Annotated in this window: 66 protein-coding genes, 1 pseudogene and 1 riboswitch (1 of these 68 cut by a window edge); of the genes and pseudogenes, 55 read left to right on the forward strand and 12 right to left on the reverse strand. The window is 61.0% G+C overall.

Features of this window, described 5'->3' with window-relative positions; translation table 11 throughout:
• Nucleotides 1-312 precede the first annotated feature (312 nt).
• Nucleotides 313-2,034 carry a type IV secretion system DNA-binding domain-containing protein gene (locus C404_RS58220; RefSeq protein ID WP_021197828.1) on the reverse strand — a complete coding sequence of 574 codons (1,722 nt, stop codon included), beginning with the start codon at nucleotides 2,032-2,034 and terminating at the stop codon, nucleotides 313-315.
• A 1,987-nt stretch (nucleotides 2,035-4,021) separates the two neighbouring features.
• Between C404_RS58220 and C404_RS58225 the strand changes: the two genes are divergently transcribed.
• Nucleotides 4,022-4,705: a hypothetical protein gene (locus C404_RS58225; protein ID WP_021197829.1), complete on the forward strand. Its 684-nt coding sequence runs from the start codon at nucleotides 4,022-4,024 to the stop codon at nucleotides 4,703-4,705.
• Nucleotides 4,683-5,105, forward strand: coding sequence for a hypothetical protein (locus tag C404_RS58230; protein WP_004636912.1), 423 nt, complete (start codon nucleotides 4,683-4,685; stop codon nucleotides 5,103-5,105). Before C404_RS58225 ends, C404_RS58230 begins: the two co-directional genes overlap by 23 nt.
• Before the next feature lie 411 nt (nucleotides 5,106-5,516).
• Here the strand turns inward: C404_RS58230 and C404_RS58235 are convergent, their stop codons facing one another.
• A complete protein-coding gene (locus C404_RS58235; RefSeq protein ID WP_004636909.1) occupies nucleotides 5,517-6,272 on the reverse strand; it encodes a replication initiation protein in 756 nt (251 codons plus the stop codon).
• A 682-nt stretch (nucleotides 6,273-6,954) separates the two neighbouring features.
• On the opposite strand from C404_RS58235, the gene C404_RS58240 reads away from it, so the two are divergent.
• The 9 genes from C404_RS58240 (at nucleotide 6,955) to C404_RS58275 (ending at nucleotide 11,232) form a co-directional block, all read left to right on the forward strand.
• On the forward strand, nucleotides 6,955-7,704 hold the full coding sequence (locus C404_RS58240; RefSeq protein WP_021197830.1) for a hypothetical protein: 750 nt from the start codon (nucleotides 6,955-6,957) through the stop codon (nucleotides 7,702-7,704).
• 170 nt (nucleotides 7,705-7,874) lie between these two features.
• Nucleotides 7,875-8,516, forward strand: a complete 642-nt coding sequence (locus C404_RS58245; protein WP_004636905.1) for a division plane positioning ATPase MipZ — start codon at nucleotides 7,875-7,877, stop codon at nucleotides 8,514-8,516.
• A 39-nt stretch (nucleotides 8,517-8,555) separates the two neighbouring features.
• A complete protein-coding gene (locus C404_RS58250) occupies nucleotides 8,556-8,795 on the forward strand; it encodes a plasmid partition protein ParG (RefSeq protein WP_004636903.1) in 240 nt (79 codons plus the stop codon).
• 51 nt (nucleotides 8,796-8,846) lie between these two features.
• Nucleotides 8,847-9,152 (forward strand): DUF7673 family protein, encoded by a 306-nt coding sequence (locus tag C404_RS58255; RefSeq protein ID WP_004636902.1) that lies wholly within the window; start codon nucleotides 8,847-8,849, stop codon nucleotides 9,150-9,152.
• Nucleotides 9,153-9,201: 49 nt separating this feature from the next.
• Nucleotides 9,202-9,399: a hypothetical protein gene (locus tag C404_RS59785; protein WP_004636900.1), complete on the forward strand. Its 198-nt coding sequence runs from the start codon at nucleotides 9,202-9,204 to the stop codon at nucleotides 9,397-9,399.
• Nucleotides 9,400-9,487: 88 nt separating this feature from the next.
• Nucleotides 9,488-9,844 carry a hypothetical protein gene (locus C404_RS58260; protein WP_004636899.1) on the forward strand — a complete coding sequence of 119 codons (357 nt, stop codon included), beginning with the start codon at nucleotides 9,488-9,490 and terminating at the stop codon, nucleotides 9,842-9,844.
• Between the two features lie 78 nt (nucleotides 9,845-9,922).
• Entirely contained in the window at nucleotides 9,923-10,336 is a 414-nt protein-coding gene (locus C404_RS58265; RefSeq protein WP_004636896.1) for a hypothetical protein, read from the forward strand.
• Nucleotides 10,337-10,418: 82 nt separating this feature from the next.
• Complete coding sequence (locus tag C404_RS58270) at nucleotides 10,419-10,631, forward strand: hypothetical protein (protein WP_021197832.1); 213 nt, start codon at nucleotides 10,419-10,421, stop codon at nucleotides 10,629-10,631.
• Between the two features lie 151 nt (nucleotides 10,632-10,782).
• On the forward strand, nucleotides 10,783-11,232 hold the full coding sequence (locus C404_RS58275; RefSeq protein WP_004636892.1) for a hypothetical protein: 450 nt from the start codon (nucleotides 10,783-10,785) through the stop codon (nucleotides 11,230-11,232).
• Nucleotides 11,233-11,534: 302 nt separating this feature from the next.
• Here the strand turns inward: C404_RS58275 and C404_RS58280 are convergent, their stop codons facing one another.
• Both C404_RS58280 and C404_RS58285 read right to left on the reverse strand, forming a co-directional pair.
• Nucleotides 11,535-13,268 (reverse strand): phage integrase family protein, encoded by a 1,734-nt coding sequence (locus C404_RS58280; RefSeq protein ID WP_004636889.1) that lies wholly within the window; start codon nucleotides 13,266-13,268, stop codon nucleotides 11,535-11,537.
• 8 nt (nucleotides 13,269-13,276) lie between these two features.
• Entirely contained in the window at nucleotides 13,277-13,567 is a 291-nt protein-coding gene (locus C404_RS58285; RefSeq protein ID WP_004636888.1) for a hypothetical protein, read from the reverse strand.
• A 211-nt stretch (nucleotides 13,568-13,778) separates the two neighbouring features.
• Here C404_RS58285 and C404_RS58290 point away from each other — a divergent pair, with 211 nt between their 5' ends.
• The 3 genes from C404_RS58290 to C404_RS58300 are packed head-to-tail and all read left to right on the forward strand — an operon-like array spanning nucleotide 13,779 to nucleotide 14,588.
• Nucleotides 13,779-14,009, forward strand: a complete 231-nt coding sequence (locus C404_RS58290; RefSeq protein WP_012436847.1) for a hypothetical protein — start codon at nucleotides 13,779-13,781, stop codon at nucleotides 14,007-14,009.
• Entirely contained in the window at nucleotides 13,996-14,367 is a 372-nt protein-coding gene (locus tag C404_RS58295) for a type II toxin-antitoxin system PemK/MazF family toxin (RefSeq protein ID WP_004636884.1), read from the forward strand. The genes C404_RS58290 and C404_RS58295 overlap by 14 nt, the downstream gene beginning before the upstream one ends.
• Entirely contained in the window at nucleotides 14,364-14,588 is a 225-nt protein-coding gene (locus C404_RS58300) for a hypothetical protein (protein ID WP_004636881.1), read from the forward strand. Before C404_RS58295 ends, C404_RS58300 begins: the two co-directional genes overlap by 4 nt.
• Nucleotides 14,589-14,626: 38 nt before the next feature.
• Here the strand turns inward: C404_RS58300 and C404_RS58305 are convergent, their stop codons facing one another.
• The 3 genes from C404_RS58305 to C404_RS58315 all read right to left on the reverse strand — a co-directional run bounded on the left by C404_RS58305 (nucleotide 14,627) and on the right by C404_RS58315 (nucleotide 16,139).
• Entirely contained in the window at nucleotides 14,627-14,854 is a 228-nt protein-coding gene (locus C404_RS58305; protein ID WP_004636880.1) for a hypothetical protein, read from the reverse strand.
• Between the two features lie 424 nt (nucleotides 14,855-15,278).
• Nucleotides 15,279-15,668, reverse strand: a complete 390-nt coding sequence (locus tag C404_RS58310; RefSeq protein ID WP_004636877.1) for a hypothetical protein — start codon at nucleotides 15,666-15,668, stop codon at nucleotides 15,279-15,281.
• Nucleotides 15,669-15,821: 153 nt separating this feature from the next.
• Entirely contained in the window at nucleotides 15,822-16,139 is a 318-nt protein-coding gene (locus C404_RS58315; RefSeq protein ID WP_231973595.1) for a hypothetical protein, read from the reverse strand.
• Between the two features lie 166 nt (nucleotides 16,140-16,305).
• On the opposite strand from C404_RS58315, the gene C404_RS58320 reads away from it, so the two are divergent.
• The 13 genes from C404_RS58320 (at nucleotide 16,306) to C404_RS60880 (ending at nucleotide 27,967) form a co-directional block, all read left to right on the forward strand.
• Nucleotides 16,306-16,575 (forward strand): hypothetical protein, encoded by a 270-nt coding sequence (locus C404_RS58320; RefSeq protein WP_004636872.1) that lies wholly within the window; start codon nucleotides 16,306-16,308, stop codon nucleotides 16,573-16,575.
• A 173-nt stretch (nucleotides 16,576-16,748) separates the two neighbouring features.
• Nucleotides 16,749-17,588 carry a hypothetical protein gene (locus C404_RS60810; protein WP_037012878.1) on the forward strand — a complete coding sequence of 280 codons (840 nt, stop codon included), beginning with the start codon at nucleotides 16,749-16,751 and terminating at the stop codon, nucleotides 17,586-17,588.
• Complete coding sequence (locus C404_RS58330) at nucleotides 17,585-18,022, forward strand: lytic transglycosylase domain-containing protein (protein WP_004636280.1); 438 nt, start codon at nucleotides 17,585-17,587, stop codon at nucleotides 18,020-18,022. The genes C404_RS60810 and C404_RS58330 overlap by 4 nt, the downstream gene beginning before the upstream one ends.
• Nucleotides 18,023-18,051: 29 nt before the next feature.
• Nucleotides 18,052-18,651, forward strand: a complete 600-nt coding sequence (locus tag C404_RS59790) for a toxin co-regulated pilus biosynthesis Q family protein (RefSeq protein ID WP_004636277.1) — start codon at nucleotides 18,052-18,054, stop codon at nucleotides 18,649-18,651.
• Complete coding sequence (locus C404_RS58335) at nucleotides 18,648-20,333, forward strand: hypothetical protein (protein WP_004636275.1); 1,686 nt, start codon at nucleotides 18,648-18,650, stop codon at nucleotides 20,331-20,333. The genes C404_RS59790 and C404_RS58335 overlap by 4 nt, the downstream gene beginning before the upstream one ends.
• 17 nt (nucleotides 20,334-20,350) lie before the next feature.
• Nucleotides 20,351-20,917 (forward strand): type IV pilus biogenesis protein PilP, encoded by a 567-nt coding sequence (gene pilP, locus C404_RS59795; RefSeq protein WP_004636274.1) that lies wholly within the window; start codon nucleotides 20,351-20,353, stop codon nucleotides 20,915-20,917.
• Between the two features lie 2 nt (nucleotides 20,918-20,919).
• Nucleotides 20,920-22,176, forward strand: a complete 1,257-nt coding sequence (gene pilO2 / locus C404_RS58345; protein ID WP_004636272.1) for a type 4b pilus protein PilO2 — start codon at nucleotides 20,920-20,922, stop codon at nucleotides 22,174-22,176.
• Complete coding sequence (locus tag C404_RS58350) at nucleotides 22,176-24,005, forward strand: GspE/PulE family protein (RefSeq protein WP_004636270.1); 1,830 nt, start codon at nucleotides 22,176-22,178, stop codon at nucleotides 24,003-24,005. The genes pilO2 and C404_RS58350 overlap by 1 nt, the downstream gene beginning before the upstream one ends.
• Nucleotides 24,002-25,042, forward strand: a complete 1,041-nt coding sequence (locus C404_RS58355) for a type II secretion system F family protein (protein ID WP_004636268.1) — start codon at nucleotides 24,002-24,004, stop codon at nucleotides 25,040-25,042. The genes C404_RS58350 and C404_RS58355 overlap by 4 nt, the downstream gene beginning before the upstream one ends.
• 34 nt (nucleotides 25,043-25,076) lie before the next feature.
• Nucleotides 25,077-25,577 carry a type 4 pilus major pilin gene (locus tag C404_RS58360; RefSeq protein ID WP_004636266.1) on the forward strand — a complete coding sequence of 167 codons (501 nt, stop codon included), beginning with the start codon at nucleotides 25,077-25,079 and terminating at the stop codon, nucleotides 25,575-25,577.
• 31 nt (nucleotides 25,578-25,608) lie between these two features.
• Nucleotides 25,609-26,088 carry a hypothetical protein gene (locus C404_RS58365; RefSeq protein ID WP_004636265.1) on the forward strand — a complete coding sequence of 160 codons (480 nt, stop codon included), beginning with the start codon at nucleotides 25,609-25,611 and terminating at the stop codon, nucleotides 26,086-26,088.
• Nucleotides 26,089-26,099: 11 nt separating this feature from the next.
• A complete protein-coding gene (gene pilV, locus C404_RS58370; protein ID WP_004636262.1) occupies nucleotides 26,100-27,338 on the forward strand; it encodes a shufflon system plasmid conjugative transfer pilus tip adhesin PilV in 1,239 nt (412 codons plus the stop codon).
• A 494-nt stretch (nucleotides 27,339-27,832) separates the two neighbouring features.
• Nucleotides 27,833-27,967, forward strand: a complete 135-nt coding sequence (locus C404_RS60880; RefSeq protein WP_021197836.1) for a hypothetical protein — start codon at nucleotides 27,833-27,835, stop codon at nucleotides 27,965-27,967.
• A 23-nt stretch (nucleotides 27,968-27,990) separates the two neighbouring features.
• Here the strand turns inward: C404_RS60880 and C404_RS60525 are convergent, their stop codons facing one another.
• The gene (locus C404_RS60525; protein WP_004636259.1) at nucleotides 27,991-28,152 is read right to left on the reverse strand and encodes a hypothetical protein; all 162 of its coding nucleotides are present in this window, start codon (nucleotides 28,150-28,152) and stop codon (nucleotides 27,991-27,993) included.
• Between the two features lie 120 nt (nucleotides 28,153-28,272).
• On the opposite strand from C404_RS60525, the gene C404_RS0130665 reads away from it, so the two are divergent.
• The 24 genes and pseudogenes from C404_RS0130665 (at nucleotide 28,273) to C404_RS58475 (ending at nucleotide 44,691) form a co-directional block, all read left to right on the forward strand.
• The gene (locus C404_RS0130665; RefSeq protein ID WP_012436855.1) at nucleotides 28,273-29,298 is read left to right on the forward strand and encodes a CAP domain-containing protein; all 1,026 of its coding nucleotides are present in this window, start codon (nucleotides 28,273-28,275) and stop codon (nucleotides 29,296-29,298) included.
• A 157-nt stretch (nucleotides 29,299-29,455) separates the two neighbouring features.
• On the forward strand, nucleotides 29,456-29,689 hold the full coding sequence (locus C404_RS59800) for a hypothetical protein (protein WP_004636254.1): 234 nt from the start codon (nucleotides 29,456-29,458) through the stop codon (nucleotides 29,687-29,689).
• Nucleotides 29,690-29,718: 29 nt separating this feature from the next.
• Nucleotides 29,719-29,931: a hypothetical protein gene (locus C404_RS58375; protein WP_004636252.1), complete on the forward strand. Its 213-nt coding sequence runs from the start codon at nucleotides 29,719-29,721 to the stop codon at nucleotides 29,929-29,931.
• A gap of 36 nt (nucleotides 29,932-29,967) precedes the next feature.
• Nucleotides 29,968-30,321: pseudogene (gene ssb / locus C404_RS58380) on the forward strand (single-stranded DNA-binding protein); the annotation flags it as partial.
• A gap of 59 nt (nucleotides 30,322-30,380) precedes the next feature.
• Entirely contained in the window at nucleotides 30,381-30,734 is a 354-nt protein-coding gene (locus tag C404_RS58385) for a hypothetical protein (protein WP_004636248.1), read from the forward strand.
• Entirely contained in the window at nucleotides 30,731-31,282 is a 552-nt protein-coding gene (locus tag C404_RS58390; protein ID WP_004636245.1) for a lytic transglycosylase domain-containing protein, read from the forward strand. Before C404_RS58385 ends, C404_RS58390 begins: the two co-directional genes overlap by 4 nt.
• On the forward strand, nucleotides 31,275-32,306 hold the full coding sequence (locus C404_RS58395) for a CpaF family protein (RefSeq protein WP_004636244.1): 1,032 nt from the start codon (nucleotides 31,275-31,277) through the stop codon (nucleotides 32,304-32,306). Before C404_RS58390 ends, C404_RS58395 begins: the two co-directional genes overlap by 8 nt.
• Nucleotides 32,307-32,323: 17 nt before the next feature.
• The gene (locus C404_RS58400) at nucleotides 32,324-32,740 is read left to right on the forward strand and encodes a hypothetical protein (RefSeq protein WP_004636242.1); all 417 of its coding nucleotides are present in this window, start codon (nucleotides 32,324-32,326) and stop codon (nucleotides 32,738-32,740) included.
• Between the two features lie 5 nt (nucleotides 32,741-32,745).
• A complete protein-coding gene (locus C404_RS58405; protein ID WP_004636240.1) occupies nucleotides 32,746-33,102 on the forward strand; it encodes a VirB3 family type IV secretion system protein in 357 nt (118 codons plus the stop codon).
• The gene (locus C404_RS58410) at nucleotides 33,096-35,774 is read left to right on the forward strand and encodes a VirB4 family type IV secretion system protein (protein WP_004636239.1); all 2,679 of its coding nucleotides are present in this window, start codon (nucleotides 33,096-33,098) and stop codon (nucleotides 35,772-35,774) included. Before C404_RS58405 ends, C404_RS58410 begins: the two co-directional genes overlap by 7 nt.
• Entirely contained in the window at nucleotides 35,767-36,678 is a 912-nt protein-coding gene (locus tag C404_RS58415; RefSeq protein WP_004636237.1) for a hypothetical protein, read from the forward strand. Before C404_RS58410 ends, C404_RS58415 begins: the two co-directional genes overlap by 8 nt.
• A gap of 35 nt (nucleotides 36,679-36,713) precedes the next feature.
• The gene (locus C404_RS58420) at nucleotides 36,714-37,046 is read left to right on the forward strand and encodes a hypothetical protein (RefSeq protein ID WP_004636235.1); all 333 of its coding nucleotides are present in this window, start codon (nucleotides 36,714-36,716) and stop codon (nucleotides 37,044-37,046) included.
• A gap of 4 nt (nucleotides 37,047-37,050) precedes the next feature.
• Complete coding sequence (locus tag C404_RS58425) at nucleotides 37,051-38,067, forward strand: type IV secretion system protein (protein WP_004636233.1); 1,017 nt, start codon at nucleotides 37,051-37,053, stop codon at nucleotides 38,065-38,067.
• A complete protein-coding gene (locus tag C404_RS58430) occupies nucleotides 38,067-38,795 on the forward strand; it encodes a VirB8/TrbF family protein (RefSeq protein WP_004636231.1) in 729 nt (242 codons plus the stop codon). The genes C404_RS58425 and C404_RS58430 overlap by 1 nt, the downstream gene beginning before the upstream one ends.
• The gene (locus C404_RS58435; RefSeq protein ID WP_004636230.1) at nucleotides 38,792-39,745 is read left to right on the forward strand and encodes a TrbG/VirB9 family P-type conjugative transfer protein; all 954 of its coding nucleotides are present in this window, start codon (nucleotides 38,792-38,794) and stop codon (nucleotides 39,743-39,745) included. The genes C404_RS58430 and C404_RS58435 overlap by 4 nt, the downstream gene beginning before the upstream one ends.
• Nucleotides 39,746-39,870: 125 nt before the next feature.
• The gene (locus C404_RS58440) at nucleotides 39,871-41,088 is read left to right on the forward strand and encodes a TrbI/VirB10 family protein (RefSeq protein ID WP_235180707.1); all 1,218 of its coding nucleotides are present in this window, start codon (nucleotides 39,871-39,873) and stop codon (nucleotides 41,086-41,088) included.
• The gene (locus tag C404_RS58445) at nucleotides 41,085-41,495 is read left to right on the forward strand and encodes a TrbG/VirB9 family P-type conjugative transfer protein (RefSeq protein WP_004636226.1); all 411 of its coding nucleotides are present in this window, start codon (nucleotides 41,085-41,087) and stop codon (nucleotides 41,493-41,495) included. Before C404_RS58440 ends, C404_RS58445 begins: the two co-directional genes overlap by 4 nt.
• Before the next feature lie 6 nt (nucleotides 41,496-41,501).
• Nucleotides 41,502-42,755 carry a conjugal transfer protein TraB gene (locus tag C404_RS58450; protein ID WP_004636223.1) on the forward strand — a complete coding sequence of 418 codons (1,254 nt, stop codon included), beginning with the start codon at nucleotides 41,502-41,504 and terminating at the stop codon, nucleotides 42,753-42,755.
• A complete protein-coding gene (locus C404_RS58455; protein ID WP_004636222.1) occupies nucleotides 42,752-43,000 on the forward strand; it encodes a DUF2274 domain-containing protein in 249 nt (82 codons plus the stop codon). The genes C404_RS58450 and C404_RS58455 overlap by 4 nt, the downstream gene beginning before the upstream one ends.
• Before the next feature lie 52 nt (nucleotides 43,001-43,052).
• Complete coding sequence (locus C404_RS0130670) at nucleotides 43,053-43,247, forward strand: hypothetical protein (protein ID WP_004636221.1); 195 nt, start codon at nucleotides 43,053-43,055, stop codon at nucleotides 43,245-43,247.
• The gene (locus C404_RS58460; RefSeq protein WP_004636218.1) at nucleotides 43,244-43,816 is read left to right on the forward strand and encodes a phospholipase D family nuclease; all 573 of its coding nucleotides are present in this window, start codon (nucleotides 43,244-43,246) and stop codon (nucleotides 43,814-43,816) included. The genes C404_RS0130670 and C404_RS58460 overlap by 4 nt, the downstream gene beginning before the upstream one ends.
• Before the next feature lie 2 nt (nucleotides 43,817-43,818).
• On the forward strand, nucleotides 43,819-44,028 hold the full coding sequence (locus C404_RS58465; protein WP_004636217.1) for a DUF3717 domain-containing protein: 210 nt from the start codon (nucleotides 43,819-43,821) through the stop codon (nucleotides 44,026-44,028).
• 53 nt (nucleotides 44,029-44,081) lie between these two features.
• On the forward strand, nucleotides 44,082-44,318 hold the full coding sequence (locus C404_RS58470) for a hypothetical protein (protein ID WP_021197843.1): 237 nt from the start codon (nucleotides 44,082-44,084) through the stop codon (nucleotides 44,316-44,318).
• Nucleotides 44,319-44,343: 25 nt separating this feature from the next.
• The gene (locus C404_RS58475) at nucleotides 44,344-44,691 is read left to right on the forward strand and encodes a hypothetical protein (RefSeq protein ID WP_004636212.1); all 348 of its coding nucleotides are present in this window, start codon (nucleotides 44,344-44,346) and stop codon (nucleotides 44,689-44,691) included.
• A 104-nt stretch (nucleotides 44,692-44,795) separates the two neighbouring features.
• On the opposite strand, the gene C404_RS58480 is transcribed toward C404_RS58475, so the two are convergent.
• Entirely contained in the window at nucleotides 44,796-45,002 is a 207-nt protein-coding gene (locus tag C404_RS58480; RefSeq protein ID WP_004636210.1) for a hypothetical protein, read from the reverse strand.
• A 331-nt stretch (nucleotides 45,003-45,333) separates the two neighbouring features.
• Complete coding sequence (locus C404_RS58485; protein WP_012435725.1) at nucleotides 45,334-46,344, reverse strand: sodium:calcium antiporter; 1,011 nt, start codon at nucleotides 46,342-46,344, stop codon at nucleotides 45,334-45,336.
• Between the two features lie 98 nt (nucleotides 46,345-46,442).
• Nucleotides 46,443-46,553, reverse strand: a riboswitch (yybP-ykoY riboswitch).
• Nucleotides 46,554-47,213: 660 nt separating this feature from the next.
• On the opposite strand from C404_RS58485, the gene C404_RS58490 reads away from it, so the two are divergent.
• The 3 genes from C404_RS58490 to C404_RS58500 all read left to right on the forward strand — a co-directional run bounded on the left by C404_RS58490 (nucleotide 47,214) and on the right by C404_RS58500 (nucleotide 50,792).
• The gene (locus tag C404_RS58490; RefSeq protein WP_012435726.1) at nucleotides 47,214-48,662 is read left to right on the forward strand and encodes a carbohydrate porin; all 1,449 of its coding nucleotides are present in this window, start codon (nucleotides 47,214-47,216) and stop codon (nucleotides 48,660-48,662) included.
• A gap of 236 nt (nucleotides 48,663-48,898) precedes the next feature.
• Nucleotides 48,899-49,105 (forward strand): hypothetical protein, encoded by a 207-nt coding sequence (locus C404_RS58495; RefSeq protein ID WP_012435727.1) that lies wholly within the window; start codon nucleotides 48,899-48,901, stop codon nucleotides 49,103-49,105.
• Nucleotides 49,106-49,148: 43 nt separating this feature from the next.
• The gene (locus tag C404_RS58500) at nucleotides 49,149-50,792 is read left to right on the forward strand and encodes an Nramp family divalent metal transporter (RefSeq protein ID WP_012435728.1); all 1,644 of its coding nucleotides are present in this window, start codon (nucleotides 49,149-49,151) and stop codon (nucleotides 50,790-50,792) included.
• 31 nt (nucleotides 50,793-50,823) lie between these two features.
• Here C404_RS58500 and C404_RS58505 read toward each other — a convergent pair whose 3' ends face one another.
• Entirely contained in the window at nucleotides 50,824-51,207 is a 384-nt protein-coding gene (locus C404_RS58505) for a hypothetical protein (protein WP_233902599.1), read from the reverse strand.
• Nucleotides 51,208-51,545: 338 nt separating this feature from the next.
• Between C404_RS58505 and C404_RS58510 the strand changes: the two genes are divergently transcribed.
• Nucleotides 51,546-52,334: a hypothetical protein gene (locus C404_RS58510; RefSeq protein ID WP_012435730.1), complete on the forward strand. Its 789-nt coding sequence runs from the start codon at nucleotides 51,546-51,548 to the stop codon at nucleotides 52,332-52,334.
• A gap of 39 nt (nucleotides 52,335-52,373) precedes the next feature.
• Here C404_RS58510 and C404_RS58515 read toward each other — a convergent pair whose 3' ends face one another.
• Nucleotides 52,374-53,839: the 3' portion of an efflux transporter outer membrane subunit gene (locus C404_RS58515; RefSeq protein ID WP_012435731.1), read on the reverse strand. It continues 52 nt past the right edge of the window; only the last 1,466 of its 1,518 coding nucleotides appear in the window; the start codon falls outside the window, past its right edge — the gene reads right to left on this strand; its stop codon occupies nucleotides 52,374-52,376.

Consider the following 53,839-nt stretch of genomic DNA (forward strand, 5'->3'; position numbering starts at 1 on the left):
CGCGGCCGCTAGGCGGCGGCGCCGGGCGTGCGGCGCCAGGCCAAAACAAAGGGCGGGAACCTTTCGGTTCCCGCCCTTTGTTCGTTCATATTCCAGGAAAACGCTGGAGCCCTTCGCCGTTGCCAGCCGCACTATCGCGCAGCTGGCGAGCGGAACGGGATATTTCTGACGGTGGCCACCAAGTGCGGCCATGGCAGAGACAGAGGCGCGCGGCTCGCCCGGTTCAGCGCCGGCGCGGCCGGCACCGAACCATGCGCACCGCCGCCGGCGCCGCGCACCAGGTGCATGCGCACCTGGCGAGCCGCCTGGTTGCTATGCCGCCATCGTTGTGTCTTCCTCCGGCTTTTTCCACGATGCGACACTGTTGTCAATTTGCGTGTGGCAGGTGTACAGCTTGGAAGCAATCCGGCCTGGCATGTAAGCAATGGCGATGCGCTCAGGCAGATTCAGCAACGTATTGCGCGAAACGACCGGCTGCTCCTCTTTGCCAACCGTCCGATTCGCTTCCCACTGCTCGCCCCCGTGTTTGTTCGCCTTCGTCTGCTCGCGTTGCACCACATTGAGCCATTGCCCCGCCGACAGGTTTTCCGCCCACTCGGCAGTGCGCTCGTCGGCGGCGCGGTAGACGAACTTGATCGGCGTGTTGACCTCGAATTCCCGTGCCAGCGCCTTGCCATCGAGCCGCTTGTCGTCCGGTGCTTCCAGGTTCGCAATCGACTGCGCGGCCAGCAGCATGTTGCACTGGTGCTGTCGGATCGTGGCCAGCGCCTCATTGATTTCCGCGCAGGCCAGGAACTTCAGCTCGTCAATGCCGAGCACAACGTGCGCCGGCCGCGTCGCATCGAGCCGCTTAATTTCCGTCACCAGTTCCGATATGTATGCCTTGGTCGCGGCCTTAATCACCGGGTCGGCTAGGTCACCACGCACATACACAATCGCGTTGTTCATCAGGCACTGTTCGATCGAATGGCCCTTGCGCTTCACGGACTGTGAGAACGTGTCGACACGCGACCATTCACGCAAGGAATCGCGCAAGGTCGACAGGTTGTCGCGCCCTGTTTCGGCGTTCTTTTTCACGTATTCCAACAGCGACTTGATCGTGCCGTCGGTGCCTTCGAGCGCGTCATCGAGCAGCCCGCGCTCCTTCGCCTTGTGCACATCGGCGTCCGTGCCGAAGGATTCCAGGTTGAATGCGCGCACGATGCGAGTGCGCCGTTGGCGGAATGCGCCACCCAGGAACGGATGCCAAACACCACGCCCTTCCGGATTCAAATCGAGATAGACGAAGCGGCGACCGGCCGCCTTCGCTTCGTTCTGCAGCAGGTACGGCAGCCAGTTGTCGCCCTTCGGATCGACGTAAAAAATGCCGAAGCCAAACCGAATGCACTGCTTGAAGATGCTCTGCAGCACGATGCCCTTGCCGTAGTTTGTCGGGCCGAGGATGGCGTGGTGCGTCGTGCGGAACCTGTCCAAATCGAAGTAGATCGGCTGGCCGTCATCATCCAAGCCGTAGAAGATTTTGCCGTCGACAAAGTAATCCTCCGGCTTGAAATCCTTCGCCTTGAGCGTGGCGACTTCCTCCCGCGCATCGACAAGTTTGTCCGTCTCCTGCTCGATGCGAAGCGACCGCCAATACTTTGAAAGCACTGGAACAGCGTAGCGGTCCCACAGGAACCGCAGCGCCAGGCCGACCACGAACGCTCCCGCGACCATCATCCAGTAGCGGCCCAGACGATCAGCGCCCCACTCCAGGAACACGCTGGACGCTTGCCCAGAAGACGTGTCAGCCGAGAGAACGAAGGTGCAATACACCAACAACGGTATCGCCAAGATGCCCCAAAGCGCGGTGTATGCCGCCGCTTTGCGGACCCACAACACAAGATGAGCGACGAATGAGTCCTCGTCGTCCTTCAATGTCCACGGCACGGGATGCAGCAGTCCGACCGTGGCCAACGCCACGGCGAGCACGATCCAATACCACGGACTCGACCACGCCAGCAGGGCCATGATTGCCTTGCCGACCCATGCGTGCATTCCAAGGTGTCCGAGCATACGTCTACCTCATCTTGTTAGAAAACGGTGAAACCAGAGGGGGAAATCCCCCTCTGGTTTAGGCCAGTCAACTGCAAATAGAGCACAGCAGATCCGCCATAGGGCATCACCACTGGACCGGGTAGATAACGGTCTACGGCCGTACTGCAAGACGATGGTTTCCCACACCATCGACCCTGACGCGGGCTTGTGGCCCGTTTGACAACTGACTCTCCAGGTCAACGCCCGGATTGCCACAGCGAGCACGACGCGGTAGCGCCGGACCACTGTTTGCCGACAGCGAAAACATCGCTGCCATTCCCACCGGCCTGATTGCTGCCGGGTTGACTTTTCGGCGCCGAGGCGCCCACTGCTGTACTGCAATCAGTCCATACGGCCGGACTGATTTGACCGCTGATCCAACCGCGATCAGCGTGCCGAGACAGCCATGGTGGACTGTCGTTTTTGCTGCCACCGGCCCCATACGGGCGACCGAACTGCCTGCCGATCCAACTGCTATCGGTTTGACTCCAGCTCACTGCGCTGGCTTGCAGACTGACGCCGGCACCGCTAGGCGGTGCCGTTGCCGATGCCGGGTATCCGCCCGGCCGGGTGTTGGCAATTGCCATCTTCGTAGCTCCTTTTTCAAGGGTTCAATTACACGTTGGAGGACACCGAATTACCCATTCGGTCCGGGCGCGGGTACCAGCCGCGCCCGTTCCAACAACCACCGCGGGAACCACCCCGCTAACTTCACACTTGCGTACGCCGCAGTCTTTCGGACAGGCTTGCGCCTGCTGTTTGCGCTTCAGACGAATCGCGACAAACAGCTACGTGGCTTGCGCCACGCGGCCCTACTCAACCACTCTCCCTCGCATAGCCACCGGGTTACCAGCCCGGTTATGGCCTTAGCGATTCCCACGTTAGTGCAACGCTACTGACGCCAAACTGCGCGCCAGGACTTCACGCCTGCGCCTCCAGCAACAACAGTGAGGTGTTCCCTCTCACCCATTAGGTTTTCAGCGGCCCGAGATTCCAAAGCGGCTCGCTTACCTGTTGTGCCATCAACAGCTTCGTCTTCAGACAGGCTTGATGCCCCACCACATAGCGACCTCTTCGGCCGCATTTACACGCTTAAGCTATACAGCGACCCCACCAGCTTGCGCCGGTAGGTGCCGCGTGCGCCAGGTTTCCCCTTGCACGCCTGCGCCCTTTCGGAACGCCTCAGCAGCCTACGTGTGTGGCACAGGTTCTACGGTCTCCCGCAGCCCCTGGGCGGTGCTAACGACGGTGCAGACAGCCACCGTCTACCGCTTTCACGCTACACAGGAACTCAGCGCATTTCCTCGCTGAGCCCGTTTCCGTGTCGCCCAAACTCGCCCCTCCCGGGGATTGAGTCGAAGGACGGAGTTACACCGTCCAGCGCTCGTCGTAGTCGTACCAGCGCCATTACGCGCATACGACTTCGGCGTACTCGACGCAGGTGGTAAGCCCGCATCTAGAGCCATACAGCTTCGTGTGAAGTGAGTGGAATTTTGGGGATGGTCAGCCCCCAAAACGTCGCGGTGGTCTGCCCCCAATCCGTGTAATTTCGCTCGCGCGCAATTACCACTTCGGGCGACCGGTCCTGTACTACGTACTGCAAAGGGTTGGTCGCCCTCGTGCTGCGTTGCTGGCCGCTTGTGGCGGCCTCGGCAACGCAGGTGATACTTGCGCGCGTGGGCCGCTTGTGGCGGTCAGCAATCACATTGTAGCGTGATATGTTGGCCGCACGCGCTTCGCGCGGAATCTCTTATAATCAGGTTGGAACGCGATGCGTTCCAACTGACTGGATTCCTTTGCCTGGGTTGGATTTTTATTATGTTGGAATCGGTCCGCCGGAATGGTCGTCAGACCGTTGCGGCGGATCGCTAGATAAGAGCGTGTACACGCTCTCTTTTTGTGCATGCGCCCGACAACTTTTTTGGTCATCCGATACAAGACGCTCCTAATGCAACGCCTGTTGGATTCTGTCCGGCATGGCTATTGCCATTACACGGCCGCACAGGTTCCGGCCGAGAAGGCATTGGCGTTCTGTCAAAAGTTCGCGGAACGCTATGAGGTCGCGCTGAACCGCGACCAACGGGCCTACCGGAAACGGCTCGGCAAGGGCAATGCGCGGCTGATCCTTGCCGACCTGGCCAAGAACGGGACGCTGCACTGGTTCTTGCTCGTGTCCGATGGTGACCACCCGGCCAGGCAGATGGAGCCGCTACGCGATGCCCTGGAGTCGTCCACGCGCATCCGCGTGGACGACTACGAACTCCTGCGGCTGCCACGTGATCGGAATCATGGCGGCGGCGTCCGCCTGACTTGGCGGATGACCAACCAGCGCTTTGACACCTGGCGCGCTGCCGTCCGACAACTCGCCCGCTCGCCGCGGGCGGAGCAGGAGGTGCAGGCGGTAATCCAGTCGCTGTTCAAGACACCAGGCTTTGGCGCAACCCGCGTCCAGGTCGGCAAGTTGGTCGCTACGCTCGCCAGGGAGTGGGAGCGCGCCGGCCGAGATCCGACCGCGCTCATCTTGCCCGCCGCCCTACCCTACGTTCGGCGTGTCGCCGACGACGATTACACAGTCATCGATTGGTTCAAGGACCAGGAGGAAATGAAGCATGGACAATCAGAAGCCGCATGACAACGACGCGCTCGTTGTACTTCCCCCGATTCACGATGGGGCGGCCGAGCCTGATACCGTCGTCTTTACTCGCGCTGAGTGGGAGGCCGACGACGAATCGGAGGCGTTTGGCGTGCGCAAGATCGTGCCCAAGGCCAAGGAGAAAACGCCCGGGGTCAAGGCGGTGCTGATCTTTCACGACAGCTTCCTGCGGGCCAAGCGGCGGATGAAGGAATGCACCTCCATCCGGCCGGTCATCGATCTGCCGGAAATCATCAGCGCCATGATCGACGTCTGCGACGCCGATCCTGCCGTCATGGAGAAGGTCGGAAAAAAGATGCTCGAACGCCGGGCGCAGCAACTGGCCGAATTGCAAAACGGAGTCAGGTTCGGTCCCAGCAGCGGGAAGCAATCCAGCTAGGCCGACGATCCATTGGGACATTTTCCGGGTTGCGATCCGCTGCGCCCGACGTGGCCAGCGGCACGCTGGCCACGTCGATCCGGGCGTCCGCAGGATTGTATTGGGACATTTTCCGGGTCGCCGGCGGCAACCCGGAAAATGCAGCAAGTCCTCGCTAACCTTCTGGCCGCACTACTGGGACAAGCCATTGGGACATTTTCCGGGTTGGCTGCAATCGGCAGTTGCCGCTGACCTGACGGTCAGCAGCAGCTGCCTCGCCGTTGCTGCGGAGGCCTATTGGGACATTTTCCGGGTTGGTTCGGGCGTGTGGATGCGTACGGCCGGCGTCGGCTCGCCGCCCCTGCTCCGACCTGGGACACGGCTATTGGGACATTTTCCGGGTGAAGTTGGCGGCACCTGGGCCGCCACCTATCAGAAAAGCGCCCCTTGGGGCGAGACGCGAAACCGGAAGTCCAGCTTGACGACTTTGCGACCGGCCGTCTCGGGTTCCCATTCGATGTGCAGGCCGTTTTTCTCCCGCAGCTCCTTCACGGCCGGCTCGATGACGCGCCGGCGCAGATCCTTGAAGTTCTTGCGCTGGCTTTCGGACGCATCCATTGCCCGATGAAATTCCTCGATCGTCGGCGTGTATCGGCCGGTGGCCGCCCAGGACTTGAAGCACTCGAACAGGCGCCAGGCGTAGACCGAGCGCAGAGCGGCCGCCTGGCGCAGCTTGTAGGTCGTGAATTCCTGGCGCAAGCCGAACAGGTGCGGCACCACTTCCTGGAACCAGACCAGTTCGATCCAGCCCTCGCCCTTGTGATACTTCGCACTACCCACCCAGCGGAACTTGAATTCCTCCGGCCCTCTGCGGGTTTCCCGCACCGTGCGCACGTAGCGGTTGAACAGGCTGTCGCTAGCCCCCTGCAGCTGCTCGTATGCCGTGTTGGCATCCACGCCGAAGGCCTCGGCGTACTCGGCCGCAGAGAGCCGCACCCGCCAGGCGCCTTCCCTTCGCAGCTCGACAAACGGGATCGAGTCGTTCTTTGCGATGCACGCTGCAATTAACCGCTTTTCGGCCAACGTCAGGCTGTGTGCTGCCCGCGTGAGCGCGTTGCTCATGGTGACGTTGCGTTCGGCCAGCGCCGGCTCGCTGTACGCGACCGGCTTGTCTTCCTCGACTACCATTGGGTCATCTTCCGGGGTATTGGGACACCAACAAACATAGCCCAATTGGCGTATTGGGTCAACAACTGTTGCATGCCACCTGTGGATGGCACCCGGAAAATGTCCCAGTGCTCCTGTGGACAGCACCCGGAAAAAGACCTAGAAACCCGGAAAATGACCACTTTGCGCCCGGGAAAAGGCCCAATAGACCCGGAAAAAGACCCAATGAGGCCGTTTTTGCCACGTTAAATCAATGAGTTACGCCGTCTAAAACGATTTAAAAACGGTAAAACGTAAACCAAAAACACGCGTGCGAGGCTTACCTGTGGATAACCGTCCCGCCGCGACCTTTAACCCCACCCGGGCGCTTCGCGCCCACCCGTGAGGGTTGTTCATCGACGCCCCGCACGCGGGGCTATCACGCGCGCAAGCGCGCTTGACTGCCCCGATCGCCAGCACAACCGCAGAGCCGGATTGCCCCGGCTACGCCGGGTCGGCGCTCTCCCCACGCCTTCGGCGCGGGTCCCCGGGCGCCTCAATCCGGGCGCGACGGCGCGCGCAAGCACATTTCCGCTCATCCAAGGCAAGTTGCTGGCAGAGAGAGGGTCGGGTCGGCCACCGCGAGGGCTCTAGGACGCGTATACGGGCGCTCAGAGCGTTTTTTTCGGGCTGGTTGACCCTCCGGGGTGTCCTGGATGGGTCTATGCGGTCCAAAAAAGCGCTCGGAGTGAAAAACATAGAGCGTGTACACGTACTCATCGCGATAATGGCGACACATTCCATCGGGAGGGGAAAGCTGATGCGCCATGCCAATCGTGAAGCCTGGTTGAACCACGTTGCACGCCGCATGGCGCCAATGTTCGCAGCGCTCGATGCCCCGCTGCCTGGTCGGATTCGGATCGCCATCGGATTCACGTCGACAGGCCAGCGCGGTAAGCGGATTGGCGAGTGCTGGGACACCAGCTGCAGCGAAGATGCACACTTCGAGATCTTCATTCGGCCTGACCTGGTGGAGTCGGCCGACCTGATGCCCATGCAAGTCGCCGCGATCCTTGCGCACGAGCTCGTGCACGCCGCGGTCGGCCTCGATGCTGGCCACCGCAAGCCCTTTCGGGATGTTGCGGTCGGGATTGGCCTGAAGGGTCCGATGCGATCAACGACGGCCGGCCCGCGCTTTGAGGAAAGTGTCACGCCAATCCTGGACGAGGCCGGGCCACTGCCGCATGCGCGCTTGCGGACCAGGCCAGACGCAGATAGCTCGGACGATGGCGAGGCGCCAGGGATCAAGACGACGGCGCCGAAGAAACAGACGCGGCGGCACATCAAGTGCAAGTGCGGAAGCTGCGGCTACACGGCCCGGACTTCTCGGAAGTGGTTAGATCTCGTCGGGGCGCCCCTCTGCCCCAAGCACGGCGCCATGGCCGTGTGCGCGCAGGACGATGGCCAGGACTAGCTCCGCGTAAAAACTCAACTCAGCGCATCAATGCGATTGAAGCACTTAAACACTCAACTCAAAAGAGTGACGCATATACGCAACTCATCAACTCAAATGAGTTGATAAAGTGATGCGCTACTCTTATACTTAACTCTGTTACTCAACTCAAATGAGGTGATGATGTGAGTATGATCGTGCTTGTGGCAGCAGAGAAGGGCGGTACGGGGAAGTCCACCATTGCCAGCAACATCGCCGTGCATCTGGTTCGCCAGAATGTCGATGTTGTCCTGGTCGATACCGATGGCCAAGCGACATGCGCTCGGTTTTCCGAACGACGCGACGAAGCGGGTATCGGCCCAGCGGTGCCGTGTATCCAGCGGACGGGCGATGTCGCGGCGACGCTGCGCGATTTATCGCGGCGCTACCAGGTGATTGTGGTAGACGCCGGCGGCCGCGATTCCCGCGAAATGCGGTCGGCAATGGCTGTTTCCAACCTGTTGCTGGTGCCTACCCGCGCCAGCCAGGCCGATCTGGAGACGCTGCCGAAGGTCAACGAACTAGTCAGCTTGGCCCGAGGCCTGAATCCCGACCTGAAGGCCTTCGCGGTGCTGTCGATGGCGCCGTCCAATCCGACGATTCGAGAGGTGGACGACGCGCGCGAGGCGCTAAGCCAGTTCGATCAGCTCGAACTGGCGGACACCATCATCCGCGACCGGAAGGTCTACCGTGATGCGTTACTCAACGGAAATGGAGTGGTTGAGTTGAGTAATTCCCAGGCGTGCGCCGAGATCCAGCTGCTCGCCCAGGAATTCTTTGAGGTCGCCGCGTAGGCGTGAGTGTTTAAGTAACAACTCTTTTGAGTTACGCAAATGAGTAAATTTAAGATTGCCACCAAGAGCTCCGATGCCGGTAAGCCGGTGTCGCGGGACGAATTTGTCGGCGGCGCTGCGATGGTCCAGTCGCAGGTCGGAAACCGGCCCCTTAAGCCCGTGCGCGTGAACTTCGACCTGGACCCGGACGAACATCGGCGTTTGAAGATGCGAGCAGTTGAGGCGGGCATTTCCATCGCAGATCTCGTGCGCGGTCTGATCCGCAAGGAAATCAGCTAGCTGATGCTCAACTCAACGGCTTAACCCAATAACTCAACTCATGAGGAAAGCATGGCCAAGATGACGGATGCAGAACGAGCCGCCCTGGAACGCCTGATCTCGCACGCGATGCGCGACAGCGGGCAGAGCCGACGTGTCGCCGACTTTCTGTTGGCATGGTGGAACCCGGGCCAATGCGGTGGGTTCGATATCACCGTGACCTGGGGGCTCGACGACGAGATCGTGGAGGACGTGGTGGTCGTGTTTGGCTATGCCGCACGGAACAACCACTATCCGGACACCTTGGGCTACGGCTCGCAATTTGAGGCCATTGTCAGGGCGTGGCGGCCGGAACTGGTATCCGAAGAAGGTCAGTGATTCCCAGGGGAACGCCGGCCGCACCGGCATAAGGAAAAGAGGACAAAAAATGGTTAAGGATCTCGGAATTCATCCGCCCAACACGCTCATTCTCGATAGCGTGACCTTCTGCGTGGACTTTTCTAAGGTTTCCATCGAAGGCGGTCACCCGATGGGACCAGTGTTCGCATATGGGGCGGCAAGAGCAGTCTTGTCGGCCAATGACGCAGAGCGGCTTGTTGCTGCTGGCGTCAAGGACAATCGCTAGATAGAGATGGGCCGGGCATCCTGGAGGATCAGGATTTGCGAGTGCCTGTCGAACCTCGCCAATGACAACCAGATGGATGGAGGATGAAATGTATGCCGTAATCGAAAAGTCGCTCGGTGGGCTAACGCTTCCGTACTACCTGCGCCACCTTTGCTTTGCCCTGATTTTCCCGCTCATGCTGTTCGCCCAGGTGAATCACCAGCCCGGCAGCGGTGGGATGTTCCTGCTCGCCGTGGTGAACACCCTGCTGTACCCGTATGCACGGTTCCTCTATGAACGAGTTTGGGGCTTCATCATGGGGGATACCAAGTTCATGCTGGGCGTTCTCTGGGTGTCGCTGGGGAAGCTCGCCACCATGATGGCGTGCTGGTGCTTAGCCGTTTTCCTGGCGCCCATCAGCCTTGTATACCTCTACTATCTGCGCGAACGAACAGTGCAACAGTGACCAGCTGCGTGCAAGAACCGGAAGAAGGGCTGAACAATGCCAGTAAAAAGATTGCCGCCAGTTCCTGCAGGCGTGTCGATGTACTTTTACATGAGATTCGCTGCAGGCGACGAGTGGTATCGGTTTAAGACGATGGCGGACATGCCACCTTGCTTGAAGCATGATTACCCGACACGTGATCTTGAATTTCGGGTTCCTCCGCTGTGCCACAGTTTTGAGATCGTCACCATAGATCTGCGCGCCGCCCTCGCAACGTTGCCGGACAACGAGCAGTTGAACCTCAATCCGGCACGGTGGAGTCGTGTTCGGCGGGATTTAAGCGAAGGCTGGTGCTACACACCGTGGATGGGCGTGGAGCAGGGACGAGCAAGTCTGACGGACGGTCGCCACCGCATCGTTGCGATGATGAAATTTTTGGAGCTGGAGTATGCCGAATTCGCTGTTCAACCCGAACACATTGCAACAGTGCGAGCGCAGGTCAAAACGCGCTGACGCGAGCCACTGTGTGAGTAATTGCGGAAGGGTCACGATGAAGAACCAAATTTTCGGACGAAAGGTCGGCTCTGGAAAAGACATGACTTGTCTAATCAGGGGTGACGGGGCATCGAGCGGCGGCAAGCCCGTCGACCCAGGTGTCATTGATGAGTTCGTCGTCGCGAACACGCGACGCGCGGTCAAACTGCTCCGAGAGAAGGGTGTGGAGGGTTACGTCCTGTTCGAGGGCGACCCGACACCATACGAATTCACGCCGGACGCAGATTTCGTCTATCCGGCTGTCATCCACTAGGAAAACACAGGGAATAGGGCGCCCGAAAAATCTTCTTGCATCCTGCAAAAGTGCTCCATAGACTGGAACCTGTCTTTAGACGTCCTGCCATTCGTGGGTCGTCTAACGACGCTCCACGGATGGCCTCTTTTACCTTTGAAGGAGGTTCATCATGTTGAATGCAGCTACCAAGACCACTGCCGTCCTGTTCCCGGTTTCCGACGATCGCCGCACTGAAAATGGTCCGCTGTTCTCGGGCTCCATCAAGCTCGAAGATACGCAGATCCCGCTGGCAGCCTTCCTGAAGGATGCCGAGAGTGGTGAAAGTCAGTTCCTGGACCTGGCGGTGGGTGCAAGGGGGCAGCAGCACTTCTCGGGTCGGCTTTTCCGCAGCACCGAGAAGAAGAACGCCAAGTCGCCCGATTACACGGGTTATTTGATCGTTCTGCCCATGACGCCTGATGTGCGCAATGAGTACACCAAGGAAGAATGGGAAGCTGCTCCGCGACTGAAGGTGTACGGTCGTCGCATGCGAAACGCGGACAATTCTCCGCGCATCTCGCTCGACATCGCACCGCCCAAGTCCGATGCACCCGTTGGTGATAACGAGCTCGCGTTTTAACACGTGGAGTTGGCTCTGTGCCGACGCAGCACCAAGCGAGAGGGTTTCCCCCTCTCGCTTTTTCATTTGCCGGCGTGCCGGCACTGGATGATTCTTCTGCATACCTGCGCGGCTGAAAGGCGAGCTTGCAGAGAGGTGGTTTGCCTGGTGCCGGTGGCCACGGGCACAACCTGGTGGTCATCCCCGCTGCTCGGCCCCGCGAGGCGCGCTGGCCGCGCGACAGCCTCCCAGATCCTCGCCGCCTCTCCATGTCCCCCAAGGGGACCCCTAGCGGCTCTAACCAGGCGCGGACACTCCCGACGCTAGACGCTGAACAGCTTGGCGACTTCGCGTTGGCGCCGGCGGGCACCGGCCTTGTCGTAGATCGCCGAAGTCGCGGGCGAGGCGTGCCCCAGGTAGCTTTGCCTCACATCGAGCGGCACCCCGGCCTCGGCGCCCGCAGTGCCGAAAGCGTGCCGGAACGCATGGGGATGCAGATGGATTGCCTGGGCGCGTAGATCTGGGTCGGCTTGCTCCAGGTGCGCACGGAAAGCCTCCGCGGCGCGAGTAACCAGGTGGCGCAGCCCTCGGTCGCTGTAGCCACGGCGGCCGTCGGCGGCCTTGGCCAGCGCACGCGGGCTGGTGCAGGGCTCGGCAGGTGCCAGCAGCGGGCCCTCTGCAGCGTGTTCGTCCCCCAGATCTCGCCAGTGCGCCACCAGTGCGTCATGTGCGCGGCGGCTGATTGGCACCATCCGCGTCTTGGTTCGCTTGCCGACGATGCGTAGCTCACCCCACAGCGGGCCATCGCCGCCGGCGGGCCGCAGGCCCGATCGTTCGGCGCCGGCGGCCTCGAATACACGCATACCGGAATCGTGCAACAGCAACACGGCGGCGCGGATGGTACGCCAGCGCACGTCATCGGCGGCCTGCGCGTCTAGCCATGGCTGCAGCGCTTGCCAGACCGCCGGCGGCACCGCGCGCTCGATGTCGATATCGAGTGCAGCCACACGCAGCGCTGGCATGCCGTCCCATGGGTTCGAGTCCAGATAGCGGCGGCCAACCAGCCACTCGCATAGGGCCGCCAGGACCTGCTCAGCATAGGCGCGGCTGCGCGTCGACAGCGGCCCTTGGAACGGCCGCCAGCCCGGCAGTGTGCGTGCGACCTGCGGCCCGCTCCAGCGTGGCCCGAAATCCTTCTGTGCCAGGAAAGCCCGGTACGCCAGGCAATCATCGGTCAGCAGATCGCTGAAAGCCTTGCCGCGCTCCAGGATGGCCCAGGCCAAGCAGCGTTCCGCTTCCTTGCGATACGCGCGCCAGGTGTGACCACCGGCTGGCCACAGCGACAACCAGGTCTGGATTGCCTGGTAGTCGTTGAGTGCGTCGATGCGGCAGCGGTTGGTGTCGCCCCGGTTGATGCCGGCGCGGCCATCGAGGGCCGCCGGCAGGCGGATCGCTTCCAGCGGCACCGCGCGGCCGGCGTGCGGCACGAGCTCGGGCGAGGGGAGCGCGGCAGGCAACGATACGCCAGTGACGTGGGCGCCCAGGCGCCCTAGTGTCGCTTCAGCTGCAGCCAGGGTGCGCACAATGGTCGCCGCAGCGGCCGGGCCGATGCGTGGCACACGGCGCCACCAGGCTCGGCCCAGATCGTTGGCCAGCGTCATCAGTTCGCCCAGCGTGGCCACGCCGGCGGCCTGCAGCCGGCGTGCCAGTGGTGCAGCAAACCACAAACGCACGTCGTGCTTGGTCGCCGGTGCCGGCGTACCCAATTCTTCCAGGCGCCGCAGGCCTGCGAGCACCTGGTTCAACGCCGTGGTTGAGCGCGGCCCGGTGGCCAACAGGCTGGCCAGCGCTTCCTGTTCATGACGCAGCGCCAGTTGCGCGAGCGTGGCGCGAATCGCGCGTAGCGCACGCAGGGCCAGGCTTTCTGTCCACTCGATGTCGGGATCGGACGACAGCCAACGGTCGGCCACGTCGACCGCCGCCACGCCCTGCAGCCAGGCGCGCATGGCGGCGTACTGGGCACGGGTTACATCGATGGCTTGATTTGAGTTTTTCATCAACTCACCTACTCAATTGGCGTGCCCGAATCTTCTCTGCTCGCGCGGTCGCGTTGCTCCATCTCGGCCTCGCACTCGGGCGAGCAACAGCCGCTGTAGCGCAGCGCGTAGTGGATCGTGTCGTAGAAGGCGACTGGCTGGCCGCATCCGTTGGCGCAGCTGCGGTGTTTGTCCAGCCACGCCGCACGCTGGGCGACCTGCTCACGCCTGGCCGCTTCCTGTCGTCGCTGCCGCTTGCGGTAGTACGGCGCCTGTTCTGGCTTGGGGGTGAAGGGGCCATAACGGCCGTTGATCTTCATGCAGTGCCTCCGGCGCACACTTAACGTGTGATCTAAACGACACAAAAATTACGACCTACTTTCTGCAAAACCCCGCTTTTGCGGCTAAAACGCCATGCCGATAATAGCATTTATCGGCAAGGGAGCGAGCCAAGCGTATGCACTTTTGTCTTACATCTACGTATTACGTTTTCTGCTAAAATTCGGTCAGAACATGCCCATGGAGGGAAACATGCAAGCCCACACCCTGTCTTTCCGCGCCGGCGACGCTTTTGTCGCCGAGACGCGCACGCTGGCCGAACAGGCCGGCTTGAAGAGTTCCGACTACATCCGCGAAGCTGTGCGCGAGAAGAACGAGCGCATGATGGCCGAGCGCATCGCCGCGCTGTCGCGCAAGCTGTCGGCCAAGCACCTGGCGGAAAACCAAGCCATCGAGGGCACGATTGCCGATGGCCTCGCCTAAAGTCAAACGCGGCCAGGTCTGGGCCGTCGATTTCGAACCGCAGACCCACAAGCAGGAGCCGGGCAAGCGAAACCGCCCGGCTCTTGTCATTCAGACCAACCTGCTAAACGATGCTGGCCACGCTACCACCATCGTCATCCCGGGCACCTCGGACGTTGAGCGCGAGGACTGCTTCCCGCTGCGTGTCGCGCTGGGCCGCCTGCCGGGCCAGGCCGTCGACGAGGCGACCGATCTGCTGATCGACCAGATCCGCGCGATCTCGAACGATCGCCTGATGGGCGACAAGCCCATCACGACGCTGAACACGAACCACATGCGCCGCGTCGAAGACGCGCTGCGGCTGTTGCTGAGCCTATGAGAGCCGTCCGCGGCACCCGCTGGATCGGCTGTGCTGCCTGCGGTGTTCTGCGCGATCACGTCCGTGAGACCGTTCAGCTCACCCCATTCGATGCCAACCAGGCAGGCGAAACCTGGATCTGCACGTTCTGCGGCGCTGCCCGTCTGCTTGCAAGGCCCTGCAGCGACCAGGACGACCGCGAGCAGCTGGAGCGCCGCGGGCAACTGCGCCTGATTGACTGATGCACTTGTCAGCTCAACTCACCTGAGTTGACGTTTCGTCAGTCGCGCAGCAGCTTGAGCGGAGGGGCTTTCTTGATGACGGCCTGTTCCTGGCGGTTGATCTCCTCAGCCTGCTTCTGTCTGGCAAGGCTGGCAGCGATTTGCCGGTCACGAGCCTTCTGCGCTTCTATGCTGCGGTAGTAAAGGGCGGCGAGCACCGCTGCAACGAGTAGTACCCCAATCACAATAAGCACGGGGGCCAGGCTGGGCTCTTTTTGCTGTTCCAATTGGCATCTCCTTTCTTTGGTGTATTTACTCAACTCAATTGAGTTCGCGTTTCTCGGGCGCCCGCCAGCAGGTGGGCGAGGGGCGGCAGCAGCCGGCACGTCCCCACAGCGACGTAGGCCAGCAGGCTGGAGTCGATGTCAGGTAGGCTAGATTAAACGGTAGCGCTCCGATTAAGCGCGCTATATTGTTTTGCGCAAATCATCGGGTATCCAATATGCGAAGAATTAAGTTTCTCGAAATTCAGAGTTGATATTTTCTAATATCAATCCATTTGTTGTTCTTCGGCAACGGAAAATATCCGTTGACTCTTTTTGAGGATTAAGGGCGACGCGAAAGAAAACCCTCCTAATGGGGGGTCGGGGTGGCAGGAACTAATTGTTGTAGACTTCCCGGTTTAGGCAGTATGGGATTACTTCACCCGGACTAGGCGGCGTTTACCAAGTCCTTGCTGGCGGCGGTAGCTGCCGCATCGTACGCATCCACTTTTTCGTAGTCCGCGAGATCCGCTTTGATCTTGGAAAAGCTTGCTGGGCTTAGCTTTGCGGCACGGCGGGCGAAGTTCTGGACCTCTTCGCTCAGGTCCGAAATGGACGACGTGGAGAGCTCCTTAGGACCACGGCCAAGCACTATCCAGATGGCGTTGTACCCGTATCTATCCTGGATGCCAATGGCATGTTCCAGTCGAATCTTTTGGACGTGACCACTCAGCCAATGCTCGACCAGCGCTTTAGAAACGCCGGCAGCACTGGCAATGGCAGCGACCGAAACAGCGGTTTCGCTGCGTATGAGTTGCATTCGTTCATAGAGAGGCATCTCACGAAGCTAGCGTGCAACCCACCATAAGAAATGCGGCTTCGCGACCATAGGAAATTATGGTAATGTTTTGAGAACGCGCGATGCCACCCGGCGCGCGCGTGGGGGAGTAAAGAATCTGGCGGAACTTACCGACCAGGCAGAGAAGTGCACCTACTTAGGCAAACGATGGGCGCTCTTTGCAGCTAGTGCAGGGTTCGAGCCTTGTTCGATTGCTTCGAGCTTGTCCAGCTGCTCAGCATCAACGAGCCACGCTGAGATGATGCTTTCGATGCGAGCTCGACGCTGCGAGCTGAGCGCACCAACACGAAGCGCTAGCGCTTGGATGGTGGGCGAAAGGTCGTTCGACTGCGGGACCAATGTCTTGGGCCCCTCGCCAAGAACGATCCATGTGGCGTTGTAGCCGTACTTTCGTTGAATTTTGATTGCGTACTGAAGCTTTATAGATTTGATCTGACCAGTTAACCACATGCTCGCTGTCCCGCTAGAGACGCCAGCCACATCCCCGAGGACTCCGATCTTGGTCCCGGTCTCTCTGAGGATGGTTTCGATTCGTTCGCTAAGCATCTTAGAAAACTAAGCGATTACATCCTTTGCTTATTGAGTTTCTTTCCTTAGTGTTCTAAGATCGGGGCGCATGAACGCACGCGAACTGATTGCCGCCCTTGGGGGGGTCCCGAAGCTGGTGAAGTTAACCGGCTTGACAGAGGGCCGCATCTACCAATGGCAGACAGGCAACTACATCCCAAGAGCGTGGCTCAAGTTCTTCCGCGCCCGCTACCCGCGAAAGGTGGCATGGGATGAATTGGTTCTGGCTGATCACCCGCCCCGCAAGGTGGGGAGTGTTTTGAAGACTGACCCCGAGTCGCAGTCGAGTCGAGACGAAGATCGGGAGAGGAAGAAATGAAGAATGTCACGACTCACCAGATCGGCATCGTGGCCTTCTACACTCATTAGGAGGTTGCCGGTGAATAGAAGTCCGTAGCAAGCCGCGCAAAAAGCGGCCCGCCAAGGTGTTTGCACCACCAAGGCGGGCCTAGCCAAAAGCCTACCCCAGTTTCCCAACAGAGGAACGATCTCATGGCTTCCCGCATTCTAGCAAATGCGGGCGCAGTGTTGCGCGCGTGCTTTATAGCATGCTTCTCTACTACGGCGTTGTTTCATCCGACGCCCGCTGCCGCCCGCACCAACGTCCTTTGCCCGCTTGATAGTGACGGGCAACCAGGCGCCATCATCTCCTATGTGTCTGCGGGGCCTGGCTCAGCCAACTTGTGTGAACTGAGCAAGGCCAAGACACCAGAACGTGCGCCGACCATTTTGGCGGCGACGGCAATTTCCTTCTCAGCGCCTGATCGCGCCCCAACCCGATCCACTCCGAATTCCGAGGTAGGCGAGCAGCCGGCGGCCTCCAGAAAAGGAACGGGGTCCATGCTGGCTGCAGTCTTCGGTGCCATCGCCATTCGGGACAACAAAGGCGGCGCCACCGAAATCCGCTTCGAGGGTGCACCGCCAGCGGATCTACGCCTCACAGATGTGCAAGGTCGCCTGCTTCCAGCTACTTGGCGCGGCAACATCCTGAGCCTTCCGCCAGTAGCTCGCTTCACGCTGAACGGTTTCAGTCAAGCTGTCGATGTCGCTCGTGTGCAGAGCACTGAATACCAATTTCCTGCCAGCAACTTGACTGGGCTCGAACAGGTATTCGATGAGGGCGATGCTACCTATCTCGCCTTCGACGAGCCCAAAGGCGGCGTTTCGGTGCTTGGCGATGGGCATTCGATCAGCGGCACGCTCAAAGGCCGGTACTACAGGCTCAATGGCATCGCAAGGCAGCTCTCTGTTATCGCTGATGGCGAGGTCGTGCATGTCGATCGCATTGCGCGGGTGCGCTTCTATGAGCGGCCTAGCACGGTGCGCCCATGAAACGCCTCGGCCCGATTCTGCTACTGGTTCTGTCGCTGTCGTCTCCAGCTGCCCACGCAGATTGCCTGGACGACGCAGCGGCGTACCACCGCGTCGATGGCGCGCTCCTGCGCAGCATCGCGCTGCATGAATCGCACATGAATCCTCTGGCCATCAATCGAAATCGTGATGGCTCGCAGGACCTGGGCCTTATGCAAATCAATTCCGCGCATCTGCCACGGTTGGCCCGCTATGGCATCACGCGGCAGCAGCTGCTCGACGCTTGCATCAATGCGTATGTGGGCGCTTGGATCTTGCGCGCCAACATCGACCGGTTTGGCGCGACATGGCGCGCGGTTGGCGCCTACAACGCGACGACACCCGCCAAGCAGCTCAGATATGCCAATCAGATCTACACGCGGTGGCAATCGCTGCAGCGCGCAGCATTGCCTTGATTTCTCTCTGATCTAACGAGTTCAAAACCATGCGCACATTCCATCCATTCCACCGAGCAATGCTCATCTTCTACTTGCTGACTGGCCTTGGCGTGACCGTTGACGCCCAGGCGCGAACAGCGCCGGCCCAGGCCAAAGCAGCTACGGACTGGCAAGAAATGCCAGATGGCACTTGGCAGCGAATCGCCGATGCCAAGGGCGCTATGGAGCCGTCTCCTGAAGAAGGCTGGCAACTGCTCGGATCGACGCCGGCCTCACCGAGTAAATCAGCTCAAGTGCGATCGGGAGTCGCGACTGAAATGCCGAACGGTAAGCGTCCATCCGAAATCTCCCGCTCATCCGCGGCGCCTGTTGCGCCACCCGCACCGGCGGCTGATGCCTTCGTACTGGTCAAGGGCAAATCCATGCAGGCGCAACTGGAGGCGTGGGCGGCACGCGCGGGCTGGACAGTGGAATGGAATGTGCCGGACGGCTGGATCGTTCCCAACGATCAGCCTCTTGGTAACGACTTTGCGCGCGCCGCGCAACAGACGATCGAGCAGCTTGCTGCCAACGGTGCTGACGTGCAAGCGGACATTTGGAAAGGCAACCAGGTGATGGTGGTACACCAAGCAGGAGTAGGCGAATGAAAAACTGGAATCCTCAAATCAAGCCCCTGGTGATAGCACTGATCGCCGTAACTGCTCTGCAGGGTTGCGGCATTACGCAGGTACGTGAGAACCAAGCGGCAATCGTTTCGGACGCACAGGCCAAGCTTGACGGGGCACCTCGTAGCCGCCCGGTAGTCCGGATTCACGATGGATCTTGGCTGATGGGCGAGAAGATTCGCGCAAGCAAACCGCAGCCGGAGATTTTCAGCAAGCAGGTGGTGTTCAAGGGGTCGCTCGCTAGTCTCACTGAAGCGGCGGATTGGATCGCCCAGAACGTTGGCGTACGTGCCACCGTCGAAGCTTCGGCCGCCACTATCCCGCTCCAGATGGCCCGGTCCGGCTCCGGGAACCCGCCCCAACGCATGTCGGATTTGAACGGCCCCCTGCCATCGAGCTACGGCACTGGTGCGGCGCCACTCTCACCGACCGGCGCCGCAATCTCTGCTGGCACGACGGCGAGCGCGTCGGTCGCGCCACTGGTGTTGAGCTATACCGGCAACCTGCGCGGTTTCCTTGAAACGATTGACGCACACTGGGGCGTTTGGGATCGCTACCGCGACGGCACCGTTGCATTTTTCAAGACTGAAACGCGCACCTTTCCGTTGCCAGACCTGGGCGAAGTCGCCTCAATGAACGGCTCGATTTCGGCTAACTCAACTGGGGCGGCTGGCTCGGGATCGTCCGGCACGAGCACGGCATCGACGGGCACCGGTTCATCGAGCGGTTCCGGCAACGGCGGCCAGACAGCGACGCTCGCTGTGGTATCCGATCCGTGGCTGAATCTGGAGAAGATCGCCAAGACAATCGCCGGTGCAGATGCAACAGTGGTGGCCGACAAGCATCTCGGTTCGGTAACGGTCACAGCCACGCCGCCGCAATGTGATCGCCTTGAAGAATGGGTCAAGGGTCTGGACGCCATGTTCGGCAAACAGATCGGCATTGACGTGAAGATCTATGAAGTCCGGTTGTCGCAAGAAGACAACTACGGTTTGAATCTGTCGCTTGCTTACAAGTCCGGCAACGGCCATACCGGCGCGACATTCACTGGAGCTGGCGTTCCAAGCGTAACGAGCACGGCATCGCCAATGACCTTTGGCGCCACCATCGTCGGCGGCAAGTTGGACGGCACCAAGGCCGCGCTCCAAGCGCTGTCCACCTTGGGTAATGTCTCGCGGGTTCTGCAACGCGGTGGCGTCACACAAAACGGCAAGGTGCTTGCGCTGCAGGACGCGACGCTGCAGGACTTCGTGCAAGGCACGCAAACAACGCTAGCCAGCAACGTTGGCTCTACGACGGCTATTCAAACCTCTACCAACATCTCCGGCTTCACTGGCAATTTCCGGCCCAAGGTCATCAATGGCCGAATCATGATGGTCTTCGATATGACCATCTCGGAGCTTCAACCGCTGCAAACCTTTACTTCGGGCAGCAGTGCGAGCCAGTCGACCGTCCAACTGCGAACGATGCCTCTGGCGCGCTTCGAGCAGTCGGTGGGGCTCAGGCCTGGCGAAACGCTGGTACTCACTGGCATGCGCGAGCAATCCACAAGCACAACCAACAACGGTATCGGCTCGCCGTACATGCCGCTGCTGGGCGGTGGCGTCGATGCGCAGAAGAAGGACACGATGATCGCTGTCGTCATCACTGCGCGCCTGCTCTAACCAAGGGAAATTCCGACATGAACAGAACCCTCATGAATGTCTTGGCGAGTGCGCTGCTGGCCGCTATTGCGATTTCCGCGCGCGCGCAGAACGCTTCAGCACCGCAAGCTTCTCTGGCCAGTGCCGGCGCACAGCAAGGCACGTCGTCAGCTGTCAGCCCGGCCGCCGCCGCGGGCGCGCAGCTCGCTCAAGGTGCACGCAGCTCCGAGTCCGATGAATTGGCCAACCTGCAGAAGCAGATTCCGCTGTGGAAAGCACGTGCCGAAATCGCCAAGTACCAGGCCGAGGTCCGTAAATCGGAGCCGGCCGTGGGATTGGCCGCGCCGCTGCCGGCAGCAACCATGGCAGCAGCACAGGGGGCCGTCCCCGCAGCAGCACCGGCCGCATCCGCGCTTGCTGCAGGGCCGCGCGCGATTTCGCTGCACGCCTACGACGGCAAGTACACCGCGATGGTGGAGGTAAACGGCCAAGCCATCCCTGTACGCGCTGGCGACACGCTTGACGGCGGCTGGAAGGTCGCTGGCATTGACGACGCGGGCATCAAGATCGTCAACGGCAAGCGTGTGCGTATTCTGAGGCCCTAACCATGGCGCACGCACTTACCTTTTCCGGTGCGAAGGGTGCTTTTGCAATTGGTTTGTCGTGGCAGCACGAGGAAAACCTGCCAAAGGCACAAAGCTTGCGCAAGCTGGCACGTCAGCTCGGGCCCAACGTGCGATGGGGCGTAGCGTTCAAGAATGCGCACGGCACCTTTCAAAGTGCGCTGTGTGAACCGATTGCAGGCGTCAAACCGTCACGGGCCAGACCTCTAGCGGCCATTGTCGCCACTGCGCATCCGCAACCCTGGGCAGGCCTGTATCACCTGGGCGGCGAGCATTACTGGTACATCGCGGTACGCCAGGGGCAAGCCGTCATCGCCGGCGGCGATCAGGTTGGCACGATCAGCGAACTGGCTGCTATTCGCGCTTATCACCAATCGCTACCAGGCTGGACCGAGATCGAGGGCAATCTAGACGACTTGGCCAACCTTGCACGCCAGGCCACGAGCGTGCCGGCTCTACACGACGTGCAGTCTGGCTCCTGGCGGACTGCCGCGCTTGCCGTAACAGCAATTGCGCTTGTGGTGGGAACTGTCTTTGGCGGCTGGTACTTGTATGACCAACAGCAAGAGGCCGAACGCTTGGCGGCCCAGGCCCGCCAGAAGGCAGCGGCCGCGCGCAAAGCTGCTGCTGCCCAGCAACGCATCCAACCTTGGCTTCGCGAGCCCACGCCGGCGATGTTCTTCGAGGCCTGCCGGGCGGCCTGGCACGAGCAGGAGTTGGCCATGCGTGGCTGGACGCTCGCCAGTTGGCATTGCAAGCCCCGTCCTGGTAACGCCCCCGAAGCTGGCCGAATTTCCATCGAGACATCGTGGAACCGAGAAGGCGGCCTTGCAGCGGATGCGCCTGGCGCACTCTCGGCTGACGGGCAGTCGGCCAATCATTCTCGCGAGGCCTCCTCGCCTTTTGGGCCGCCGGCGAATATCGACGTGCTCCCCCTTACTGCCGCACGCAAGAACATCTGGATGCTCGCGCAGGAACATGGCTTGACTTTGCGCTTGACCGATCCACCGCCTCCGCCAGCGCAGGCCGACAAGGATGCGCCACCCCCCGATCCTTGGATTCAGGTGACGGCGAATTTTACGCTGGCCGCACCGCCCTGGTTGGATTTGGCCGCGGCTTTCGATGTAGTGCCGGGCCTGCGCGTAGTCGACCTGGGCTACGACGCGCGAGCTCAACAATGGACCGCCAACGGCACGCTTTACACCGCGCGAGGCGCGGCGCCTGTACACGGAGGAATTTGATGTTTGCCTTCCTGAACCGTTTTGTTCGCAAACCGGCGCGGCTCGATCCCGGCGCGGCTGGCCGTGGCGGTGCCGTGACAGCCACGGACAAGGCCAATCTGGTGCCCGAACCGCCCGAAGCGCTGGCACCCCACGTCGTCTATCCGCGAGTGTTTGGCCCGCGTTTTGAACAGATCGCAGTTGATCTGAATCTGCTCTCTACAGGCCAGGCCCAGGCACTGCGCCAGCGGGCAGCAGGGCAGGGTGGGTATGTCGAATACCTGGCTCCGACGTTTGGCCTATCGTCCGAACAGGTGCAACGTGTGCTGGCCGCGCAGGGTTTTGTCGTGCACGTGGATGCACGTCACTATGGCACCCCGCGCTTTCTAGCATGGGAAGCCGTGCTACGGCGCCTGGGTGCCACGCCCCAGGTCAGGAAAGCCTCCGCCCAGGACCTGGCGGCGCTGCGCCGGGAGTTGGCCAATGCCGGGCGGCTGGACGATACCGATCTACAGACCCTGGCCAAGGCGCGTCAACTGATCGCCGATGCTGCCGCAGTCGGCGCCTCTGACATTCACATCCTGGTGCGCGAGGACCACACCGAGGTCCAGATCCGCATCAAGGGCGATCTGTGGACAGTCGCCTCGATGTCGATGCGCCGCGAGGAAGGTGAGCGCCTGACGCGCTCTATGTATTCGGGCTTGGCCACCATCAAGGAGGACAGCTACAAGGCGCTGAACTTCCAGAATGCACAGATCACAGGTGAAGCGCTGCCCGGCACGGGGCTCACCTCTGTACGGATTATTCGAGGGCCATCATTTCCGGTGGAGTCCGGTGGCGGCTTCTTGGTTGCACGTTTGCAATATCGTGATCTTGCGGCGCAATCCGAGGGCTCCCCAGAAGTTGCGAAGCGCTTGGATTTGTGCACGCCCAAAGCGCCACCGGGCGCTTTCCGTTTGGGAGAGATGGGTTACACGCCGCTGCAGGTGGAACTCGTCTCACGGCTGATGCATCGCCCGATGGGTGCTGTCATCGTGACCGGCCCTACGGGCTCGGGTAAAACTACCACGCTCTATGAATACACGCGGGAACGGGCGCGCCTGCTCCCACATGACCGCCTGATCACCATCGAGGACCCCACCGAATACCCGATGAACTGGGCGATCCAGCTCGTCACCGACAGCAAAAGCTTTCCGCAGATGCTGACCAAGACGCTGCGCATGGACCCTGATGTTGTCCTGCTCGGCGAGATCCGCGACGCGGACGCGGGCGAGGCCACCCTGCAGGCCGCCGCAACCGGGCACCAGGTGCCCACCACGCTGCACGTGACCGACCCATTCGAAACGTTCACGCGGTTGATGGGCATGGACCATGTGCGGCTGTCACTGGAAATCATCTGCAACCACAACCTGATTATCGGCCTGATCGCGCAGCGCATCGTGCAGATGCTGTGCCCGCACTGCAGTGTGCCTCTCGATCAGGCCAGCGAACAGTTGCCAGCCTACATGCTGCGAGCCTTGCATACCTGGGGGGACTTGTCCGGCGTGCGCGTGCGCGGCACGGGTTGCCCGCACTGCGACGGCAAGGGCATCGCTGGTGAGCAAGCAGTGGCCGAGGTGGTGGTGACCAGCGAAGCGCTGATGCAGGATTGCATCGAGCACGGCGTGTTGGTAGCGCGTCGTAACCACCGCCGGCGTGCCGGCTCCGATAAGCCGATGATTGCCCACGCGATCGATCTTGTGCTCGCGGGCCGGCTGGACCCTCGAGATGCCCAGCGCCGAGTCGATGCCATTCCGATGCGGGATGAAATCGATCTGCCGCCGGACGAAACGTCGGAGGTGACATCATGAGCGGCCTGTCGTGGACGCTGCGCCGGCGCCTGTATCAACAGGCTTCGTCGCAACTAGATAACGGGATGACGCTTTCGCAGGTGCTTGGGGAGTTCAGCACGCGCTTAGCGCGCCGTGGGCGTAAGCGTGCCGCAGAGGCCGCCGATGAGGTTGCGCGACGGGTGGTGGACGGCGATCCCTTCGTTCTAGCTTTGGGCGACGACCTTTCGGACTTGGAGCGCAGCGTGCTCGACGCCGGCGACCAAGCCGGCCAGTTGCCGGATTCCATGCGCCTGGTGATGGAAGTGCGTGATCTCACCACGCGCCTACGTCAGAAACTGCAGGCGAGTTTCTTCGCGCCCTCCGTCTACCTGGTTAGCTTGTACGCGGTGCTGTTGTTGATTGGTGCCTCGATCGTGCCGCAGTTCCTGGACGTGCTGCCGCTCTCCAAGTGGACCGACTGGGCCTATGCGATGTATCTGATGGGGGATCTCGCCGTCGGCTGGCCGGCACCGATTTGCTTCGGCGGGCTGCTGATCTATGCCGTCTGGTCATGGTGGGCGCTGCCGCGCTGGATTGGACCCGCGCGCGCGTTCTGCGACCGGCGCTTGTTCCCCTTCACGGTCTATCGGGAAATCACTGGCTTCACCTGGTTACTGTCGTTCGTCGCGCTCTTGCGCGCCGGCATCCCGGACACGGTGGCGCTGGACAACCAGATTGCGTCCGCTTCGCCGTGGCTTGCCTCGCGTCTGAAACCTATCCGCAATGGGCTGATTGATGGTCTGAGCCTACCGGAAGCCATGCGGGCTACCGGGTACGGCTTTCCATCCCCGGACTTGATCGATGAGATCGGCGCCTACGCCGGCTTTGACGACTTCACTGACAAGATCGCCGTGGCCGTGCGCCAGTACGCGGAAGTCATCGAGCGGCAACTGCTCGCGCGGGGCATGTTGATGTCGGCGGTCTTCACGGGGTTCATGTTTCTCGCTTTCGTGGTGCTGCAGCTTGGCGCCAACTCGCTTTCATCGATTCTCACGTCCGCGATGGGGCAAATCTGATAGCTCGGGCGTGATTCACTTTTAGAGGTTATTTATGGATCGTCTTCTCGGAAACATCATCGCCATTGTTCTGACGCTCTTGGCGCTCGTCGGACTCGCCTACGCGGGCTACAACGGCTTCCAAAATCACAAGGCGGGCGTGGTAGTCAACGACGTCGCGCAGATGATTACCAATGCCCGTGCAGGGTTCTCACAAAGCAATAACGGCTATGCAAATTTCACCACGGCCAATGTTCCGGCAATGATCAACGGCGGTATGTTCCCGACCGACATGGTGCGTGGCAATACGGTCGTTGATCCATGGGGTAACCCGGTCACGCTTGCTTCGACCAACAACGCCTCGCAAGGCGTGGTCGGCTTCGGTGGCGGCGGCAGCGAGACTGCCTCGCAATGCGTGAAGGTAGCCACCGGCATGAAGGACTATGTATCACTAGACATCAACGGTCAGGTTTTTACACAAGCGAACCTGCCAGATCAGGTCACTGCTGGTGCGGCCTGCAGCGCCACGGCCACGTTTTCCGTGACGTTCCAGTGAGCATGATGTTTCACAAGCTGGAGTCAGCGCCATGGCTTTCTTGATGCTGCCCATTATCACAGTGCTCTTTTTCCTGGGTGTCGGAGTCCAGGCCTGGCAGCTCGCGCAGGCTGTACCCGGCGCGGGCGTGCCGGGCCGCATGGAAGCCGCGGCCAACGTGTCGGCACAACAGGCGCTGGTCTTCGGTGCGGCTTGCGTGGCTACAGCTAGCGCGACGCCGGGCCTGATTAGCGCAAGCATTTCACCAGCACTGCCAGCTGGCGTCTCGACGCCGGCTGGCGCGGTATGCATGGCTGCTGCTCGCGCTGGCGGCGGACGCGACATCTACGGCTATATGCCGGTGGCACCCGGTGCGGCGGGATTCTTGATCCAAAACACCCAGGGCAATGTGGCGTGGTTTCGGGTCAGCAGGCAGGGCACGGCTGTGAACATGGTGACCGGCGTGACCTACGCCGTGCCAACCATGATTCCCGTTGGTGCACTGATTGATTGGGTGCAAACGACTACCTGAGGAATTGATTCATGGACGCCCTATTGGGATACATCGTTGCGCTGGTGCTGTCGATGCTGAGTCTTGCCGGCTTCACGACATGGGCCAAGGTCGGTGTCACCAACGTGCAAACTGCGGCCGTGGCGAGCCAGATGCTCGTCTTCAACAAAGCTGCGCAGCAGTATGTGCAGGACAACGCCGCTACGCTCGTGGCTCAGGCTACAGCTACTACGCCAGTGTCGGTGACCACGGCCACGTTGATCAATTCAACCCCCTCATATCTGCCTGCGGGATTTTCGTCGACCAATGCCTTCGGTCAAACCTGGCTACTACAGGTGCTGCAGCCGTCTGCGAACACGCTGCAATCCCTTGTGACCACACAGGGCGGCCGGGCGGTCACCGACGTCAAGCAGCTGGTGCAGATCGCGGCGCAGGCTGGAGCGCAAGGTGGTTTCGTGCCTTACACCGGGCAATTGGGCGACGCAACCATGACACCTAACAATGCCTATGGCGCGTTCGGCGGCTGGCGTGTGTCGCTCACCGGTTACACGAACCCTGGAAGCGGCCACCTGGCTTCGCTGTTGGCGTTTGGCGGCGCACAGGTCAACAACAACTATCTGTACCGGGTACAGGTTCCTGGACACCCGGAACTCAACCAGATGCAGACAGCGCTCGACATGACGGGCAACGACATCAACAACATCGGCAATGCGAACGCCACACAGGCGCATCTGACCGGTACTGGCGCCCCAAACACGGCATGCGCAAGCGCCGGTGCTATTCGCACCAGCACGACGGGAACCGGCCTAGTGATCTGCAGCGCCAGCACCGGCGTCTGGGAGCCGATTGGCACCGCAGTAGCTAACGTCACCAATGGCATGCCCTGCAACAACAACGGTCAGATCGCCACAGATGCAACCAATGCCGGTTACATCTGTAAAAACAATCAATATGTGGCGATCAACAATGCGATGGGCAGATTCGCGATCAATCGCCAGTTCACAAATGTTACTGACGGTATGACCTTCGCCAAAGATAGTTGTCCCGGCGGCACGCCTTGGGCCATGTATACGCCGGGGACATTCCTTGTGAACGATACCGGCTATGTGAATCCGCCAATTGAAGGAAACCTTTTCACCGCTATCGACCAAGGCGCGGTCTGGTATGCGCAGGCATCGGCCCGCTCGTCGTCGACCTGGTACAGCGGGAACGACACCGGAAATCTTGGTGGCCAGCTCGTGGGTACGCTGACAACGGGCTGTCAGTATTGACCGAACGTGTGAGGAGAAGAGAAATGTGCAAGAAGCAAGTGGCCTTGACGGTGTTGTCCTGCGCTGCGATCTGCGCCGCGTTATTCGGTGAGGCTCAAGCGCAGCTGGTTAAATTGCCAGCCGTACCGTTCACAGTCGCGGATTGTCATCCGGGCGATCATTGGGGATCGTCGCCAAGTCATGGCGGCTTGCTGCGATGTCTGACAAACAATCCGCCGCCCGCGCCTACGTGCCCGGCGGGCAGCACCCAAACATCAGCTCCTGTGTGGAACGGGGAGGCATGGAGCCAGCCGGTGTGCGCGGTAATTCCGCCGCCTGCTCCACCGTCACCGCCGCCAGGTCACGTGGTTGTGGCAACGGCCACCACCAACAGCTGCGGAACCCTTGGGGCCTTCAATACATATGCTGACGGGACGTATGACGCAAGCAATCCCGATTGGAGCCAGTCTTTCTCTGGTACTTGGGATCAGATGTTCAGCAATGGAGCGGCATATATGAACCAGAACTACGCTCGTTACTATCAGCCGATGTACATCCCCCAGCCTTCGGACCCGAATACCGCGACCCAATACTTGTCGCGTGTCTTCTTTGTCAACAACCCGTGGGCATGTGGTGGTGGCGTGGGCTAAGTTAACCAGACCCGCCAGTTACCTCATTTCTTCGCCTTGGCCCGCGCCTGAAGAATTTCCAAGATGAGGCGTGGGACCGAAACAGTCTCGCCACGCTTCACAGATTCCTGTGAAGCTTCGCGCAGCAAGTCCTGGTGGAGTTTCTGCGGTAGGCGAACCAATACCCCTTTTTTGTCTTCAGTCATGATTGTCCTGATCAAATTTGAGAGCGAATATATTTCGCTGATAGCAAGATAGCATGCTACGATGATATCATGAACACCCAGAGAGGTCGCCTCTCGCCAAAGCTCAACTGGAGAAGAAGAATGCGAAACACCAGCCAAACAATCTGCATCACCAAGTCGCTTGCCGCGCTCTCCCTCGTTGCCGCACTCGCAGCGTGCGGTGGTGGCGGTGGAGACAGTAGCACTTCCTCGTCGACAAGCGGATCTTCAAGTTCGTCAGGAGGATCGCCGTCGCAAACCGTAACTGGCACGCTATCAACGCCTCAATACACGAGCGGCAGCGCGCAAATCACGGCCTTCAATCTGCTCAATCAATACCGTGCCCAGTGCGGCATTCCCGCGCTGCAGGAGAACACCGTACTGGATCAGGCAGCACAGAGCCATGCAAAGTACATGGGCCTCAACAGCGCCATATCGGATAGCGAAACATCGGGAAGCGCAGGATTTACCGGTGCGTCTTATCAAGATCGAGCGGTGGCCGCAGGATTGCCGACTTCCACGTTTAGCACAGGTGTGAGCGGAGGTGCTTCGATCACAACTAACGGCTTTACGGCTGCTCAAGCAGGGCAGATGTTTGTCAATTCCCTGCTGGCGGGGGTGTACCACGCCGCAATCGTTGCTTACCCTTCCAATACGATGGGGATTGGGGAATACGAAACGCAATCTACCAGCAGTGGTCTGGCTTGGACGAATGCGTGGGAAAGCATCAGCGTGCTGGTCAGCCAGTCTTCGATTTTTAGCAACACGCCGCTTACGTTCCCCTGCCAAGGGGTTACCGGTGTGCCGTATAAATCGACAAGCGAGAGCCCCACTCCGCCGAACGTCTCGAACTCGGGCTGGGGCACGCCGGTTGTCGTGATGGGCAACACGTCCGACACGATCATCCTGCAGAACGCATCCATGACTGGCCCGTCAGGCAGCGTTGCACTTCAGATCCTGAATTCGACAACTGACCCGAACAAAGCTCTTGGTGCATATCAGGCCGTCGCCTACCCGACGTCGCCGCTGCTGCCGAATACGCAGTATTCGGTCACTCTGACCGGCACCGTCAACGGCACGGCGTTCTCGCGTAACTTTACGTTCACGACCGGCAATGTCGTGGGTTAAAGCGCAAACGTCTTCCTGAAAAGAACCCTTCTGCTCAACAGATCACGCCCATGAAAAACGGCCCATAGTCATCTGAACGAATCGCTCGCCAAGGTGTTTGCACCACCGAAGCGCGCGTTACCGCAAAAGCCCCAGTTTCCCAACAGAGGAATGAACCATGGCACTCGCCTTTTCAGCCAAAGCGGGCGCGAATATTCGCGCCGCCTTCCATCATCTCCGTATGCGCGTGCAACGTTGCGCGCTGCGGCTGTCACAGCCTCACGCCAACGTGCGCGCGCTCACGAGCAGTGGCGTTGCCATTCCAGCCTCGCGCGGTGTCGTGTCTCGGGCGATTTTCTGTCTGCCCTCTCTGCCTGCGAGCCAGCTTACCCAGCGGATTTGCCGTTTCTGACTGTCCGTGATTTTCCGGGAGAAGTTGGCATGCACCTGACTGTTCTTGAACGGCAGGCGCTCGCAGATGCCGCAGCTGAGGGCTTCGACGAAATCGAAGCAACGCTGCAGCGCCTGCAGATCGTCAATGCCGCGGCATTTCATACGCTGAGCACCTTGGCGACGCGCGTGTTCTTCGACCAGCCTGTTCGCAACGAACCGTGCCTGGCGTATGTACGCGCGCACCAGCCCAAAGGCGATTGATTCCCAACCCGCACTAGCACCAGGAGGACCTACAGCATGGCATCCGTCAACAAAGTCATCATCGTCGGCAATCTCGGCGCCGATCCCGAAACGCGCTACATGCCCAGCGGTGATGCCGTTACCAACATCCGCGTGGCGACCACCGACCGCTACAAGGACAAGGCCAGCGGCGAGATGAAGGAAACCACCGAGTGGCACCGCATCGCCTTCTTCGGTCGACTGGCCGAGATCGCCGGCGAATACCTGAAGAAGGGCTCGCAGGTCTACATCGAAGGCCGCCTCAAGACTCGCCAGTGGGAGAAGGACGGCCAGAAGCAATACAGCACCGAAATCGTCGCCGACCAAATGCAGATGCTTGGCAAGGCGCCCGGCGATCGTGGCACGGCAGGCGCTAACGATTTCGAGAGCGACGACGAGATTCCGCTGTGATTCATCCCCGGAGCCCGTCGATGAACTCGCGCGCCATCTTTCCTGACAGTCTCGCCCAGTTCTGTGCGGCCCGCGCCGGAGAGAAATACCGGCCGCACAACGGCGTCGAAGGAGAGCTTTTCATCGACGCCTGGTGCCGCAACTGCGTGCGAGCTACGCACGCCGGGATGGAACCTCTCGAATTTGATGCGAGCGCCTGCCTCATCGTCGGGGCCACCTTTGCATACACCATCGAGGACGCGCAGTACCCCAAGGAATGGCAGTACGCCCAGGACGGGCAGCCCTGCTGCACGGCATTTGTCCGCGTCGGCGAAGCCATTCCCGCGCATCGCTGTGAGCGGACCCGTGACCTTTTCGATCGGGATGCGTCATGAAGGGCTCTGCATTCCTGCTCGTCATGGCGCTATTGCCGGCGCTGGCCTTTGCCGACTGTATTGACGAAGCCGCCAGGTTCCACCAGGTCGATGCGCGCTTGGTGCGCGCCATCGCCCAGGTGGAGTCGCGGATGCACGCGGACGCCGTTGGCGCCAACAGCGATGGCAGTACCGACATCGGTCTCATGCAGATCAACTCAAGCTGGCTACCCAGCCTGGCGCGCTATGGCATCACCCGAGCGCATCTGTTTGATGCTTGTGTCAACGCCTACGTAGGAAGTTGGATTCTGTCTCGCAATATCCAGCAGCTCGGCCTCACGTGGGATGCCGTCGGGGCCTACAACGCCAAGAGCCCGGCAAAGCGTCTCGCCTACGCGCAAAAGGTCTATCAGGCGTTGGCGACGGCCAGCTCTACGCCGAGCCGCGCAATTGCCAACCCAGTAGCCTCAGTACGGCCTGTGGAGGCGCCGCGTGCTGCTGCGCGCCGCCGGCAGACGAACACGTCATCGGACATCACCATCGTCTCCTGGGAGCCACCCAATGAATGACCAGCAGACACGTGGTTTCGCGTTCGAGGTCCTCCATGACTACCTGCGTGATCTGCAGGAAATGATGGCAGACCCGGAAACCAACGAAATCATGATCAACCGCCACGATGTCGTGTACCGCGAGCGGCGCGGTGTGATGGAGCGCATCGAAGGGCTGGCGATCGCGCCTGCCGCGCTCGATACCGCCATCACGGTTCTGACCAATATCAACGACAAGGATCAGGCGCCGCTGCTCGATGCGCGCCTGCCAGGCCTGCGCATCGCAGCCGCCCGATTCCCCGTGTCAATCCACGGCGACATGATGTCGATCCGCAAGCACTCCGTGCGGCGCATCGCCTTGGATGATTACGTGCGCAACGGTGCTTTCGCCGTGTTGCCCGCCTCGCAGAACCGCTTCATCGGCCGGCAGGATCGGACTGTTCTCGACCACGCCGCTGAAGGCGGCGAGGCGTTGATGCGCTGCCTGCAATGGATCATGCGCCAGCGCTACAACATTGTGTTCTCCGGCGGCACCTCATCCGGCAAGACCACCCTGCTCAATGCGTTGCTCGAAGCGATTCCGGAATCCGATCGCATTGTCACCATCGAGGACACCGCCGAACTGAAGATCGCTTTGCCCAACTTCGTGTCGTTCGAAGCGAACCAGAACATCACGATTCGCAATCTCATTAAGTTCGCACTGCGCATTCGGCCCGACCGCATCTTTGTGGGCGAGGTCCGGGGCGCCGAGGCCTTCGACCTGGTGGAAGCACTGAACACCGGGCATGACGGCTCGATTTGCACACTGCACGCCACGAGCGCGGATGAAGCGCCCTACAAGTTGGAGTCGTACATCCGCATGAGCGAGGAAGGCCGCCTGATCGCCACCGAGGATCTGCGCAAAAAGATCGCCTCGACCTTCCGCTTCTTCTTGCATGCCGATCGACAAGGTGATGGCACGCGCGGGCCTGTTGAGCTCCGCGAAGTGCTGGGCGTTGAGGACGGCCGCTACAAGACACGCCTTTTGTTTTCCCGTTTCGCCTAATCAACCAGGAGTCTGTAATGAACGTTCTGTCCCAACTGCACCGCATCACCAACCTCGTCACGCAGGGCTATCTCACCACGCACTCGCGCCTTGCGGACACGAAGCAAGCGATTCACGCGCAGGTGGATCGTCACCGCAGCTTGATCCGCAGCGTGCTGTTGGCGCTCTGGATCGAAGCCATCCCCGGCCTCGCGCGTGCTGGCATCTGGAACGGGGGCCTGTGCAACATCTACCAGCAGGTGCTTGACAACGAACTGATCATGATCGTGTCCCTCGCTGCATTTGCCGGGGCGTTCATCTTGTGGCTGCTCGATGACGGCCACAGCAAGATCAAGCAGAACATCCTGCGCGGGTTCGTCGGCACCATGGCGCTGATCAACATGCCGGTGCTGTGGTCGCAGCTCTTTAACAAGGGCGTGGCCTGCACCGCCTGACGATCATGACTACCGCGATCGAAGCCGGCACGCCGGCGGCGGATACGCCCGCCGACTCCCTGTCCGTGCCCATCCGCAAGACCATGCTCGAAAAGTTCCTGATGGGGGGCATTGACAGGAAGCTCTGCGCCGGCGAGCTCGCCATCCTCATATTCACCGCCGTAGGCCTGCGCAATCCGTGGGTCCTGCTGGCGCTTCCGCCGACGCATCTGATCCTGTGGCTCGCGACGAAACGCGATCCTGACCAATTCAACTGCTATTTGCGCTACAGCAAACAGGGCGACTTCTACGAGCCGCGGCCGATGCTTCGCCAGACACGTAATGCTCGCCCCAAGGGCTTCGCGCGAGGTGAACTGTGCTGAACAACCCTACGCTCTCGCCGTTCGACCGAGAATCGCTTACACAGATCGAGGAACGCCTAGCAGGCCGGAGGCGATCGACCGCTGAGCTCGTGCCGTGGCTATTCAAGTACAGCGATTTCATGATCGCCAACAAGGATTCAGCCTTGATGGTGTCCTTTGAATTCACGGCACCTGATTCCAACAGCATTTCCATGACGGTGATGCGTGAACTTTACGAGCACGTCGCCGCCAGCCTGGGCAACCTGTCGCGCTATCCTATCTCGCTCTGGTGGACGGTCCATCGGCGCTTGGATTCGCGCTATGTCACCCTGCCCATGCCGGACAAGGTTGCGCAGATGGTCGACGACGATCGGCACGCGAATTTCTTGGCCGAAGGCAACTACGTCAACCGGCATTTCGTCACGTTCTCGCTTCTTCCCCAGGTCGGGCTCGACGCATTCGCCTCGCGCGTCATGCATGGCGTTACGCATGACGACCTGTCGATCCCGAGCGCGCTCTGGGAGGCCGTGCGTGCCACGTTTTCCGACCAGTACCAGTTCGCCTACACGCAGTCCGAACTGGAGGCTGCTGTTGAAACCTTTGAATCTATCCTGCACGGCTTCGCTGCAGACAACCCGCACATCAAAATGCGGCGTCTGGCCGGCAAGCGCCTCGGCGGATTTATGCACGCGGTCTGCTCCCCGCCAAGCGATCACATCACTGAACTGGACATCCCGGAAACGCCGGCACTCGACCAGGCGATGTGCGACACGGAAATTACGCCGGGCCACGACTACCTGCACTTCTACTCGAACGGGCGCCAGCGATACGGCATTGCAACGGGGATTCCGGGGAAGCGGGACTACTGGCCAAGCAATGCGTCGCCAAAGACTCTGGACGACCTCCTGAAGATCAAGGGTGAGCTCACCATCAGCCATTGCTTCCGTGTGTCGTCACCCAGCGCAGCAAAGCGTTTCATCGACAGTATCCGCAAGTACCACGAAGGCCAGCGCTTCGATGTGCGCCAGCTGCTCGCGGCGACCCTGCGCGGGACTGATATGGACGCCAAGCCAGGGCGCCAGAACAAAACGCGCCTGAAGGCCGCCGAAGAGGCGAACACACGCGCCGGCAAGGTCGAAATGCTTGAGGAGATCTACGGCTTCTACAACTTCACCGTCATTGCGTACTCGCCCGTGTTCGAGGAAACGCCGGCCTCGAAGGGTCTTGCCGGCGAGCAGGCCTACAAGAAAGCCGTGGCGACACACAACGCCGTGGAAGACGTTCTGCGCGCAGCCCAGTTCATACCGGTGCGCGAGACTCTGCACGCCATGTCGGCGTTTGCGACCACCATTCCGGGTATGTGGCGCGAGTGCGCGCGCTGGGCGTTTCTCGACACCGAAGCCGTTTCCCGCTTGCTGCCGCTGCGCGGCGTCTCGCGCGGCTCAATGTTCAATGCGCATCTGTCCAAGCAGATGCGCACACGGATTCCGGCGCTGGCGGCGTTTACCACCGAATACGGTACGCCTTTCTGGTTTACCGCCTACCTGATGGACCTTGGCCACATGCTCATCTGTGGCCGCTCGGGCTTCGGCAAGACCATCTTCATGTTGCTGTGCGCGACACTGTTCCGGAAATATCCGAACGCGCGGCTGATCGGCTTCGACATGAATTTGTCGATGCGCATTCCGACTGTCCTGCAGGGTGGGCGCTATCTGCAATTTGCGGCCGATGCCAACACCGTGGCCGAAGAGGAGCGGGCAACCTGCAATCCCTATGTCCTGCTGGGTCATCTCCGCCATCTCAAGTTCCTAGTCGACTGGACCGTGCTGCTGGCCAGCCAGCGAGGCTATCGGCCCACCACGGACGATCGAAAAGCCATCGAGAAGGCGATACGCGCAGCTGCTACGCGCGACCCTCAATTCTGGCGTCTGCGGTTCGTGCACGCCTCCCTGCCCAATGGCCCGCTGAAAAACGAGCTTGACCAGTGGGTGGGCGAGGCGGTCGACGCGCTCTACTTCGATAACGAACAAGACGGTTTCGACGACACGCAGTGGACCTCGATTGCAACGGACAAGATCCTCAAGGATCACGCCGTTGCGCGCCCGTTCCTCTCCTACGCGACCTACCGTATTCAGGACGAAATCGAGCAACGCCGGTTGCGCGGGGTCATCGCGCCAACCGTCGTCATGCTCCCGGAAATCTGGTCGCTGCTCGATGACAACCAGTTCGCCAAGCAGATCGGTGAATGGATCGTGACCATGCGCAAGCTGCTCGGTTGCGTTTGGATGGACGCACAGACCCCCGAACAAGTCGCCAACTCACCGATTTGGCCCGCCATCCGCGACAACGTTCTGATCCGCGTCTTCGTGCCCGTCAAGGATTTCAAGCCGGATACCAAGAAGGCCTACGAGGAAAAGTTTGGTCTCACGCAGACCCAGCAGGACGCGATCAAGAAGCTCAAGGCCAAGCGCGACTACTTCATTACCGAGGACGGCGGGATCTCCCGCAGCGTCTCAGTTCCCCTGCCTCCGCGCACGGAGGCCATCCTGCGCTCCGAACTGCAGGCGCAGATCCTCTTCGATCGGCATATGCGTTCCGGTGAGCCGGACTGGAAGGAGCGCTACATCGAGGAGGCCACTGCACAGATCGAAGCCGACAAACTCAACCTAGACGATGAGGACCGCCATGCATAAGACCTTCATTCGCAATGACATCGAGGTGCGCGTATTTGCTGCCCCCAAGGCACTCGAACCCGAAACCCGGAAGCAGTACGAAGAACTCAGCTTGACCTCCGCTGAGGTGAATGCAGTCAAGGCCTCGCGTATTGCCCGCACGGCGAAGCGCGCGGCCGCAGCGCTCGCGCTCTGCACGTCAGCTTCGGCATTCGCCGGCAGCGTGGCTGGCTTCGGCGGCGCGACCGAGATTACGCAGTTGCTCAACAACGCCGAACTGGTGTCCTCGGTTGCCCAGCAAGCCCAGATGGTCGAGCAGAACATCCAGGCGCAAATCACCCGGCTGCAAAACCTCGCCCAGGTGCCGGGCGAGCTCATCAACGAGACCATCGCGCCCTACACCCAGCAGCTCGACAACTTCCGGTCCCTCTACTCGGCCGTGACGGACCTGCAACAAGCGGCCCAGTCCACCAGCCAGTTGTTCAGCAATGCCATGTCGGACATGAGCTCGGCCAACTTGAAGCCGTCGCAGTGGCTGTCGGCGCTGTCGTCACTCGCGAAATCGCAAGGCGGCGTGTACCGGGCACAACTCAACCAGGACTTGAATGCCATCAGCTCGCTGGCCAAACGTGCTCAGAACCTGCAAAGCATCCAATCCAAGATCCCAGGCGTCACCGGCAACGTTCAGGGGCTGCAGATGCTGAATCAGCAAACCAACGTCCTGGCCGGCGAAATGATCGATCTGCATGCCCTCATGCAGCGACAAGTCGCCATGCAGATGCAAGACAAGGCGGACCAGTCGCAGAACCGCGACAACGTGGCACAGCTGCTCAAAGCTCGCTCGGCACAGGCTGCGGACATCAATACGAAGGAACAAACCATGATCCAGAACGCCCCGGCATTCCAACTGCCGCGCGATCAATAACCCCTTCTGACTCTCATAAAGAACACGACTTCACCATGCTGATACGGTGGCTCATCCTCCAACTCTGTCGATCACGTGCCGAATTGCGGTGCGTGATCCGCGTCGTGCGCGCGTACCTGGCAGCGCAGCACGCGACCGCCCAGGAGCGGACGCCACCGTTGCGTTTCTCCAATCTGTTTCAACGTGGCGCGCTGCAGCCTCGCCACCGCGTCAAGGACGCGCGTGTGCGCCGCTCAGCGCGCCTGTCGATGGTCTACGCCATTCTCGTTGTGCAAGCGGAATCGCCTCAGCTCCTGGCCGCCGCCATCGTCGCCGTGCCGGCCGCGCTGGTGATGGGAACCCTGTACGCAACCGGAGTCCTGGATTAACGCTATGGATGACATCCTCAGCACAATCAACCAACTGTTCGCCGCCGTACAAAGTGCGGGCTCATCTCTCGAAAACCTCTTTGTTTCTGACGGCATCGACTTGCTTGCGGCGCTTGGATTGATCGTCGCGACCTGGCACACCTTGCTGTGGCTGCTCGATGGTGATTTTCCGAACTACTTCTCGATGATGTTGCGCCACGTCGTCAAGGTCGCGGTACTCCTCCTGATCCTCACCACCTGGTCAGGCACGGTGCACAGCTACTTCGTGAGCAACATGCAAACCATGGCCGATCGCGTCGCCGGTGGCAGTGCCGACTCGAATACGCTCGCCAACACCCTGGTCGGCGCCATCCAGACGGTCATGTCCGGCACGCGCACCCAATCGCACACAGTCTGTACCGATGTCCCGGATTACACGCTGGACGGCGGCATTCCTACTGGCACCAGCCACCAGGATTGTCATGACGTCAACGACAACGCATTGGACAACACCAGTTTCTGGACAGCCTTCAAAACGTTGCCAGTTGTGCTGCTCACGCTTCTCGCAAAGGCCATCGCTCTGATCGCCATGGTGCTCTGCGTGCTGATCTTCGTTGTGGTCGTGCAAATGGGCTCGATCCTGCTTCACATCGCCTTTTGCCTTGGTCCCATTCTTGTGCCCTGGTTCGTCTTCCCGCCAACGGAATTTCTCTTCGAGAACTGGTTGAGAGCCGTCATTGGCGCAGGCCTCTACAAGGTCATCGCCTGGATCATGATGGGCCTCGTCATGAAGGGCGTTGTGCCTGGCTTCAATGCCTTGCTGCAGAAGGTCGCCGCGACCAACGGCGTCGGCAGCGAGATCTACTACAACACGGCCTATCTGGCCCTGATCGCCCTCGCCCTCGTCGCCTCGATCGGCGCGTTCTTGATGTGGCAGGTCCCGGCAATCGCCAGCACGTACGCCGGCGGCGGCGGAGCTTCGCTCAAGGGCTTTGGCAAAGGCGCTATTTCGAAGATGGCACAAGGTAACGGAGCATCCTGATGAAATTTTCCTCCTCCAGATCCACCCCTGAAATGCAAATTACTCCGCCGCCCGGAACTGGCCAGGGCGTCCGTGGATGGTTTGCTGCGTTTCAGAAACCAATTCTCGACAAGCACCTGGCAACGAAAGTCGCCATTGTGTTCGCGGCTATCTCCATCGGGCAGACCGTCGCGATCGTCCGAATTAGCGATAACTCTGGCCCGAAGCCCTATTTCGTCGAACGCGACAAGCAAAGCGGTGCCGTCTACTACAGCGAGAAATACGCCGAGGCGTTCACCCCGACCGCCGACAACAACGCCTATTTCCTGCGCAAGTGGGCTACCCGCGTATTCACGATCAACCTGGATGCGCAAGACACCCTGAAGCGACAGATCCCGCTTGCACGCACGTGGACCTCCGGTGCCGCAACCAAGGAGCTCGACACCTACATCACTGAAACCGATCCGGTGGCCCAGCGCGTCGTCAACACGCCCGGGCTGACCCGTCAGTTCGAAGACAACTCCATATCGTTCTCGGCCGACGGCAACATCGCCTACATGATCGTCACTCTGACCGAGAGCATTGCCGGCGTTCGCCAGACGCCCAAGCAGAAGCTGCTCACCATCAACTTCCTCACCGCGCCGCAACAACTCAAGCCGGAAGACAGGAAGGACAACCCGATCGGCATGCGCATCACGGGCCTGTCCATTACTCCGTACACCGGCATTACCCCAGGATCGACGAAATGAAGACGCTACCTCGCGCCATTCTCATCATTGCTGCGATGGCAACGCATGCCGCATCGGTCTATGCCGATGTCCCTGCAGCCGCTCCTCGCCCCCAGGGCGAGTTCGGCCGCATGTCGAAGGTTGCGCCGGCAGCTCGCGCGGCGTCGCCCTGCGCCAAGTCTTCTGCTTTCGGCCCCTTTGCTGAGCAGCAAGACCCGACGCTTGCGACCTACGCCTACGACGCGGATTACACATATCCGATTCCGATGCGGCCCAATCAGCAGACGCACCTGGTGCTGGGTGACGACGAGACGTTGGTGTCGTTCACGCTCGGCGACCGAAACAAGAAGCTCTGGCCAACGATGCCATCGGTCACCAAGCGCGACCTCTTCATCGTGCCGGCTGCAGCTGGACAGCGCGCGGCCGCGACGATCATCACGTCGAAACGACGCTACGAGCTTCAACTGTGCTCGGGTGACGACGGCCCGGCATATCAACGTGTGAGTTGGCAATACACAGACACGTTGGCCGATGGTGTCGGCGCGAGCCCGACGGCATTCGGTTTCGAGATGGCGGCTACGCCTGGTGTACCAGGTCGCCCAGAAGCGGGAGGCTCGAAAACGGGGAGCCCGCGCATCGACGCGACGCGCATGAACACGAACTACCGCATCGAGGGCAACGCCGAGTTCAAGCCGGTGATGGTGTTCGACGATGGCCGCATGACGTATTACCAACTGCCGCACGACGCCAAGCTGTCGGCCGTGTTCATCCTGGACAAGGATGGCCAGGGTGAAATGGCGCGCGTGATTCCGCTCGGCAACGACATGTACCAGATCCAGGAGGTTGTCACGTACGGCGCGCTGCTCAAGCGAGGCAAGGACGAGGTGCGGATCTTCAATGGCAAGGGGTCAGGCTGTGGTTTCTTCAGCTGCGATACTAAGCCTGTGAAGAACATCGATGGGGGCGCTTGATGGCCACGCCTGACCGCAATGCGGCCCCCATGACCAATGAGCCTGCCCCGCGCGTTCGCGTGCGGCGGGGGCTGGCCAAGACGATCTCCATTTTCTTCGGTGCCACGATTCTGTCGATCGTGTTCGTGCGCTATTTCACGCACCCGCGTGAAACAGCTGACCAACGGGCACGGCGCGAGCAGCTCGAACAATTGGCGAAGGAACAGCCGGCTTCGGGAGATGCGCTTGCTCAGAAGCTGGAGAATCAATTCACGCGAGCCCAGACCGAGCATCCGGCACCCGTGGCGCCGGCGGCGCCGAAGACGCCGCCATCCGGCCCGGTGCCGAACGGCATGGTAGGCGGCGCGTCTTCGCCGGCCGGCCTTCCTGGGGGAGCGCCTGGTTTCCAGGAAGGGCTGACCCCGGAGCAGCGACTGGCCCTGCAGCGAGCCTCCCAGGAAAATGACGCGATGGCGGTAGTGTCCTATGGCGATCGCGAGCAAGGCGCGGCAGCCAGTGCCGGCACCAATCCGATCTCCGATTACATCGCGGCGCTGCAGCGTCAACACGCCGACAAACGTACCGCGCCTGGTGAAGCTGGGACACCTGCCATTCAAGCGCAGCTTGCCGCGCTTGCGGCGGCCAACAGCCAGAGCCAGAACACGCCCGGTTCCGCAACGAACGCGCGTCACGTCGCGTGGCAAGGACAGCAGACGAACCAAGGCCAGAGTGCAACGTTGACCCCGCAAGCCGCCGAATCGCCATTCATGGTTATGCCGGGCACGCCCATCCCGGTTGTGCTCAACCAAGGCGTCAACAGCGACATGCCCGGGCAGTACAGCGCGACCGTCGACCGGGACATCTACGACAGCATCAGTGGCTCATGCCGATTGATCGCAAAAGGCACTCGGATCGTCGGGGCGAGCAATAGCGATGTAGCGATCGGGCAGGAGCGTATGCAGATGGGCGCCGCGCTCATGATCTTCCGTAACGGCGCATCGATGGTGCTCGATGGGTTGAACGGAGCCGATCCGAACGGTGAAGCCGGCGTGTCGGCCGACGTCAACAATCACTTCTTCAAGATTTTTGGCTCCACGTTCCTGATCGCTGGCATCGCCCAATACATCGGCCGCAATCAAAGCCAGCCAACCGGCACCACGCTCAACATCAATGGCGGCGGCGGTGCCACCGGCTTGACCTCTGCTGCCGGCCAGGCGGTCTCGCAGACCACGCAGACCATCCTGCAGCGCAACTCCAACATCCAGCCGACATTGCGGCTCGATCCTGGCCAAAAGCTCGTTTTCATCACGAAAGCGCCGATCCGAATTCCACCTAACACCGTTGCTGGAGAGTGCTACCAATGAAATCCTTCGTTCGCTTCATTTGCGCGCTGATGCTCGCCGCCGCTCTGCCCGCCAGCGCATTCGCGGCTCCGAATGCGTACAACTTCGGCTGGACCACCAGCGGCGCCGACATGGTGAAACCGTTCCAAGTCTTCGACGATGGCCAGTACATCTACGTCCAATTCGATGATCCGGCGCACGTGCCCGCCATCCTCACTGAGACGCCCAACGGCACCGCACTTCTCAGCTGGCGCCGCAGCTATCCATACATCGTCATCAGCTATCAGGCCAATGTGCTGATCTTCCGCGCGGGCAACCAGGAAGCTCGGGCAACGAGGTGGTACGTGGATGGTGTGCCACAGGTGGTGTTGCGCGGCGCTGCCGCGCCGGTCAAGACCACGGGCGCAGCGGCGTCACAAGACCAGTAAGCCAGCATGCAGGCCAAAACGTTGCTCTCAGCTCTCGCCTACGCCGCGACCGGCGCTGGCATCGCGTTCGCCGCCTGGTATCCCGGCAACTGGGTGATCGTGCTGCTTGCGCTGCCGGTGCTCTGGGCGGCAAGCCCGGGCCGAGTTGCAGCGGGCACGATGTGGGCCGGCTACTACCTGGTGGCCGCTCGTGACATCCCGGTCGTATGCGCCCGGTTTTTCTCGGTCCACGGCGAACTGGGTGCGACGCCGGCACTCGCCGTCGGCGTCGCGTTCTGGATCGCCCAGGCCTGCGTGCTTGCAATGCCATGGATGGTGCTCAAGCCGGAGCCGGCATCGCGTCAACGCGGCCTCTGGTGGCGCGCGGCGTTGGCGCTGCTGGTATCGACCGTGCCACCCATCGGCATCGTCGGCTGGGTCTCGCCGTTGCATGTCGCCAGCGTCTTGCTTCCGGGTGCCGGCATCTACAGCCTGGTGTATGCCGTTCTCGTTTTAGCCGGGCTGGCGTGCTATCCCTTGTGGCTGTTCCCTATGCGTCGGCCCGCCGCGCTCGGCGCTGCGTTGGTGCTCCTGGTTGCTCCTGTGGCCTCTTCCGAGGCGCTTCCACGGCCGCCGGCGGGCTGGGTCGCGGTCAATACGGCAATGGGCCAGCTCGACCAGGCCAGCTATGCAGCCCTCTATGCGCGCTCCGAAGCGTTGCAGCTCGCCGCACGCAAGGCGTTCGACGCCGGCGCGCGCGTCGTCGTCTTGCCGGAAGAAATGACCGGTCTGTGGCGCGACTCTACGCAGTTCTGGTGGGATAGCTCACTTACTCAACTCAAGGACTCAAGGAAAACACTCGTCATGGGTGTTGACCTGCGCGTTTCGGAATCACCCCGCCGCTACGCAGACAGCGCCATCGTGCTCGGCGCTGGCGATGGCCGATTCGACAGCCGCCAGCCGGTGCCGGCAGGCCTGTGGCGGCCCATGGCGCCCCTGAGCGCCGTTCTAGGTGACCTTAGCCAAGACTTCCTCACCATCGATGGTCACCGTGCGGCGTTTTCCATCTGCTACGAAGACTTCCTGTTCTGGCCGCACTGGCGCCTGTTCCTGGTTCGCCCGGATGTGCTGCTCGGCCTGGCCAACAACTGGTTTGACGACGGCCTGGCCGTTGGCGAGATCCAGCGTCAAAGCATTTCTTCTATTGCACGCATTGCCGGCGTTCCGCTTCTGCGCGCCGTCAACGTGCCCAACTCACCCACCCTCAACGCAAAACCATGACTGAAAAGAAAGCTCGCCTCATGCTGCCCGTCGCCAAGCCGGTTCCGCAGCACGCCACGCTCAAGTTGACTATTCCAGCGGGCTTGCATGCCGCGCTGCTGCATTACCAGGATGCCTATCGGGAGATGAACGAAGCCGAACTATCCATGGACGACATCGGCGAATACATCCTGCGTCAGCACCTGCGCCGCGACAAGGCGTTTGCCGCATGGGCCGAAACGCGCGGCATCAAGCTCGAAATCTAGGTTTCCTGATGTGACGCACCAGACGACTGATACCGAATGGACAGGCCACAACATGCAGCGGATCACGGTCACGCTTGAAATGCATCCTGATGACTACAGGCGAATGCGAGAGGCGGCACAAACGGCGCAGATTCCAGAACCGGAATTCTGCGCGCTGGCCATCCACAAGGGTGTCAAGGTGCTTATGAACTGCCAGGCGGACGTGAGCGCGCTGCTCCATCCACTCAACGCCGGAGCCATGAAATGACGCCGCGCCGCCTGCCCTTGTTTGTGCCCGGCCTGGTGCTGGCCAGCACTGTTGCACTGTCTCCGATCGGCAGCTATGCAGAAGGCGTCTCGCTGCAGAACACCGGCACCGTCACCGTCTATTTCTCGCCGGCCGGCGGTGCCGCCGACGCGATCGCGCGGTCCATCGAGGCGGCCCACACGCGCGTGTGGCTTGCCGGCTACGAGTTCACGCACCCACGCATCGCCCGCGCGCTTGCGCAAGCTGCAGATCCGCGCCGGCATGTCGACGTGCGCGTGGTGCTTGACCAGGAGAACGTTCGTTCGTCCTACAGCGTGGCAACCTACCTGGCGCACGCCGGCGTGCCCGTGCGGATCGACTGGACGCATCCTCGCATGCACCAGAAGACCGTCGTTATCGACGACAACATCGTGGGCCTGGGCAGCATGAATTTCACGCGCGCTGGCGACGAGAAGAATTCCGAAAACTGGAACGTCTTCCGCGGCAACCCTCAGCTCGCGCAGCTCTATGCGCAGGCCTTCCTGCAGCTGCACGCACAATCGACGCCGTACCAGAGCAAGGGGCAGTAGCCATGACGACATTCACCATCGCTCAGATCGAACAGGCTATTAATTACTGGCGCGCTGCACAGCCTGGCGCCGAGTTCGCCTTGAATGCGCAGGCCCGGGCCCTCGCCAGCGTCTACGGGTTGATGATCTATGACGGCCGCGCGCACGTCGCGCTGGCGGATCTCACCGTTGGCCAGGTGGAAGCGCTGACCGCTGCGCTGGGCACGCAGTGATTCTCAACGGCAGCGACTCAAGAATGAGCCGGCCTGGCCGGCAAAGGAGACGGATGATGACAACCGGCAACACCACAAAAATCTTTATCAAAGCAAAAGACGCTACAGATGAAGTGCTGGCCGAGATCACGTTGAAGGATGGTCCGCACATGAATGCGCACGGGGATCTCGACTGCACGCGGTACTCGCTTCAGACGGCATTTGCGGAAATCTTCGGCCGAGAGGTGCGGGTCGTGGCCGATTCCGATATTCCGCTTACCGACAATCCAGGTATGGTGTTCCTGCCGTAAGCGCTGGTGAAATTTCGGGTTTCCCATGGAAACAATTGACGACGATGTTTCAGGGCGTCCGCCAGCAGGCGGGCGAGTGGCGGCAGCAGCTGACACGTCCCCCATCAACGCCGGCCTGCAGGCCGGCGTTGATGCGTCTGGCGTCATCGTCGCCAACGATCGTGACCGGCGATCCCTCGCCTGGTTGCGCGAACAGGTCGGCGACGCTGCCATCGAGGCCGCCGTCGCGCAGCTCGCTGGCCAACGCCGGCCCTACGTGTCCAACGTGGCCAAAGCACTCGGCATCGCGATCCCGAGCGACCTTGCGCTGACCAGCGCAGACACCGCCCGGGCCCGCATCGCGGCGTTGCGCTCGCTCATCAAGAAGAAGTGACCACGCAGGCTTGCGCCGGCGCGCCGGCGGCAAGAAAAAAGCGAGAGGGGTGAACCCTCTCGCTTTGGTGCTGCGTTGGCTATAGGAGCCGATTCCCGTGTGTCTCACGGCGTTTCTTTTTGCGTCCAAGCACCGTCATCGAGTGCCTGTTGTGCCTTCGCTTGCGTGGTGAAATATTCCACCGACTCGCGTGAGCACGGACCCGCATCGTCAGCCGTACCAATGTAGAAGCCGGCATTGGATTTGAGCACTTGCAACGGAAGTTCAATGTTGCAGTACTGCTGGGCCAACAAACCAAACGTGTGAATCATGATGGATCTCCAAAGTTGAGTGGAGCCATCCGGGAGCGTCGATCGACGCGCCGCGAATGGCGAAACGTCTGTCGGCATAGCGAAGAAAATTAGAAAAAGCGCCGACCTGACTGGCGAGAATAGCGAAGTAAGTTAGAAAAAATAGCGAAGTAGGCTGGAGCATGAAAGAGGCGCGCGCGAGTGTCCCGTCCCCGGGGCGCCAGCCTGCCCAGCCATGCAACCAGTGCGGTGCGAGAGTCAAGCATTGTCGTCTTGCCACCGGATGTCCATCGCCGACCGCCTCAGATGCCCGGCTGAGTGTCGGCAGTATGAACCCATGCAAGGCGTCCTGTTAGCGGGTCACTGGAAACCCGATCGCGAGAACAAACGCAAAAAGCGCGTACAAAGAGCTGACTGCTACCAGGGTTCGCCCATGCACGACTCCGCGCCGGAACATCATCCACAAGAACAAGATGGCGACCGCAGTAATGATGCCGGACGCAAGCAGCGGCCCGTCAAATCGCCATGGAGTGTAGAAGATCCCCAGTGCACTCGGGATGGTGGCCTGAATCATCATGGCCCCCGAGATGTTTGCCAGGGCGAGGCGTTCCTTGCCCCGGCGGACCCAAATCAGAGCGTTCATCGTCTCGGGCAACTCCGTCGCAACGGGGCTGAGCAATAGCGCGACAAGGTGTGCTGGCCAGTGCAGCGCTGTGCCAATCGCTTCAAGCTGTGCCACAAAGACGTGTGAAGCGCCGCCAATCACGACCAGCGCGAGCAGCACTTGCAGCACGGCCCACCCCAGTGGAGGTTCCGCCAACTTCGGGCGAATCGAGAGGGGCTCCAGTTCCTCTTCTTCAGGTGCCGTGTCACTGTCCTTGATCTCGCGCCAGACATAGATCGCATAGGCGACCAGGAAAAGAATGCCCAGCCAAGGCTTGTATGCAAAGGCAACAAGCCCCAGGGCAACCTTGACAACAAAGGCGCCCAGGAAAGCGGCCTGGTCCCGGCTCATGCGTGCATGGTCGACTTTGACTTCCGCGGTGGGACGGCCAAGCTCGCGTCGATTCATCATCAACGCCAAACCAACTACCGCATATGCGAGTGTGGCCAGAACAAGCGGGCCGCCCATCGCAGCACCGACGCCGAGATCTTTCTGCTCAGGCGTCGAACCGAAGACCACGGCAACGAACGTGACGGCACTTTCAGGCAGTGCTGTGCCAAAGGCGGCCAACACCGAGCCGACGGCTGTGGCGCCGAGATTCAGTCGCTTGCCGCACCATTCAATGCCGTTGACGAAGTACTCGCAGGCCAAATAGATGGCGCCTGCCGATATCAGGAAAAGACCGATTGTGAGGAGCATGAAATGAGGTAGCCAGGCGAACGAGATAAACCAATGGCGCAACGACGCGCGTCGCCCGGCCTGGGTGTGCACGTCGCGGCCAAAGGTCTCGCCTAGCGGCTCTGCTTGCAGCAGAGGCTGTCCACACCATGAGACGGCAAGGTCTCAAGTTTGTTGACGTGGACTTCCGAGCATTGCGCCCGGAATGGCTACTCCCCAATGACAACGGGCCGGAGTGTATCAGCATCCCCCCTGGCACGCAAAAGTACAAAGACGCCTCAATGTCGCTCACTCGCTGCGATAGATCCCGTGTGCGAGATAGTCGGCTTGAATCGATCCGTCAGGTCCGGCTTAGCTCAGCTACCTATGTAGTCTGTCCAGAGGGCCCGCCGAAATTTGAGGTGCGCAGACACTTGCCCAATTCCGCCGCATTCCCTTTTTTGTAGGCGCTCCTATTCGCCACTTGATTCTCTTCCCTCTTGGCGTTCAGCGTTCTCCCGTTCCATGGCCGGCATTCCACGTTGTTTGACGGCTGCGACGCGTTGCTCAAAGCCAACGGAAAAACTGCTTGCAGGCTTACGTATGACTTTGTTACCCTTCGCCCCGTCAGAACTCGGAGTGATCTCCATGGACAGTTGTTCTAGTCGACCTTGGGTCGCACGTTGAACGGCTAGACAGTTTGGGCGCATCGCTGCGCTTCACCACTGCCTAGCCGCATTGCACGGCGGGTAGTGGATCTTGAGCGGGTTCTCCGCACAAGCCTCTCCCATCATTCGATCGTTTTATCGACACGGCCATGTGGCCGCGTACGCGTTTGCGTGCGTGGTTCCTGGGAGGCTCGTGGTCGGCCCATGCCTACGTCTGTCATAGAAGCAGACGAGGGAGGTCTCATGCTGTTTTTCTCGATGCTGCAGTACGCTTGGGTTGCAGTGCGTCCGCTCGTTCTGGTGCGCGCTGCTGCTCTGCGTCCCCTCCGTCGTCCGGCCTTGCTGGCTGCGATGGCTTTGTTCTCTGCTTTCACGCATGCTGCCCAAGCGCAAGAAGCTCCGGCTTCTGCTCCGGCTGCAGATGCGCTGCCTGCCGGTGGTGAGTTGGGCGACCGCTTCGGCTTCCATGGCCAATCGACGTGGGTCTGGCAAGCCAAGCCCGCCTTCAAGTCGCCGTACAGCGGCGACAACAGCCTGACGGCGGGCCGCGCCACGAGTTATTCCTTCAGCACGACGCTGGACCTGGGCATGCGGCTGTGGAAGGGCGCGGAATTCCACTTCAACCCGGAAGTGGTGATGGGCAAGGCGTTCTCCGATCTGCATGGCCTGGGTGGCCCCACCAACGGCGAGTTGGCCAAGGTCACGGGCACTGACCCGACGCTGTACCGCGCCCGCGTTTTCATGCGTCAGACCTGGGGCCTGGGCGGTGACACAGAAAAGGTCGACGCCGACTTCAACCAGTTCGCTGACGTGGTCGACAAGCGTCGCGTGGTGCTGACCGCGGGCAATCTGCCGGTGCTCGATGTCTTTGATGCCGTGGAGTACGCGCACGACCCGCGCACGCAGTTCCTGAACTGGTCGTTCATGACGCACCCGTCGTTCGACTATGCGGCCGATGCGCGCGGCTACAGCTGGGGCGTTGCGCTGGAGTACATCGACAGCGAGCTGGGCTGGGCCGTCCGCGCGGGCCGATTCCTGCAACCGCTTGAGTCCAACGGCTTGCCGCTCGACACGCGTTTTCTGAAGCACTACGGCGACATGCTGGAGCTTGAAAAGCGCTACACGCTGTTCGGCCAGGAGGGCAAGGTGCGCTTGCTGGGCTGGCGCAACTTCGCGCGCATGGGCCGCTTTGATGATGCGATTGCGCTCGGGCAGGCCACCGGTGCCGCGCCAGACCTGAGCCAGGTGCGGCGCGAGCACGCCAAGGTGGGCGTCGGCCTGTCGTTCGAGCAGAAAGTGGGCGAAAACCTGGGCCTGTTCACCCGCCTGAACTGGTCGGATGACAAGACCGAGACCTATGCTTTTACCGAGGTGGGCCGCAACGTGTCGTTCGGCGGTCTGCTCAAGGGCACGTCCTGGGGGCGGCCGAATGATGTGTTGGGGGCGGCCTTTTCGCTCAACATGCTGGGCCCGGATCATCGTGCCTATCTGGCGGCGGGCGGCAGCGGCGCCTTCCTGGGTGACGGCGCACTGAACTATGGCCACGAGCGCATACTCGAAGTGTTCTACAGCTTTCAACCGGTCAAGGGCATCACGCTCAGCCCCGATTTTCAGTTGATCCAGAACCCCGGTTACAACCGGGACCGCGGGCCTGCCAAGTTCTTTGGCATTCGTGCCCACGCGGAGTTCTAACGCCTACGGAGGACCCATATGGACAGTCCGAGTCGACCTTATCCGACAACCACATCAGTTTCCCACTAGGCCAGTCCGCCGCACGGTTTTCCCTGCTGCTGACTTGCCGCCCAGGCAAGGCAGCGGTGTCTGCATCGCTCCTTGATTGTTTGAATCTGCCGCCAGGGTAAGACGACCCCTGTGCGGCGATTGCCGCATGCCATGCACCCGTCGTGCGCATGTGGCGAGGAGTACCTATGCGCAAATTCAACATCCCCGCCCGTCGTTTCTCGGCAATCGCGCTGCCGTTCAGCTCGCCGTTCGTGCAGGCCCGGGCCGGTGCGCCCGAGCGTGCCAACGCCGTGCCCGCCACCTCCAACCGGCGTGCTGACGACGGTGGGCAGCCGCTCTCCAACCACGGCTACGCTGCCGCTGCCGTCCGGCTGTCGCGCACCTATTGGTAACCGGTGGGTCATCCAATCACCCAATAACAAATCGGAGGTCGCTATGACCCAACTGACTTCGGGCATCGACACACCACCACGTCATGCCGCTCTCGACGACGCCCATGTGGGCGACATCCGTGGGGCGCTCGGCACCATCGCCCACCATGACACCGGCGCGCGTGATAGCTGGCGTGCGCGCTTGCGTACATTGCTCGCCATCCTCGGGCCCGGCCTGATCGTGATGGTCGGCGACAACGATGCCGGCGCCTTCGGCACCTACACGCAGGCCGGGCAGAACTACGGCACCACGCTGCTCTGGACGTTGCTGCTGCTGATCCCTGTGCTGTACGTGAACCAGGAGATGGTGCTGCGCCTGGGCGCCGTCACGCGCGTCGGCCATGCGCGGCTGATCTTTGCGCGCTTCGGCAAGTTCTGGGGCAGCTTCTCCGTCATCGACCTGTTTCTGGTGAACGCGCTGACCTTGGTGACGGAATTCATCGGCATCAGCCTGGCGCTGGAGTATCTCGGCATCCCGCGTCATTGGGGCGTGTGTGCAGCGGCCGCGCTGGTGATGCTGGCCGCCTCCACGGGCGACTTCCGCCGCTTCGAGCGCTTTGCGCTGCTGCTGGTGGCGGGCAGCCTCACGCTTATTCCCATCTTTGTGATGGTGCACCCGCCGATGGGGCAGGTGGCGCGCGACTTCTTCGTGCCTGCTCTACCGGCCGGTGCACCGCTGGCGGAGGTAATGCTGCTGATCATCGCCATCGTGGGGACGACGGTGGCGCCGTGGCAGTTGTTCTTCCAGCAGAGCTACGTGATCGACAAGCGGATCACCGCGCGCTTCATCCGCTATGAGCGAGCGGACCTGTGGCTGGGCATCGTGCTCGTGATTGCCGGTGCCGTGGCGATGATCGCCTTCAGCGCGCAGGCCTTCCACGGTACGCCAGAGTTTGGCAACTACACCGATGCACTGGGCACGGCGAAAGGGTTGGAAGCGCACTCGGGCCGCTGGGCCGGTGTGCTGTTTGCGATCGCGCTGTTGGACGCCAGCATCATCGGCGCATGCGCGGTGTCGCTGTCCACGGCCTATGCTATCGGCGATGTGTTCGCTGTACGGCATTCGCTGCATCGCAAGCCGACGGAGGCCAAGGGTTTCTATGCGATTTACTTCGGGCTGACGCTGCTGGCCGCAGGGTTGGTGCTGACGCCGGGTGTGCCGCTCGGGCTGTTGACCAACGCGGTGCAATCACTGGCCGGCGTGCTGCTGCCGAGCGCGACGGTGTTCCTGCTGCTGTTGTGCAATGACAAGGCTGTGCTGGGCCCCTGGACGAACGGCCGCGCGATGAACATCTTCACCGGCGGTGTGGTGGCGGTGCTGGTGATGCTCTCCGTCATCCTGACGGCGGCGGTGCTGTTTCCCGGCATCGGCGAATTCGAGATCGGCGCGATCCTGATCGGCGGTTCGCTCATCGCCATTGTCATGTCGCTGGTGTTGTGGCACATCGAGCGGCGCAGTCATCGACCCCAGCATCCACTGCGCGTGAGCGTGCTCGATCGCGACCACTGGACCATGCCGCCGCTGGAGCAGCTCACGCCAGCACGTTGGACACCGCTCAAGCGCACGTGGATGTTTGTGCTGCGGGCTTATCTCGTGGTGGCCGCTGGACTGGTGCTGGTGCGGATCGCTGGGCTGGTGACGGGATGAGGCTAGGCCAACAGCCTACATACATCTTGCCTCACGCGCCGGGTAGCTGAAGCGGTTTTGAGTCCAGTTTGCCAACGGGGACAAGGGGTTGCTCGCAATCCCGGATGTTCACGTATACGTGCGCGTCCTTTTTCAACGGGCTGTCGAGAGGCAGTTGCACCACCACGTGTTGCAGTTTATGGCTGCTATGCATATATCTGCCGGCCGTGGTTCCGAAGTCGAACCTTACGACAGCAACCGGAGGATACGCTGCAGACAGGTCTCGCCTTTGGCGGCACAGCGCTCCGAACCGCCCCAGATCCGCTGGTGCACCAATCTTTTCGATTTCTCCGAGTCTCCATCCCTCGTCGTAGGCATATTTGCCTTCATAGATAGTCGAGCAACCGGCGAGGGACATGACCAGCATTGTGCTCATGGTGCGCATCTGCAGTGCGGAAGGAAGAGAGCGCATTCTGAGAACTCCTACCATCATCTGCCTCTTGATACTCCATTTGGACCTATGGCCACGAACCTGTTCGATAGGCATAGCGCATACTTGAAAAGTCCTGCCCTCCATTCAGTGTAGGTCACGTCTCCCACACAGTGATACCGTACAAATCACAGTGCGCTATTTGTCGAACGCGGTAAAAGAGGAAGACCGACAGAGTGAAAACGAAAACGCATCTCATGCAGGTTTTCGTTTGCGTCACCGGGTTATTCGGAAAAACGCATGCACGACGTCTATGCTTCGGCTGCCAGAAATTGGAGCCCCCCATGCAACACACTCGCTTATCCAGCCTTGTTGGAGTCATCGCAACGGTACTGGGTCTAACTGCGCTTCCGGCGTATGCCGTCCTTCCTGATGAGATTCAGGTCTACACCGGTGACATCAACGCGCCCGGCGAGTTTGGACTGGAGTTGCATCTGAACACGACGCCAAGCGGCATTGGAGAACCGTCTTATCCGCGCGAGGTCACGACACCGCATGGCTGGCGGGGCACTGCTGAATTCTCTTACGGCTTGACGCCTTCGGTGGAACTCGGTGTGTACGTCCCAACCGCGCTCACGCGCGAAAATACCTACTACGTCACCGGGCCAAAGGTGCGCGTCAAATGGATGCCCGTCCGACCCGAAGACGGTGTCGGTTACTTCGCTGGTCTCAACGTCGAGCTTGCTCATGTTGCAAGTCGCTTTGAGCAATCACAACAAGCGGTAGAGCTCCGGCCGATTTATGGCTATCAGAATGAGCAATGGCTATGGGCGCTCAACCCGGTGCTCGACTGGAATCTCTCCGGCCAGGATCGCAGTGGCGTGCCTGAATTCGCCCCGGCCCTCAAGATCGCCCGTACGGTGTCCACAGGCATTCGTGCCGGATTGGAGTACTACGCCGGTCTGGGTCGCGTCGACCATGTCTTGCCATTATACGAACAGCAGCACACGGCCTTTCTCGCGTTTGACGTGGATCGCAAGCCGTTCGTTTTCAACTTTGGCGTGGGCAGAGGCTTAACGCGCGCCACCGACCGGTGGACGTTCAAATGGATCTTTGAAGTCCCATTGAGTTAACCGTCAGCCCTCAGCGAGAAGGCTGGCGCCTCATCGGTTTTAGCGCCGTGCGACGTCAGCGTTGGGCCGGTTCCACCACCCGCCACCTAGGGCTTGAAACAGCGCTGCCGTATCGGCGAATCGGTTTGCACGCGCCCCAATCGTGGCTTGCACAGCAGTCTGGTAGGCCTGTTCTGCATTCAGCACAGCGAGGATGTTGACCTGGCCGATCGCGCGCTGCCTATCCGTGATGTTTAGAGTTCGGTGTGCTGCCTGTTCGGATCTGAGCGCGGCTTTCAGCACGTCGGCATCGGCATCTAGCGCGTGCAGGGTATCGGCGACGTTCTGGAATGCAGTGATGACGGTGCCACGGTACTGCGCCTCCGCTTGATCGACCCCCGCATCGGCTGCCCGTTTTTTCGCCAGCATCGCACCACCATCGAAGAAGGTCTGCGCCACATTGCCGACCAGGCTCCAGAAGACGTTGCCGTCCCGGAACATCTGGCTGAAGATTTCTGCGGTGCCGCCCTTGGTGCCGGTGATCGTCAGTTGGGGCAGCATATTGGCGATCGCCACGCCCACCTGCGCTGTTGCGGCGTGCAGCTGTTCTTCGGCTGCGCGCACGTCAGGGCGCTGCCGGACGAGATCCGATGGCAGCGACACGGGCAAGTCCTGCGGCAGCGTGAAGTCTGCAAAGGTGAACGTCTCGGCGATGCCTTCGCTAGGCAGCTTGCCGGCCAGTGCAGCCAACAGATCGCGCTGAACCGCCAGTTGCTTTTGCAGGTTGGGTAGCGCCTGCTCGGCCTGCGCAAGCGCCGTTTCGGCAGCTGCAATATCCAGCCCCGTTACCGCGCCCAGCGCGAACTGCTTGTGCAGGTTGTCGAGCAACTGCGTATTGATGCCGACAATGCGTTGTTGCGCTTCAATCTGCGCGCGCAGCGAGGCTTCCTGCACTGCCGCCACCACGATGTTGGACGCAAGGGTGAGGTGAGCCGCCTCCATCTGGAAGTACTGTGCCTCTTCGGTGGCCTTCAGTGATTCCACCTGCCGGCGGTTCAGGCCGAAGACGTCTGGGGCATAGCTCACCGTGAGCTGCGCGGTGTGCAGGGTGTAGATCGGTGCGCCAGAGGTGAGCGTGGGCGAAATCGTGCCGACGGCGTTTTGCTGTCGGCTCGGTTGATACGAGCCTTGCAGCATTGGGAAGAACGCTCCTTGTTGCGCGCGCGTTTGCTGCTGCGCCACGCGCAGTGCAGCCTGGGCGGCGGCCAGCGTGGGGCTGGCGGAAATCGCATCGGCAATCGTCTTGTTCAGCTTTTCTGACTGGAACGCCTTCCACCATTGATCGGAAACTGGCATCCCCGAGACAAAGCGCTGTGCTTCGCCGCCCTGCGTGGCTGCAGCCGATGTCTGCTGCGGCAGCGGCTTGGGCGTATAGCCAGTCACTTTCGGAGCATCCGGAGTCTTGAAATCCGGTCCGACCGCGCAGGCGGCGGTCAACAGGCATGCCGCCGCCACGATGGTCAGGC

The organism is Ralstonia sp. AU12-08 (assembly GCF_000442475.1).
GTDB lineage: Bacteria > Pseudomonadota > Gammaproteobacteria > Burkholderiales > Burkholderiaceae > Ralstonia > Ralstonia insidiosa.

Coding starts and splice junctions, on each gene's coding strand:
- C404_RS59790 (WP_004636277.1), top strand. CDS start 18,052: ATGCGCACATTCCATCCATTCCACCGAGCAATGCTCATCTTCTACTTG.
- C404_RS58355 (WP_004636268.1), top strand. CDS start 24,002: ATGAGCGGCCTGTCGTGGACGCTGCGCCGGCGCCTGTATCAACAGGCT.
- C404_RS58480 (WP_004636210.1), bottom strand. CDS start 45,002: ATGATTCACACGTTTGGTTTGTTGGCCCAGCAGTACTGCAACATTGAA.
- C404_RS58265 (WP_004636896.1), top strand. CDS start 9,923: ATGTACTTTTACATGAGATTCGCTGCAGGCGACGAGTGGTATCGGTTT.
- C404_RS58455 (WP_004636222.1), top strand. CDS start 42,752: ATGACTGAAAAGAAAGCTCGCCTCATGCTGCCCGTCGCCAAGCCGGTT.
- C404_RS58330 (WP_004636280.1), top strand. CDS start 17,585: ATGAAACGCCTCGGCCCGATTCTGCTACTGGTTCTGTCGCTGTCGTCT.
- C404_RS58465 (WP_004636217.1), top strand. CDS start 43,819: ATGACGACATTCACCATCGCTCAGATCGAACAGGCTATTAATTACTGG.
- C404_RS58290 (WP_012436847.1), top strand. CDS start 13,779: ATGCAAGCCCACACCCTGTCTTTCCGCGCCGGCGACGCTTTTGTCGCC.
- C404_RS58490 (WP_012435726.1), top strand. CDS start 47,214: ATGCTGTTTTTCTCGATGCTGCAGTACGCTTGGGTTGCAGTGCGTCCG.
- pilV (WP_004636262.1), top strand. CDS start 26,100: ATGGACGCCCTATTGGGATACATCGTTGCGCTGGTGCTGTCGATGCTG.
- C404_RS58240 (WP_021197830.1), top strand. CDS start 6,955: ATGCGGTCCAAAAAAGCGCTCGGAGTGAAAAACATAGAGCGTGTACAC.
- C404_RS58285 (WP_004636888.1), bottom strand. CDS start 13,567: ATGAAGATCAACGGCCGTTATGGCCCCTTCACCCCCAAGCCAGAACAG.
- C404_RS58280 (WP_004636889.1), bottom strand. CDS start 13,268: ATGAAAAACTCAAATCAAGCCATCGATGTAACCCGTGCCCAGTACGCC.
- C404_RS58255 (WP_004636902.1), top strand. CDS start 8,847: ATGGCCAAGATGACGGATGCAGAACGAGCCGCCCTGGAACGCCTGATC.
- C404_RS58385 (WP_004636248.1), top strand. CDS start 30,381: ATGAACTCGCGCGCCATCTTTCCTGACAGTCTCGCCCAGTTCTGTGCG.
- C404_RS58235 (WP_004636909.1), bottom strand. CDS start 6,272: ATGGTAGTCGAGGAAGACAAGCCGGTCGCGTACAGCGAGCCGGCGCTG.
- C404_RS58510 (WP_012435730.1), top strand. CDS start 51,546: ATGCAACACACTCGCTTATCCAGCCTTGTTGGAGTCATCGCAACGGTA.
- C404_RS58315 (WP_231973595.1), bottom strand. CDS start 16,139: ATGTGGTTAACTGGTCAGATCAAATCTATAAAGCTTCAGTACGCAATC.
- C404_RS58350 (WP_004636270.1), top strand. CDS start 22,176: ATGTTTGCCTTCCTGAACCGTTTTGTTCGCAAACCGGCGCGGCTCGAT.
- C404_RS58250 (WP_004636903.1), top strand. CDS start 8,556: ATGAGTAAATTTAAGATTGCCACCAAGAGCTCCGATGCCGGTAAGCCG.
- C404_RS58425 (WP_004636233.1), top strand. CDS start 37,051: ATGGATGACATCCTCAGCACAATCAACCAACTGTTCGCCGCCGTACAA.
- C404_RS58310 (WP_004636877.1), bottom strand. CDS start 15,668: ATGCCTCTCTATGAACGAATGCAACTCATACGCAGCGAAACCGCTGTT.
- C404_RS58475 (WP_004636212.1), top strand. CDS start 44,344: ATGGAAACAATTGACGACGATGTTTCAGGGCGTCCGCCAGCAGGCGGG.
- C404_RS58445 (WP_004636226.1), top strand. CDS start 41,085: ATGAAATCCTTCGTTCGCTTCATTTGCGCGCTGATGCTCGCCGCCGCT.
- C404_RS58400 (WP_004636242.1), top strand. CDS start 32,324: ATGAACGTTCTGTCCCAACTGCACCGCATCACCAACCTCGTCACGCAG.
- C404_RS58365 (WP_004636265.1), top strand. CDS start 25,609: ATGGCTTTCTTGATGCTGCCCATTATCACAGTGCTCTTTTTCCTGGGT.
- C404_RS58415 (WP_004636237.1), top strand. CDS start 35,767: ATGCATAAGACCTTCATTCGCAATGACATCGAGGTGCGCGTATTTGCT.
- C404_RS58450 (WP_004636223.1), top strand. CDS start 41,502: ATGCAGGCCAAAACGTTGCTCTCAGCTCTCGCCTACGCCGCGACCGGC.
- C404_RS58300 (WP_004636881.1), top strand. CDS start 14,364: ATGAGAGCCGTCCGCGGCACCCGCTGGATCGGCTGTGCTGCCTGCGGT.
- C404_RS58435 (WP_004636230.1), top strand. CDS start 38,792: ATGAAGACGCTACCTCGCGCCATTCTCATCATTGCTGCGATGGCAACG.
- C404_RS58485 (WP_012435725.1), bottom strand. CDS start 46,344: ATGCTCCTCACAATCGGTCTTTTCCTGATATCGGCAGGCGCCATCTAT.
- C404_RS60880 (WP_021197836.1), top strand. CDS start 27,833: ATGAACCAGAACTACGCTCGTTACTATCAGCCGATGTACATCCCCCAG.
- C404_RS58495 (WP_012435727.1), top strand. CDS start 48,899: ATGCGCAAATTCAACATCCCCGCCCGTCGTTTCTCGGCAATCGCGCTG.
- C404_RS58245 (WP_004636905.1), top strand. CDS start 7,875: ATGATCGTGCTTGTGGCAGCAGAGAAGGGCGGTACGGGGAAGTCCACC.
- C404_RS60525 (WP_004636259.1), bottom strand. CDS start 28,152: ATGACTGAAGACAAAAAAGGGGTATTGGTTCGCCTACCGCAGAAACTC.
- C404_RS58260 (WP_004636899.1), top strand. CDS start 9,488: ATGTATGCCGTAATCGAAAAGTCGCTCGGTGGGCTAACGCTTCCGTAC.
- C404_RS58270 (WP_021197832.1), top strand. CDS start 10,419: ATGACTTGTCTAATCAGGGGTGACGGGGCATCGAGCGGCGGCAAGCCC.
- C404_RS0130665 (WP_012436855.1), top strand. CDS start 28,273: ATGCGAAACACCAGCCAAACAATCTGCATCACCAAGTCGCTTGCCGCG.
- C404_RS58360 (WP_004636266.1), top strand. CDS start 25,077: ATGGATCGTCTTCTCGGAAACATCATCGCCATTGTTCTGACGCTCTTG.
- pilP (WP_004636274.1), top strand. CDS start 20,351: ATGAACAGAACCCTCATGAATGTCTTGGCGAGTGCGCTGCTGGCCGCT.
- C404_RS58275 (WP_004636892.1), top strand. CDS start 10,783: ATGTTGAATGCAGCTACCAAGACCACTGCCGTCCTGTTCCCGGTTTCC.
- C404_RS58430 (WP_004636231.1), top strand. CDS start 38,067: ATGAAATTTTCCTCCTCCAGATCCACCCCTGAAATGCAAATTACTCCG.
- C404_RS58420 (WP_004636235.1), top strand. CDS start 36,714: ATGCTGATACGGTGGCTCATCCTCCAACTCTGTCGATCACGTGCCGAA.
- C404_RS58230 (WP_004636912.1), top strand. CDS start 4,683: ATGGACAATCAGAAGCCGCATGACAACGACGCGCTCGTTGTACTTCCC.
- C404_RS0130670 (WP_004636221.1), top strand. CDS start 43,053: ATGCAGCGGATCACGGTCACGCTTGAAATGCATCCTGATGACTACAGG.
- C404_RS58390 (WP_004636245.1), top strand. CDS start 30,731: ATGAAGGGCTCTGCATTCCTGCTCGTCATGGCGCTATTGCCGGCGCTG.
- C404_RS58295 (WP_004636884.1), top strand. CDS start 13,996: ATGGCCTCGCCTAAAGTCAAACGCGGCCAGGTCTGGGCCGTCGATTTC.
- C404_RS58375 (WP_004636252.1), top strand. CDS start 29,719: ATGCACCTGACTGTTCTTGAACGGCAGGCGCTCGCAGATGCCGCAGCT.
- C404_RS58505 (WP_233902599.1), bottom strand. CDS start 51,207: ATGAGCACAATGCTGGTCATGTCCCTCGCCGGTTGCTCGACTATCTAT.
- C404_RS58460 (WP_004636218.1), top strand. CDS start 43,244: ATGACGCCGCGCCGCCTGCCCTTGTTTGTGCCCGGCCTGGTGCTGGCC.
- C404_RS58220 (WP_021197828.1), bottom strand. CDS start 2,034: ATGCACGCATGGGTCGGCAAGGCAATCATGGCCCTGCTGGCGTGGTCG.
- C404_RS59800 (WP_004636254.1), top strand. CDS start 29,456: ATGGCACTCGCCTTTTCAGCCAAAGCGGGCGCGAATATTCGCGCCGCC.
- C404_RS58500 (WP_012435728.1), top strand. CDS start 49,149: ATGACCCAACTGACTTCGGGCATCGACACACCACCACGTCATGCCGCT.
- C404_RS58320 (WP_004636872.1), top strand. CDS start 16,306: ATGAACGCACGCGAACTGATTGCCGCCCTTGGGGGGGTCCCGAAGCTG.
- C404_RS58405 (WP_004636240.1), top strand. CDS start 32,746: ATGACTACCGCGATCGAAGCCGGCACGCCGGCGGCGGATACGCCCGCC.
- C404_RS58225 (WP_021197829.1), top strand. CDS start 4,022: ATGCAACGCCTGTTGGATTCTGTCCGGCATGGCTATTGCCATTACACG.
- pilO2 (WP_004636272.1), top strand. CDS start 20,920: ATGGCGCACGCACTTACCTTTTCCGGTGCGAAGGGTGCTTTTGCAATT.
- C404_RS58470 (WP_021197843.1), top strand. CDS start 44,082: ATGATGACAACCGGCAACACCACAAAAATCTTTATCAAAGCAAAAGAC.
- C404_RS59785 (WP_004636900.1), top strand. CDS start 9,202: ATGGTTAAGGATCTCGGAATTCATCCGCCCAACACGCTCATTCTCGAT.
- C404_RS60810 (WP_037012878.1), top strand. CDS start 16,749: ATGGCTTCCCGCATTCTAGCAAATGCGGGCGCAGTGTTGCGCGCGTGC.
- C404_RS58335 (WP_004636275.1), top strand. CDS start 18,648: ATGAAAAACTGGAATCCTCAAATCAAGCCCCTGGTGATAGCACTGATC.
- C404_RS58395 (WP_004636244.1), top strand. CDS start 31,275: ATGAATGACCAGCAGACACGTGGTTTCGCGTTCGAGGTCCTCCATGAC.